Origin of the sequence: Lentzea jiangxiensis (assembly GCF_900104175.1) — a bacterium.
GTDB lineage: Bacteria > Actinomycetota > Actinomycetes > Mycobacteriales > Pseudonocardiaceae > Lentzea > Lentzea jiangxiensis.
On sequence record NZ_FNIX01000021.1, the window covers coordinates 55,978 to 110,988 of the forward strand.

Annotated in this window: 57 protein-coding genes (2 of these 57 cut by a window edge); 26 read left to right on the forward strand and 31 right to left on the reverse strand. The window is 70.1% G+C overall.

Going from position 1 to position 55,011, the window contains the following annotated elements; genetic code table 11:
* Positions 1-75, forward strand: the 3' portion of a protein-coding gene (locus tag BLQ91_RS34080; RefSeq protein ID WP_090103864.1) for an MOSC domain-containing protein. 606 nt of this gene lie to the left of the window's left edge; the window shows 75 of its 681 coding nt (coding positions 607-681); the start codon falls outside the window, past its left edge; its stop codon occupies positions 73-75.
* On the opposite strand, the gene icmF is transcribed toward BLQ91_RS34080, so the two are convergent.
* Positions 72-3,299: a fused isobutyryl-CoA mutase/GTPase IcmF gene (gene icmF / locus BLQ91_RS34085; protein WP_090103866.1), complete on the reverse strand. Its 3,228-nt coding sequence runs from the start codon at positions 3,297-3,299 to the stop codon at positions 72-74. The genes BLQ91_RS34080 and icmF overlap by 4 nt on opposite strands.
* A gap of 217 nt (positions 3,300-3,516) precedes the next feature.
* Positions 3,517-3,996 (reverse strand): hypothetical protein, encoded by a 480-nt coding sequence (locus tag BLQ91_RS34090; RefSeq protein WP_090103718.1) that lies wholly within the window; start codon positions 3,994-3,996, stop codon positions 3,517-3,519.
* A 137-nt stretch (positions 3,997-4,133) separates the two neighbouring features.
* Between BLQ91_RS34090 and BLQ91_RS34095 the strand changes: the two genes are divergently transcribed.
* Positions 4,134-5,039, forward strand: coding sequence for an NADP-dependent oxidoreductase (locus BLQ91_RS34095; protein WP_090103720.1), 906 nt, complete (start codon positions 4,134-4,136; stop codon positions 5,037-5,039).
* On the opposite strand, the gene BLQ91_RS34100 is transcribed toward BLQ91_RS34095, so the two are convergent.
* A complete protein-coding gene (locus BLQ91_RS34100; protein ID WP_090103722.1) occupies positions 4,979-5,890 on the reverse strand; it encodes a polyprenyl synthetase family protein in 912 nt (303 codons plus the stop codon). The genes BLQ91_RS34095 and BLQ91_RS34100 overlap by 61 nt on opposite strands.
* A 177-nt stretch (positions 5,891-6,067) precedes the next feature.
* On the opposite strand from BLQ91_RS34100, the gene BLQ91_RS34105 reads away from it, so the two are divergent.
* On the forward strand, positions 6,068-7,033 hold the full coding sequence (locus BLQ91_RS34105; protein WP_090103723.1) for an aldo/keto reductase: 966 nt from the start codon (positions 6,068-6,070) through the stop codon (positions 7,031-7,033).
* A 258-nt stretch (positions 7,034-7,291) separates the two neighbouring features.
* Here the strand turns inward: BLQ91_RS34105 and BLQ91_RS34110 are convergent, their stop codons facing one another.
* Entirely contained in the window at positions 7,292-9,838 is a 2,547-nt protein-coding gene (locus BLQ91_RS34110; protein WP_176960098.1) for an AfsR/SARP family transcriptional regulator, read from the reverse strand.
* Between the two features lie 350 nt (positions 9,839-10,188).
* On the opposite strand from BLQ91_RS34110, the gene BLQ91_RS34120 reads away from it, so the two are divergent.
* On the forward strand, positions 10,189-10,653 hold the full coding sequence (locus BLQ91_RS34120; protein ID WP_090103729.1) for a hypothetical protein: 465 nt from the start codon (positions 10,189-10,191) through the stop codon (positions 10,651-10,653).
* The gene (locus tag BLQ91_RS34125) at positions 10,650-11,372 is read left to right on the forward strand and encodes an alpha/beta fold hydrolase (protein WP_090103731.1); all 723 of its coding nucleotides are present in this window, start codon (positions 10,650-10,652) and stop codon (positions 11,370-11,372) included. Before BLQ91_RS34120 ends, BLQ91_RS34125 begins: the two co-directional genes overlap by 4 nt.
* Here the strand turns inward: BLQ91_RS34125 and BLQ91_RS34130 are convergent.
* Positions 11,342-11,941: a TetR/AcrR family transcriptional regulator gene (locus tag BLQ91_RS34130; protein WP_090103733.1), complete on the reverse strand. Its 600-nt coding sequence runs from the start codon at positions 11,939-11,941 to the stop codon at positions 11,342-11,344. The two genes, BLQ91_RS34125 and BLQ91_RS34130, sit on opposite strands and share 31 nt — an antisense overlap.
* An 86-nt stretch (positions 11,942-12,027) precedes the next feature.
* On the opposite strand from BLQ91_RS34130, the gene BLQ91_RS34135 reads away from it, so the two are divergent.
* Positions 12,028-12,972 carry a beta-ketoacyl-ACP synthase III gene (locus BLQ91_RS34135; protein ID WP_090103735.1) on the forward strand — a complete coding sequence of 315 codons (945 nt, stop codon included), beginning with the start codon at positions 12,028-12,030 and terminating at the stop codon, positions 12,970-12,972.
* 308 nt (positions 12,973-13,280) lie between these two features.
* Here BLQ91_RS34135 and BLQ91_RS34140 read toward each other — a convergent pair whose 3' ends face one another.
* The 4 genes from BLQ91_RS34140 to BLQ91_RS34155 all read right to left on the reverse strand — a co-directional run bounded on the left by BLQ91_RS34140 (position 13,281) and on the right by BLQ91_RS34155 (position 17,020).
* On the reverse strand, positions 13,281-14,660 hold the full coding sequence (locus BLQ91_RS34140) for an NAD(P)/FAD-dependent oxidoreductase (RefSeq protein WP_176960099.1): 1,380 nt from the start codon (positions 14,658-14,660) through the stop codon (positions 13,281-13,283).
* Complete coding sequence (locus BLQ91_RS34145) at positions 14,657-15,484, reverse strand: 4Fe-4S domain-containing protein (protein ID WP_090103739.1); 828 nt, start codon at positions 15,482-15,484, stop codon at positions 14,657-14,659. Before BLQ91_RS34145 ends, BLQ91_RS34140 begins: the two co-directional genes overlap by 4 nt.
* 162 nt (positions 15,485-15,646) lie before the next feature.
* Positions 15,647-16,357: a DUF4142 domain-containing protein gene (locus BLQ91_RS34150; protein ID WP_143022955.1), complete on the reverse strand. Its 711-nt coding sequence runs from the start codon at positions 16,355-16,357 to the stop codon at positions 15,647-15,649.
* 66 nt (positions 16,358-16,423) lie between these two features.
* A complete protein-coding gene (locus BLQ91_RS34155) occupies positions 16,424-17,020 on the reverse strand; it encodes a hypothetical protein (RefSeq protein ID WP_090103743.1) in 597 nt (198 codons plus the stop codon).
* Positions 17,021-17,134: 114 nt separating this feature from the next.
* Between BLQ91_RS34155 and BLQ91_RS34160 the strand changes: the two genes are divergently transcribed.
* The 4 genes from BLQ91_RS34160 (at position 17,135) to BLQ91_RS34175 (ending at position 19,410) form a co-directional block, all read left to right on the forward strand.
* Complete coding sequence (locus BLQ91_RS34160) at positions 17,135-17,704, forward strand: sigma-70 family RNA polymerase sigma factor (RefSeq protein WP_030468711.1); 570 nt, start codon at positions 17,135-17,137, stop codon at positions 17,702-17,704.
* On the forward strand, positions 17,701-18,435 hold the full coding sequence (locus tag BLQ91_RS34165) for an anti-sigma factor family protein (protein ID WP_090103745.1): 735 nt from the start codon (positions 17,701-17,703) through the stop codon (positions 18,433-18,435). Before BLQ91_RS34160 ends, BLQ91_RS34165 begins: the two co-directional genes overlap by 4 nt.
* 82 nt (positions 18,436-18,517) lie before the next feature.
* A complete protein-coding gene (locus tag BLQ91_RS34170; protein WP_143022956.1) occupies positions 18,518-18,925 on the forward strand; it encodes a hypothetical protein in 408 nt (135 codons plus the stop codon).
* A 14-nt stretch (positions 18,926-18,939) separates the two neighbouring features.
* The gene (locus tag BLQ91_RS34175) at positions 18,940-19,410 is read left to right on the forward strand and encodes a YkvA family protein (protein WP_090103750.1); all 471 of its coding nucleotides are present in this window, start codon (positions 18,940-18,942) and stop codon (positions 19,408-19,410) included.
* Here BLQ91_RS34175 and BLQ91_RS34180 read toward each other — a convergent pair.
* Positions 19,351-19,842 (reverse strand): GNAT family N-acetyltransferase, encoded by a 492-nt coding sequence (locus BLQ91_RS34180; RefSeq protein WP_176960100.1) that lies wholly within the window; start codon positions 19,840-19,842, stop codon positions 19,351-19,353. The two genes, BLQ91_RS34175 and BLQ91_RS34180, sit on opposite strands and share 60 nt — an antisense overlap.
* Before the next feature lie 53 nt (positions 19,843-19,895).
* Between BLQ91_RS34180 and BLQ91_RS34185 the strand changes: the two genes are divergently transcribed.
* The 3 genes from BLQ91_RS34185 to BLQ91_RS34195 are packed head-to-tail and all read left to right on the forward strand — an operon-like array spanning position 19,896 to position 22,988.
* Complete coding sequence (locus tag BLQ91_RS34185) at positions 19,896-21,041, forward strand: PP2C family protein-serine/threonine phosphatase (RefSeq protein ID WP_090103870.1); 1,146 nt, start codon at positions 19,896-19,898, stop codon at positions 21,039-21,041.
* Positions 21,038-22,555 carry a sensor histidine kinase gene (locus tag BLQ91_RS34190; protein ID WP_342670682.1) on the forward strand — a complete coding sequence of 506 codons (1,518 nt, stop codon included), beginning with the start codon at positions 21,038-21,040 and terminating at the stop codon, positions 22,553-22,555. The genes BLQ91_RS34185 and BLQ91_RS34190 overlap by 4 nt, the downstream gene beginning before the upstream one ends.
* The gene (locus BLQ91_RS34195; RefSeq protein ID WP_090103751.1) at positions 22,548-22,988 is read left to right on the forward strand and encodes a response regulator; all 441 of its coding nucleotides are present in this window, start codon (positions 22,548-22,550) and stop codon (positions 22,986-22,988) included. Before BLQ91_RS34190 ends, BLQ91_RS34195 begins: the two co-directional genes overlap by 8 nt.
* Here BLQ91_RS34195 and BLQ91_RS34200 read toward each other — a convergent pair.
* The 5 genes from BLQ91_RS34200 to BLQ91_RS34215 all read right to left on the reverse strand — a co-directional run bounded on the left by BLQ91_RS34200 (position 22,963) and on the right by BLQ91_RS34215 (position 25,641).
* A complete protein-coding gene (locus BLQ91_RS34200; protein WP_090103753.1) occupies positions 22,963-23,403 on the reverse strand; it encodes a MarR family transcriptional regulator in 441 nt (146 codons plus the stop codon). The genes BLQ91_RS34195 and BLQ91_RS34200 overlap by 26 nt on opposite strands.
* A gap of 73 nt (positions 23,404-23,476) precedes the next feature.
* A complete protein-coding gene (locus BLQ91_RS41770) occupies positions 23,477-23,626 on the reverse strand; it encodes a hypothetical protein (RefSeq protein ID WP_176960101.1) in 150 nt (49 codons plus the stop codon).
* The gene (locus BLQ91_RS34205; protein ID WP_245734063.1) at positions 23,623-24,348 is read right to left on the reverse strand and encodes a lysophospholipid acyltransferase family protein; all 726 of its coding nucleotides are present in this window, start codon (positions 24,346-24,348) and stop codon (positions 23,623-23,625) included. The genes BLQ91_RS41770 and BLQ91_RS34205 overlap by 4 nt, the downstream gene beginning before the upstream one ends.
* The gene (locus tag BLQ91_RS34210) at positions 24,345-25,334 is read right to left on the reverse strand and encodes an MBL fold metallo-hydrolase (RefSeq protein ID WP_245734064.1); all 990 of its coding nucleotides are present in this window, start codon (positions 25,332-25,334) and stop codon (positions 24,345-24,347) included. The genes BLQ91_RS34205 and BLQ91_RS34210 overlap by 4 nt, the downstream gene beginning before the upstream one ends.
* Positions 25,335-25,371: 37 nt before the next feature.
* Complete coding sequence (locus tag BLQ91_RS34215; RefSeq protein ID WP_090103878.1) at positions 25,372-25,641, reverse strand: GNAT family N-acetyltransferase; 270 nt, start codon at positions 25,639-25,641, stop codon at positions 25,372-25,374.
* Between the two features lie 39 nt (positions 25,642-25,680).
* On the opposite strand from BLQ91_RS34215, the gene BLQ91_RS34220 reads away from it, so the two are divergent.
* The 4 genes from BLQ91_RS34220 to BLQ91_RS34235 all read left to right on the forward strand — a co-directional run bounded on the left by BLQ91_RS34220 (position 25,681) and on the right by BLQ91_RS34235 (position 30,674).
* On the forward strand, positions 25,681-26,658 hold the full coding sequence (locus BLQ91_RS34220; RefSeq protein ID WP_176960102.1) for an LLM class flavin-dependent oxidoreductase: 978 nt from the start codon (positions 25,681-25,683) through the stop codon (positions 26,656-26,658).
* A gap of 46 nt (positions 26,659-26,704) precedes the next feature.
* Positions 26,705-27,190, forward strand: a complete 486-nt coding sequence (locus BLQ91_RS34225; RefSeq protein WP_090103757.1) for a hypothetical protein — start codon at positions 26,705-26,707, stop codon at positions 27,188-27,190.
* A gap of 216 nt (positions 27,191-27,406) precedes the next feature.
* A complete protein-coding gene (locus BLQ91_RS34230; protein WP_090103760.1) occupies positions 27,407-28,162 on the forward strand; it encodes an ABC transporter ATP-binding protein in 756 nt (251 codons plus the stop codon).
* On the forward strand, positions 28,155-30,674 hold the full coding sequence (locus BLQ91_RS34235) for an ABC transporter permease (RefSeq protein WP_090103761.1): 2,520 nt from the start codon (positions 28,155-28,157) through the stop codon (positions 30,672-30,674). Before BLQ91_RS34230 ends, BLQ91_RS34235 begins: the two co-directional genes overlap by 8 nt.
* A gap of 55 nt (positions 30,675-30,729) precedes the next feature.
* On the opposite strand, the gene BLQ91_RS34240 is transcribed toward BLQ91_RS34235, so the two are convergent.
* The gene (locus BLQ91_RS34240) at positions 30,730-31,569 is read right to left on the reverse strand and encodes a dienelactone hydrolase family protein (protein WP_090103763.1); all 840 of its coding nucleotides are present in this window, start codon (positions 31,567-31,569) and stop codon (positions 30,730-30,732) included.
* 241 nt (positions 31,570-31,810) lie between these two features.
* On the opposite strand from BLQ91_RS34240, the gene BLQ91_RS34245 reads away from it, so the two are divergent.
* Positions 31,811-33,736: an endo-beta-N-acetylglucosaminidase gene (locus tag BLQ91_RS34245; protein WP_090103765.1), complete on the forward strand. Its 1,926-nt coding sequence runs from the start codon at positions 31,811-31,813 to the stop codon at positions 33,734-33,736.
* On the opposite strand, the gene BLQ91_RS34250 is transcribed toward BLQ91_RS34245, so the two are convergent.
* On the reverse strand, positions 33,720-35,429 hold the full coding sequence (locus tag BLQ91_RS34250; protein ID WP_090103767.1) for a discoidin domain-containing protein: 1,710 nt from the start codon (positions 35,427-35,429) through the stop codon (positions 33,720-33,722). The genes BLQ91_RS34245 and BLQ91_RS34250 overlap by 17 nt on opposite strands.
* Before the next feature lie 215 nt (positions 35,430-35,644).
* Between BLQ91_RS34250 and BLQ91_RS34255 the strand changes: the two genes are divergently transcribed.
* From BLQ91_RS34255 to BLQ91_RS34265, 3 genes are read left to right on the forward strand one after another with little or no spacing between them, the layout of a single operon-like run.
* Positions 35,645-36,481, forward strand: coding sequence for a DUF1996 domain-containing protein (locus BLQ91_RS34255; protein WP_090103771.1), 837 nt, complete (start codon positions 35,645-35,647; stop codon positions 36,479-36,481).
* On the forward strand, positions 36,478-36,951 hold the full coding sequence (locus BLQ91_RS34260; RefSeq protein WP_143022957.1) for a hypothetical protein: 474 nt from the start codon (positions 36,478-36,480) through the stop codon (positions 36,949-36,951). Before BLQ91_RS34255 ends, BLQ91_RS34260 begins: the two co-directional genes overlap by 4 nt.
* Positions 36,952-36,956: 5 nt before the next feature.
* On the forward strand, positions 36,957-37,928 hold the full coding sequence (locus BLQ91_RS34265) for a LacI family DNA-binding transcriptional regulator (protein ID WP_245734066.1): 972 nt from the start codon (positions 36,957-36,959) through the stop codon (positions 37,926-37,928).
* Position 37,929: 1 nt separating this feature from the next.
* Here the strand turns inward: BLQ91_RS34265 and BLQ91_RS34270 are convergent, their stop codons facing one another.
* Genes BLQ91_RS34270 through BLQ91_RS34280 form a run of 3 tightly spaced genes read right to left on the reverse strand, consistent with a single transcriptional unit; the run spans position 37,930 to position 39,829 of the window.
* Positions 37,930-38,589, reverse strand: a complete 660-nt coding sequence (locus tag BLQ91_RS34270) for a hypothetical protein (protein WP_090103777.1) — start codon at positions 38,587-38,589, stop codon at positions 37,930-37,932.
* On the reverse strand, positions 38,586-39,419 hold the full coding sequence (locus BLQ91_RS34275) for an ATP-binding cassette domain-containing protein (RefSeq protein ID WP_218130506.1): 834 nt from the start codon (positions 39,417-39,419) through the stop codon (positions 38,586-38,588). The genes BLQ91_RS34270 and BLQ91_RS34275 overlap by 4 nt, the downstream gene beginning before the upstream one ends.
* Positions 39,420-39,460: 41 nt before the next feature.
* The gene (locus tag BLQ91_RS34280; protein ID WP_090103781.1) at positions 39,461-39,829 is read right to left on the reverse strand and encodes a GntR family transcriptional regulator; all 369 of its coding nucleotides are present in this window, start codon (positions 39,827-39,829) and stop codon (positions 39,461-39,463) included.
* Positions 39,830-39,893: 64 nt separating this feature from the next.
* Between BLQ91_RS34280 and BLQ91_RS34285 the strand changes: the two genes are divergently transcribed.
* Positions 39,894-40,718 carry a DMT family protein gene (locus BLQ91_RS34285; RefSeq protein ID WP_090103783.1) on the forward strand — a complete coding sequence of 275 codons (825 nt, stop codon included), beginning with the start codon at positions 39,894-39,896 and terminating at the stop codon, positions 40,716-40,718.
* A 71-nt stretch (positions 40,719-40,789) separates the two neighbouring features.
* Here the strand turns inward: BLQ91_RS34285 and BLQ91_RS34290 are convergent, their stop codons facing one another.
* The 3 genes from BLQ91_RS34290 to BLQ91_RS34300 all read right to left on the reverse strand — a co-directional run bounded on the left by BLQ91_RS34290 (position 40,790) and on the right by BLQ91_RS34300 (position 42,975).
* The gene (locus BLQ91_RS34290; RefSeq protein WP_090103786.1) at positions 40,790-40,984 is read right to left on the reverse strand and encodes an MbtH family protein; all 195 of its coding nucleotides are present in this window, start codon (positions 40,982-40,984) and stop codon (positions 40,790-40,792) included.
* 21 nt (positions 40,985-41,005) lie between these two features.
* Positions 41,006-42,262, reverse strand: coding sequence for a lysine N(6)-hydroxylase/L-ornithine N(5)-oxygenase family protein (locus tag BLQ91_RS34295; RefSeq protein WP_090103788.1), 1,257 nt, complete (start codon positions 42,260-42,262; stop codon positions 41,006-41,008).
* Between the two features lie 86 nt (positions 42,263-42,348).
* Positions 42,349-42,975, reverse strand: coding sequence for a helix-turn-helix domain-containing protein (locus tag BLQ91_RS34300; protein ID WP_176960103.1), 627 nt, complete (start codon positions 42,973-42,975; stop codon positions 42,349-42,351).
* Between the two features lie 25 nt (positions 42,976-43,000).
* Between BLQ91_RS34300 and BLQ91_RS34305 the strand changes: the two genes are divergently transcribed.
* A complete protein-coding gene (locus tag BLQ91_RS34305) occupies positions 43,001-43,471 on the forward strand; it encodes a phosphopantetheine adenylyltransferase (protein ID WP_143022958.1) in 471 nt (156 codons plus the stop codon).
* A 30-nt stretch (positions 43,472-43,501) separates the two neighbouring features.
* Here the strand turns inward: BLQ91_RS34305 and BLQ91_RS34310 are convergent, their stop codons facing one another.
* From BLQ91_RS34310 to BLQ91_RS34335, 7 genes are all read right to left on the reverse strand, one after another.
* Positions 43,502-44,836 carry a GH1 family beta-glucosidase gene (locus BLQ91_RS34310; protein ID WP_090103792.1) on the reverse strand — a complete coding sequence of 445 codons (1,335 nt, stop codon included), beginning with the start codon at positions 44,834-44,836 and terminating at the stop codon, positions 43,502-43,504.
* Entirely contained in the window at positions 44,829-45,785 is a 957-nt protein-coding gene (locus BLQ91_RS34315) for an ABC transporter ATP-binding protein (RefSeq protein ID WP_090103794.1), read from the reverse strand. The genes BLQ91_RS34310 and BLQ91_RS34315 overlap by 8 nt, the downstream gene beginning before the upstream one ends.
* The gene (locus BLQ91_RS34320) at positions 45,782-46,600 is read right to left on the reverse strand and encodes an ABC transporter permease (RefSeq protein ID WP_090103796.1); all 819 of its coding nucleotides are present in this window, start codon (positions 46,598-46,600) and stop codon (positions 45,782-45,784) included. The genes BLQ91_RS34315 and BLQ91_RS34320 overlap by 4 nt, the downstream gene beginning before the upstream one ends.
* Before the next feature lie 7 nt (positions 46,601-46,607).
* Positions 46,608-47,588, reverse strand: a complete 981-nt coding sequence (locus BLQ91_RS34325; RefSeq protein ID WP_090103798.1) for an ABC transporter permease — start codon at positions 47,586-47,588, stop codon at positions 46,608-46,610.
* Positions 47,585-48,490 (reverse strand): ABC transporter ATP-binding protein, encoded by a 906-nt coding sequence (locus tag BLQ91_RS43885; protein WP_176960104.1) that lies wholly within the window; start codon positions 48,488-48,490, stop codon positions 47,585-47,587. The genes BLQ91_RS34325 and BLQ91_RS43885 overlap by 4 nt, the downstream gene beginning before the upstream one ends.
* On the reverse strand, positions 48,491-50,134 hold the full coding sequence (locus BLQ91_RS41780) for an ABC transporter substrate-binding protein (RefSeq protein ID WP_176960105.1): 1,644 nt from the start codon (positions 50,132-50,134) through the stop codon (positions 48,491-48,493). It abuts the gene before it with no gap.
* Between the two features lie 112 nt (positions 50,135-50,246).
* On the reverse strand, positions 50,247-51,242 hold the full coding sequence (locus BLQ91_RS34335; RefSeq protein WP_090103800.1) for a LacI family DNA-binding transcriptional regulator: 996 nt from the start codon (positions 51,240-51,242) through the stop codon (positions 50,247-50,249).
* Positions 51,243-51,505: 263 nt separating this feature from the next.
* Between BLQ91_RS34335 and BLQ91_RS34340 the strand changes: the two genes are divergently transcribed.
* A complete protein-coding gene (locus BLQ91_RS34340; RefSeq protein WP_090103802.1) occupies positions 51,506-52,045 on the forward strand; it encodes an MOSC domain-containing protein in 540 nt (179 codons plus the stop codon).
* On the opposite strand, the gene BLQ91_RS34345 is transcribed toward BLQ91_RS34340, so the two are convergent.
* A complete protein-coding gene (locus BLQ91_RS34345) occupies positions 52,042-52,824 on the reverse strand; it encodes an alpha/beta fold hydrolase (RefSeq protein WP_090103804.1) in 783 nt (260 codons plus the stop codon). The genes BLQ91_RS34340 and BLQ91_RS34345 overlap by 4 nt on opposite strands.
* 239 nt (positions 52,825-53,063) lie before the next feature.
* Between BLQ91_RS34345 and BLQ91_RS34350 the strand changes: the two genes are divergently transcribed.
* Positions 53,064-53,960 carry an anti-sigma factor RsbA family regulatory protein gene (locus tag BLQ91_RS34350; RefSeq protein ID WP_090103806.1) on the forward strand — a complete coding sequence of 299 codons (897 nt, stop codon included), beginning with the start codon at positions 53,064-53,066 and terminating at the stop codon, positions 53,958-53,960.
* Between the two features lie 61 nt (positions 53,961-54,021).
* Positions 54,022-55,011, forward strand: partial view of a wax ester/triacylglycerol synthase family O-acyltransferase gene (locus tag BLQ91_RS34355; protein WP_090103808.1) — the 5' portion only. 309 nt of this gene lie beyond the right edge of the window; only the first 990 of its 1,299 coding nucleotides appear in the window; its start codon is at positions 54,022-54,024; its stop codon lies off the right edge, out of view.

A 55,011-nucleotide genomic window follows, 5' to 3' on the forward strand; every position in this document is an offset into this window, starting at 1 on the left:
GTGGAGGTGGTGCCGACCGACGAGCTTCCCGACCGTGTCGGCGGGTGGATCGTCGGCCGGCCCTACGCGGTCTAGATGTTGCGGCGGTACTGCCCACCCACCTCGAAGAACGCCTCCGTGATCTGCCCCAGCGTGCACACGCGAGCCGCGTCCATCAGCACCGCGAACACGTTCTCGTTCGTCTGCGCCACCTCGCGCAGCCGGGCGAGCGCCTTCTGGGCCTCGTCGCGGTGCGCCGCCTGGTAGGCGCGGGTGCGCTGGACCTGCGACTCCTTCTCCTCCTCGGTGGCGCGGGCGAGCTCGATCTTCACGACCTCGCGCTCGCCGCCCTCGGGCAGGAAGGTGTTGACGCCGATCAGCGGCAGCGAGCCGTCGTGCTTGCGCTGTTCGTAGAGCATCGACTCGTCCTGGATGCGGCCGCGCTGGTAGCCGGTCTCCATCGCGCCGAGCACGCCGCCGCGTTCGGAGATGCGGTCGAACTCCATCAGCACGGCCTCTTCGACGAGGTCGGTCAGCTCGTCGATGACGAACGAGCCCTGCAGCGGGTTCTCGTTCGCGGAGAGGCCCCACTCCTTGTTGATGATCATCTGGATGGCCATCGCGCGGCGGACGGACGACTCCGTGGGCGTGGTGATCGCCTCGTCGTAGGCGTTGGTGTGCAAGGAGTTGCAGTTGTCGTACAGCGCGCAGAGTGCCTGCAGCGTGGTGCGGATGTCGTTGAAGTCCATCTCCTGCGCGTGCAGCGAACGGCCGGACGTCTGCACGTGGTACTTGAACTTCTGCGAACGTTCCGCGGCGCCGTAGCGGTCGCGCATGGCCACGGCCCAGATGCGGCGCGCCACGCGGCCGATGACGCTGTACTCGGCGTCCATGCCGTTGGAGAAGAAGAACGACAGGTTCGGCGCGAAGTCGTCGATGTTCATGCCGCGCGCCAGGTACGACTCGACGTAGGTGAAGCCGTTGGCGAGCGTGAAGGCGAGCTGGCTGATGGGGTTCGCCCCGGCCTCGGCGATGTGGTAGCCCGAGATCGACACCGAGTAGAAGTTGCGCACCTGCTGCTGGATGAACCACTCCTGGATGTCCGCCATCATGCGCAGCGAGAACTCCGTGGAGAAGATGCAGGTGTTCTGGCCCTGGTCCTCCTTGAGGATGTCGGCCTGCACGGTGCCGCGGACGTTGGCCAGCGCGAACGCGCGCAGCTTGTCGTACTCCTCGGCGGACGGGTCGCGGCCTTCGGAGGCCTTGAACTTGTCGACCTGCTGGTCGATCACCGTGTTGAGGAAGTACGCGAGGATCGTCGGCGCCGGGCCGTTGATCGTCATCGACACGGACGTCGTCGGCGCCACGAGGTCGAAGCCGTCGTAGAGCGCCTTCATGTCGTCGAGCGACGCGATGGAGACGCCGGAGGTGCCGATCTTGCCGTAGACGTCCGGCGGGGTGTCGGGGTCGCGGCCGTAGAGCGTCACCGAGTCGAACGCGGTCGACAGGCGCGTCGCCGGGTTGCCCTGCGACAGGTACTTGAAACGGCGGTTGGTGCGGAACGCGTCGCCCTCGCCCGCGAACATGCGCGCCGGGTCCTCGCCCTCGCGCTTGAACGGGAAGACGCCCGCGGTGAACGGGAAGAAGCCCGGCAGGGCCTCCTTGCGCAGGAACCGCAGCAGCGAGCCCTCGTCGTCGTACCGGGGCAGGCTCACCCGGCGGACCTGGTTGCCCGACAACGTCTCCCGCGTGAGCCGGGTGCGGATCTCCTTGTCGCGGACCTTGAACACGAGCTCGTCACCGGAGTACTGCTCGACCGTCGCGGGCCACGCCCGGAGCAGGTCGGCGGTGTCGCGGTCGACCCTGCGCTCCGCGTCGGAGGCCAGGTCCGCGATGTCCGCGACGCCCTTCCCCGCGGCCTCCAGCGCCTTCTGAGCCGCCGTGAGCTGGGTGTGCGCGCGGACTGCGGCGACCTGCTCCTCGGTCTTGCGGTGGTAGTTCCGCACGGTGTCGGAGATGTCGGACAGGTACCGCGCACGGGAAGCCGGCACGACGGTGGACGCCGAGGTCGACGTCTTGCCGGAGACGGTGGCCAGCGCGCCTTCTTCCACGCTCAGGCCGTGGTCCACGAGTCCGTCGCGCAGGAACTGGTACAGCGCGGTCACGCCGTCGTCGTTGAACGTCGCGGCGGACGTGCCGAAGACCGGCATGTCCTCCCACTTCGCGCCGAACGCCTCGCGGTTGCGCACCATCTGCCGCGCCACGTCACGCCGTGCGTCCTCGGCACCGCGGCGCTCGAACTTGTTGATCGCCACGGCGTCCGCGTAGTCGAGCATGTCGATCTTCTCGAGCTGCGACGCGGCACCGAACTCCGGCGTCATCACGTACAGCGAGAAGTCGACGAACGGCACGATGGCCGCGTCACCCTGGCCGATGCCGGGCGTCTCGACGATGACGAGGTCCGCACCGGACGCCTTGCACGCCACGATGGCCTGCTCCAGGCCGTCCGGGATCTCGCTGCCCGCACGGCGCGTGGCCAGCGAACGGAAGAACACGCGGTCGCCGTCGAGGCAGTTCATGCGGATGCGGTCGCCGAGGAGCGCGCCACCACCACGGCGACGCGTCGGGTCGACGGCGAGCACGGCGATGCGCAGCTTGTCCTGCTGGTCGAGCCGGAAGCGGCGCACCAGTTCGTCGGTGAGCGACGACTTGCCCGAGCCACCGGTGCCCGTGATGCCCAGCACCGGCACCTTGCGCGTGGTCTCCCACGGCTGCGCGGTGCCGGCCTCGATGTGCGTGATCGCGCGCGCCAAGGCCTCGTCGGCCCCCGTCAGCAGCGCGTCGCGGCTGAACGGCGCGGTGAGCGCGTGGTCGCACTCCTCGATCATCAGGTTGATCATCCGCGCGAGGCCGAGCGTCTGCCCGTCCTGCGGCGAGAAGATCCGCGCGACACCTCGCGAGTGCAGCAGCTCGATCTCCTCGGGGACGATGACGCCGCCACCGCCGCCGTAGACCCGGATGTGCCCGGCGCCGCGCTCGCCCAGCAGCTCGACGAGGTACGAGAAGTACTCGACGTGCCCGCCCTGGTACGCGCTGATGGCGATGCCCTGCGCGTCCTCCTGGATCGCCGCGTTCACGACCTCCGCCACCGACCTGTTGTGGCCGAGGTGGATGACCTCTGCACCCTGCGACTGCAGGATGCGCCGCATGATGTTGATCGCGGCGTCGTGGCCGTCGAAGAGGCTCGACGCGGTCACGAAGCGCACCGGGTTGACCGGCTTGTGCAACGCGGGCGCGGGGGACGTCCCAGAAGACGGCATCGTCATGAGAATAGTTTGACTTCCTACTATTGGACGTGCAACCAGGGGTGGTCCACGTCTCTGTATCGAGCAGGAGACGCCATTGTCGCGCCGGTGGCCACAGGCTCGCTCGCGGAAGACTTCGCGCAGGTGGCGACCGCACTGAGATCCGGCAGGCACGACCGGCCATTCCCTGCCGGACGACCCGGTGCGCGACCTCGTCCGGCACAGGCGCCGCCTAACGCGCCGCGGCACCCCACTCGTGCGCGAGCGCGGCCGCCCGTGAGACGGCGATCGTCGCGGGCACGGCCTCGTTGCGCAGGCCCTCCATGTGCGCGGTCACGACGTCCCACAGCGCGTTGGCGGAAGCCAGGACCTCCTGCGGAACCGGGGTGTCCTCCGTGCGCAGGAGCACCAGCAGCGCGTTCGGCTCGGAGAAGGCGCTGACGAGCACCACCACCGGGACCTCGGTGCCCGCCATGAGCGCCCGGCCCTGCCAGGCGCCTGCGTCGCCGGCCGGCGACCGCAGCGCGGCGAGGTCGGCGATCGTGACGGACGGCCCCGGCGACTCGCCGCGGAGCTTGAACGGCGCGAACGAGCAGTTCGACAGCTCGGCGATCGCGCGGTGGGGAATCGACTGCTCCACCGCCACCGACAGGTGCCCCAGCGTGTCGCTCGGCGGTGCCTGGATCACACGAGCGGCCGTCACCAGGTCCATGTACCGAGCGTAGCTCTCACGGGCAGGTGGCCGCCTGGCCGTTCGGACAGGTGGAGCTAGCCGGAGGACCGGCGCACGAGAACGATCACAGGCCCAAGGCTGATGTTCCAACCACACGGCGACCACCGGAGTCAGAGATGAAGGCGATCACCTACACCACGTTCGGCGGCCCCGAGGTCCTGGGCCTGAACGAGGTCGAGGAGCCGCACGCCGGACCGGGCGAGATCCGGCTGAAGGTCGTGGCGGCGGCCGTCAACCCGCTCGACCACAAGATCCGCAACGGCTGGATGCCGCCCATGACTCCCCCGTTCCCCGTCACGCCCGGCCTGGAGGCCGCCGGTGTCGTGGACGAGGTCGGCGAGGGCGTCACCGGGGTCTCGGTGGGCGACGAGGTGCTCGGCTTCACCACCACCGGCGCTTGCGCCGAGCACGCGCTGGCCACCGACTGCGCGCCGAAGCCCGCCGGTCTCGACTGGGACGTCGCCGCCGCGCTGCCCGTGGCCGTGGAGACCGCGGTCCGCGTGCTCGGCCTCCTCGAGGTCGCGGAGGGCGACACGCTGCTCCTCAACGGCGCCGCGGGGGTCGTGGGCACCGTCGCGGCACAGCTCGCGGTGGCCCGCGGTGCCACCGTCGTCGGCACCGCCTCGGCCGGCAACCACGACTACCTGCGGTCGCTCGGCGCCACACCGGTCGCCTACGGGGACGGGCTGGCCGACCGGGTCCGCGCCGCCGCGCCGCAGGGCGTCGACGCCGTGTTCGACGCGGCCGGCGAGGACCTGGACGTGCTGGTCGACCTGCGCGGCGCCACGGACCGCGTCGTCACGATCGTCGACCCCGGCGACGCGGCCCGGCTGGGCGTCCAGTTCTCCGGCGGCGGTGCGCCGTTCGGCTCGCGGCTGCGCGAGTACGCCCAGCTCGTGGCCGACGGCAAGCTCGCGGTGCGCATCGCGCGGAGCTTCCTGCTGGCCGACGCGGCCGAGGCTCAGGAGTTGGTCGCGACCGGGCACGCCGCGGGCAAGGTCGTGCTGCGCGTGTCGGAGTGAGCTCCCCGGCTCGCCTGGGCGGGCACGGCCGGCGCGCACCTGCCGATCGTGACCTGCCTGGCGAGCCTCGCCAGTTCGCCCGCCGTCCGCGCCCTCGGACCGCACTGCTCCAGGTGGTTCAGCGCGCGGGCGAGCAGCAGCCCGGCCTGCTGCTCGCACCACCTGCGCCCGCCCTCGACGGTGATCCTCGCGTTGATCGCCGCCACGACGGGGAGCGTCCGGCGGTTGACGCGGACGGCGAGGACGTCGTCCACGTGCTTGCGCGCGAGGCCGAGGTCGTCGCCGAACTGCCGGAGGTGGCCCGCCTGGCGAGCGTTCGCTCCGGCGGCCAGCGCGCCGAGCTCGCACGCGGCCGCCGTGAGCGAGCTGTGCTTCGCCGCCGCCACGCCGAGGTGCCGGGACATGTCGGCCTCGGCCTCCTCGGCCATCCCGATCTCCTGGACGTAACCGTCCACAACGGACATCAGCGCGACGGTGAGGATCATCACCCCGGTCCTGCCGAGGCGTCCGCACGCGAGGGACAGCAGCGCGTCGGCCGCCGAGACGACCCTGTCCGCACCGAACTCCACCCGAGCACCCGTGTGCGCCATCAGGTCCGCGTGCAGCTGCTCGTGCAGCTGCGCGAACTCCATCGCGAGGGCGGCCGGCGCCACGTCCACGTCGCCGAACGCCTCCGCGCAGAGCAGCACGAGCGCCGCCGTCGAGAAGTCCTGCCGGGACAGGCCGGACTCGACCACCTCGCGGGTTTCGCCCGGGAGCTCCGCCAGCGCGGCCGCCAGCAGCGGCCCGACGGTGGCACGCGCACGCTCCAGCGCGGTCCTCGGCGGCGCGACCGCCTCGATGCTCGTCATGCGCGTTCCTTTCAGACACCGGGATCCCGACGCTAAACCCGCTGGTCAGTGCCGGAGGCGGGTTTCCACCGTCGTGTCTGATCCGGGCACGATCCGGCGAGGCGGACTAGGTTGATGTTGAACGGATCGTGGCTGCCATCACCCGACCGTGATCACCGTTTTCCTGAGGGGCTGACCATGCGCTACACCAAGCTCGCCGGCATGGACGTGTCCGAGATCTGCCTCGGCATGATGAGCTACGGAGACCCGGCTCGGGGCGGCCACCCGTGGTCGCTGCCGGAGGAGGAGTCCCGGCCGTTCATCAAGGCGGCGATCGAGGCCGGCATCAACTTCTTCGACACCGCGAACGTCTACTCCGCGGGCTCCTCGGAGGAGATCACCGGCCGCGCGCTGAAGGACTTCGCGCGCCGCGACGAGATCGTCCTCGCCACCAAGGTCAACGGGCGCATGCACGACGGCCGGAACGGCGCCGGGCTGTCCCGCAAGGCCATCTTCGCCGAGATCGACCACTCGCTGCGCCGCCTCGGCACGGACTACGTCGACCTCTACCAGATCCACCGCTTCGACAAGACCGTGCCGCTGGAGGAGACGCTCGAGGCGCTGCACGACGTCGTGAAGTCCGGCAAGGCGCGCTACATCGGCGCGTCGTCCATGTACGCGTGGCAGTTCGCGAAGGCGTTGTTCACGCAACGGCAGAACGGCTGGACGCGGTTCGTGTCGATGCAGAACCACTACAACCTCATCTACCGCGAGGAAGAGCGCGAGATGCTGCCGCTGTGCGCGGACCAGGGCGTCGCGGTGATCCCGTGGAGCCCCCTCGCGCGCGGCCGCCTGGTCCGCGACTGGGACGCCACGACCGCGCGCACCGAGACCGACGAGTTCGGCGCCACGCTCTACACCGACTCGGACCGCGCGACCGTCGAGCAGGTGGCGGCGGTGGCCGAGGCGCGCGGCGTCTCCCGGGCCCAGGTCGCGCTGGCGTGGTTGCTGCGCAACCCCGTCGTCACGGCGCCGATCGTCGGCGTCACGAAGCCGGCGCAGCTCGACGACGCGGTGGGGGCGCTGGACTTCGAGCTGACCGACGCCGAGGTGCTGCTGCTGGAAGGGTCCTACGAGCCGCACCGGATCGCCGGGCACGCCTGAGCACGCGTGGAGGGGCCGCACCGCAGGAAACGCGGTGCGGCCCCTCCACGCCGGGCATGGCCACCTTCTGTCCATTGTGGAGCAGGGCTTTCGGCGAAGGACGTCATGCCCTCGCGAACGTCCGCGGTGGTCATCAACCGGGCGTTCGCGGCGATTCGCCCGGCCGCGGTGCGACCGCGGCGGCCTCGTCGTCCGGCACGACCCTGTTCGCCAGGCCCACCGCGGCGGCGCGGCCCGGTCCGGACCAGGCCGTTCGGATCAGGCGTCCAGCCCGGCCAGCTTGCGCGCCGCCTCCGACTCGCCCCACCGGAAGCCGATGCGCCGCGACAGCTCCGCGGCCTCGGTGTAGGAGGCACGCGCCGGCTCCCGCCGTCCGGCGAGCTCGTGCACGATGCCGCGGTCGAGCAGCACGCCCGCCTCGATCTGCCTGTCCCCCACCGACCGCGCGAGCAGCAGCGCCTCCTCCGCCAGCTCCAGCGCTCGGTCGAGCGACCCCAGCTGGCGGTGGGTGTCGGCCATGTTCGCCAGGGCGTGCATTTCGCCGGACCGGTCGCCGCACGCGCGCAACGTCGTCAGCGTCTCCTCGTAGCAGCCGAGCGCGGCGGGCAGATCGCCCATCGCCGCGTGCACCAGCCCCAGGTTGGTGCGGACGTACGCGGCGCCCTGCGAGTCGTCCAGCTCTTCGCGCAACATGAGCGAGGCGCCCAGCGAGCCCAACGCGGCGGGCAGGTCGCGGCGGCGCCAGTGGACGATGCCGAGGTTGTTGAGCGTCACGGCTTCGAGCTGCCGGTCGTGCAGCCTGCGGGCCAGGGCCAGCGCGGCCGTCCAGTGCTGCCGGGCCTCGGCGAACCGGAAGCCGCGCTCGCAGGCCGCGCCGAGCTCCTTCAACGCCAGCGCTTCTGCCCGGACGTCGCCCAGCGAGCGGGCGGCCTCGAGCGCGAGGGTGTTCAGCGCGGCCCAGTCCGCGACCTCTAAACGGCGGCGGAAGTACCAGGACAGCCCTGCGGCGAACGCGATCGTGTCGGCCGGTGACGCCTGGTGCGCGGCCGCGATCAGGTTGTCGCGCTCCTCGGCGAGCCAGAGGTCCGCCGGGTTGTCCGCCAAGGCCTCGAGGTAGTGCTTGTGCAGCCGTTCCCGCGCCAGCGACCGCTCCTCGGACGACTCCGAGGAGCGGCAGCGTTCCCGCGCGAAGAGCCGCAGCAGGTCGTGCAGGGCGAACCGGCCGGGCACCGGTTCCTCGACGAGGTGGGCGGCGGCGAGCTCGGCGAGCAGGTCCTCGACGTCCGGCACGTCGGTGAGCGCGCGGGCGGCCGCCACCGCGAAGTCCGGTCCGGGGAGCAGCCCCAGCAGCCGGAAGACCCGTGCCACGGCCGGGGATCCGAGCTCGGCGTAGCTCACCTCGAACGCCGAGCGCACCGCGACGTCGCCCAGCCCGAGCTCGTCGAGGCGGCGCGTCTCGTCGGCGAGCCGCGCCGCCAGCAGCGGCGCGGTCCACTGTGGACGGGCGGCGAGCCGGGCTCCCGCGATGCGCAGCGCCAGTGGCAGACCACCGCACCGGCGCACGAGTTCCGCCGCGTCCTCGACCCTGCCGGCGACACCCTCCAGCAGTGGCGACGCCTCCTCCAGCGACAGCGCGCCGAGCTTCACGTGCGAGGCGCCGTGCAGCGCCGTCAGCGGGCGGCGTGACGTGATCAGCACCGCCGAGCCCGGACCGGTCGGCAGCAGGCGCTTGACCTGGTCGGCGGTGGCGACGTTGTCCAGCACCACGAGCAACCGGCGCGACGCGGTGAGCGACCGGTACCGCAACGCCTCCTCGTCGCCGGGCCGTTCGCCGAGCGCGCTCAGGAACTGGCTCAGGACCCGGTCCGGGGCACCGTCGGAGAGGTCCGCGCAGAGCTGGCCGTCCGGGAACCCCGGCGCGACCTCGTGCGCCGCGCGGACCGCGAGCGCGGACTTGCCGATACCCGCCTGCCCGGTGATCACGCAGACCGCGACCCGGTCCTGCCGCAGCCGCGCCCGGACGAGACCGAGCTCGCGCCCCCGCCCGGAGAAGGTGACCACGTCCGGCGGCAGTTGCCGGATCGCCGCCGCGCCAACGGGTTTCGCCCTCAGCACCTCGGCCTGGGTCCGGCGCAGCGACTCGCCGGGCTCGACGCCGAGCTCGTTCATCAGAACCCGGCGGCACTCCTGGTAGGCGGCGAGCGCCTCGGCAGGCCTGCCCGCGCGGTACAGCGCGATCATCTGCTGCTCGCGCAGGCGTTCGTCCAACGGGTGTTCGCGCACCCACTCGCCCAGGTCGGCGACGACCTCGACGTGCCGGCCGAGGTCGAGCTCCGCCTCGGCGCACTCGACCCGCGCGGCGAGCCTCAGCTCCTCCAGCTGGGCGACGACCCCGCGCAGCAGCCCGGACGCGGCGAGGTCCGCGAGCGCGGGTCCGCGCCACAGCGCGAGCGCCTCCCGGTAGCGCTGCGGCGTGCGTTCACGGCGGGCGAGGTCGAGCAAGCCGGTGAAGCGGGTGAGGTCGAGGTCGGCGGGGTCGACCGACATCAGGTAGCCCGGCGCCCGCGAGAGCAGCCGCGGCCCGACGATCTTGCGCAGCTGGTAGACGTACACCTGCAGGTTCTTCAACGCCGTCCTGGGCGGTGCGCCGTCCCACAGGGCGCTGATCAGCCGGTCGACCGGGAGCACCCGCCCCGGCTGGGCGAGGAGCAGCGCGAGCACCGCCCGTTGCTTCGGCGGTCCGAGCCCCAGCCGCGCACCGTCGTCAGCGCGACACTCGACCGGCCCGAGCACGCGGAACTCCACAGCTCCCGATCGTAACCACTGATCGCACATCGGACGCATGCCACGCGCTCCGACATTGACCCGTGACGAAACCTCACTGGCACTGGTGGTGGCACTCGGCATCTTCACCGCCCAACAAGTTCTCCCACCGCGGCACCACCTTCAGCCGCACGATGAACGACTGGTGGCGCACCAGCAGCCGGAAGGGCGCGCACGGCTGGATCACCGGCCACCACTGCGGCGGCGACCCCGCTCGCCTCTGCGCCTCCTGGGAGCCCGAGTGCGACTTCCTGACCTGCAACGGTCCGTGGGCTCGGCCGCACGCACATCCACTTGACAGCAGGCGTCAAGCACTTGATACCGTCTGTCAAGTGCCGACCCTTTCGGAACACGTGGACCTGCGGAACGACCTGATCCGGCTCGTGACGAGCCGGCTGCTCGACCCTCTGGAGATCCTGCTGCCGCAGGCCGGCCTGGCCGGCCTGCGGACCTCCGTCCGCGCCGACGCCGACATGTGGGCGGCCCAGTTGCTCGGGCCGGACGACGCGGTGGCCCGGCAGGTGGCCATCAGGTTGCTGACCGTGCTCCACCCCGGCGACGCGCCGTTCGACCCGCCCGAGAGCTGGTGGGCGACGCCGCTGGGCCGCGTCACCGCACGCCGCGCCGGTCACCCGGGCAAGGACCACGTGTCGCTCGGCGTGGCCGGCGCGATGCTCGGCATCACCCGCCAGGGCGTGCACGACCTCGTGAACCGCAACAAGTTGCTGCGGCACCCGGACGGCGGCGTGACCGTCGACTCGATCCGTGCCCGCCTCGGCCTGAGGAGAGACGCGTGAAGCTCGCGGCGACGGACTTCGGCGGCTCCGGCACGCCCTTCCTGCTGCTGCACGGACTGGGCGGCGACCGGTCGGTGTGGGAGGCTCTCGCGCCACAACTGGACGGGCGCGCGGTGACGGTCGACCTGCGCGGGCACGGCGAGTCGCCCGACGGCGAATGGGACTGGGACGCCGTGCTCGACGACCTGGAGGACACGGCTGTCCACTTCGGACTCGACGATCCCGTGGTCGTCGGGCACTCGCTGGGCGGCGTCCTCGCCGGGATGTGGGCGTCGCGGCACCCGGCGCGTCCCGCCGTGAGCCTGGACGGACACCGTTGCGCCACAACGCATCCGGCGAACTACGAGGGACTGCCGGCCGAGGAGGTGGAGAAGGGCCTGGCCGCGCTGAACGCCCTCTTCGACGCCCAATCGGAGATGGTCACGCGTCCGTCGCGCTCGATCACCTCGGTGCTGCGCACGGCGCCGGAGTTCCTGGACGCGCTCCCGGTCTTCGCGGCGGTGAGGAGCCCGTTCCTGCTCGTGCTCGCCACCCGGAACCTGCCCGTGCCGCCGGAGCTCCTGCCGCTGATGGACGCCCACCGCGCCGGGCTGCGCCGCGACCTGCCGCCGAACGTGCGGGTGCACGAGATCGACGCCACGCACGGCATGGTGGCCGAGCGGCCGCGGGAGGTCGCGGCCGTCGTCAATCACTTCGTGAGCAACCGCTTCAACGCCTGACGGGCCCGGCGCGGCGCCGCGCTGTCGTGTTCGAGCTGCAGGAAGTGGTTGAGCGCCAGCATGACCCCGAGGATCTCGTAGATCAGCTGCTCGACGTCCGTGCCGGGCCCGAGGTCGCCGTCGTTCACCGCGCGCCGGATGTGGATGCGCAAGTCCCTGCGCCACAACGCGTTCATGCCGGCCAGCGCATCCCGCACGCGCCCGCTGCGCCCGTCGAACTCGGCCGTCGCCGCCGTGAAGAAGCACCCGCCGGGCAGCACCTCGCGTTCGAGGTAGGACACCCACGCCTCGCAGACGTCGATCAGCCGCGGCAACCCCGACGGCATCTGCTCGACCTTGCCGGGCACCTCGCGCAGGAAGACCTCGGCGGCCTGGTCGACCACCGCGAGCTGAAGGGCCTCCTTGGTGCCGAAGTGCCCGAGCAGCCCGGCCTTGCTCATCCCGAGCTCCGCGGCCAGCCGCCCGATCGTGAGCCCCTCCAGCCCCTCCGCCGACGCGATGGCGAGACTCCGGTCGAGGATGCGCTGCCGCGTCTCGAGGGTGTCGGCGACAGATCTGCGCGGGCTCATCCCGGTAGTTTACGTCTCTTTAGCTACCGACCGATCGGTTGCTATATTCGCCGCGTCGTCGCCCGGCCCCGCCGAAGGAGCACATCGTGTCCGGATCCCGTGTCGTAGCACTAGGCCACTACCAGCCGGAACGGGTGCTGACCAACGCCGATCTGGAGAAGATGGTCGACACCGACGACGAGTGGATCCTGCAGCGCACCGGCATCGCCACCCGCCGCATCGCCGCCCCGGCCGAGACCGTCGCCGACATGGCCTCCGAAGCAGGCGCCAAGGCCCTCGCCTCCTCGGGCCTGTCCCCGTCCGACATCGGCCAGGTCATCGTCGCCACCTGCTCGGCCATCGACCGCAGCCCGTCGACCGCGGCCCGGGTGGCGGCCCGCCTGTCGATCCCGTCCGCGGTCTGCTTCGACCTGAACAACGCCTGCGCCGGCTTCTGCACCGCCCTCGCCACCGCCGACCACACCATCCGAGCGGGCGCGGCCCGGCACGCCCTGGTCATCGGCGCCGAGAAGATGTCCGACCTCGTCGACTGGACCGACCGCTCCTCCTGCGTCCTGCTGGGCGACGGAGCCGGCGCCGCCGTCGTGAGCGCTTCCCCGGACGCTCTCATCGGCCCCGTCGTCTGGGGCTCCGACCCGACCCGGAGCAACGCCGTCCGCCTCGTCGACTCCTGGCAACCGCGCTTCGCCCAGGAGGGCCAGGCCGTCTTCCGCTGGGCCACCACCGAACTGCCCGCGGTGGCCGCCCAAGCCTGCGCACGAGCGGGCATCGCCGTCACCGACCTCGCCGCCGTCGTGACGCACCAGGCCAACCTGCGGATCATCGAGGCGATGACCCGCCGCCTCGGCCTTGCGCCCGACGTCGTGATCGGGCGCGACGTGGTCGAGTCCGGCAACACCTCCGCGGCCTCGGTCCCGCTCGCCCTCTCGAAGATGACCGAACGCGGGGAGCTCCCGTCCGGCCGGCCCGTGCTCCTCTTCGCTTTCGGGGGCGGGCTTTCGTGGTCGGGGCAGGTCATCACGGCGCCTTGAGGCCGGGCTCGGTGCCGCCCGGGGGTCGGGTGCCGCCGAGCGCGGGCGGAGCCGGCCCGCGACCCGACGTGCTCACGGGGTCCGACAGTTCCGGCCGAACCCCGCAACCCGGGCCGGTGTGGCGACTCGGGAGCCCACCGAGCCGCCACACCGCCGGTGACGCGCGAGAGGGAAGTTCCGGACTGCCGGAGCGGGAACGAGCGCATCGCCGCGTGACGTCATCGGTCCGCCACCTGGCCACGCGTGCGACGTCGGAGTTCGCCGTCCCCGCTTGCCCTGTACCGGCAACCGGTACCTCCTCGACCTGGTCAGGGCCTCGCGCGTCCTCCGCCCGAGCGCACCATCTCCGGCCTCGAGCGCGAATGCCGCCGCCGCTGCAATGGCGGGGACATCGACGACGAGACGGACGGGGGAACGGATGATGCGTGGGCGGCGACCGGTTCGGGAACCGGGATCATGGTGGTCGGGAGGACCTCCGGCGCGGCGGCGGCAGCGGGTTCCTCCGGCTGCGTCCACACCGGAACGTTCGTCTCGACCTCGTTCTGGCGGAAGAGTTCCGGGGTCTCGGTGATGATCTTGCCGGGCGACTCGAGGCCCACGATGCCCACGAGCTTGCCGTTGGCGATGAAGCCGGTCAGACCGTTGACGTCGGTGGTGTCGGTGCCGAGGACGGGCAGGCCGGCTCCCTGCACGCGCATGCCGTACTGCTCGGTCCAGAAGCGCGGGACCGGGGTGTAGGTCCGGGCGTGCTTGCGGCCCACCAGCAGGTTCTCGGCGGCGGCGCGGCCTCCCTCCACGGCGTTGAGCCAGTGCTCGACGCGGCGGACGACGCCGTTGAAGCGCATGTTCGGCCAGCGGGCCACGTCGCCGCAGGCGACCAAGTTCTCGGCGCCCACGACATGGTTCGTCGAGTCGCAGAGGACGCCGTCGGAAATGTCGAGGCCGGAGCCGCGCAGCCAGTCGACGGCCGGGGACGCGCCGACCGCCAGCACGACGCACGAGGCGAAGAAGACCTGGCCGTCGGACAGGTGGATGCCGATGCCGCCCGGCTGGCGCACCCAGTGCTTGATGCCCACGCCGGTGGCGAGCCTCACGCCGTGCTCGACGTGCGCCTCGGTGATCTTCTTGCCGATGTCGTCGCCGACGACGCCACCCAGCAACGCGGGCGAACGCACGATGAGCGCCACGTCGCGGCCCATGTGGCGGACCGAGCAGGCGAGCTCGCAGCCGATGAACCCGCCGCCGATGACGGCGACGAGGCCCTGCGACTGGCGGATGTTCCTGCGGATCGCGACCGCGTCGTCCAGGGTCCGCAGCACGTGCACCCGCGGGTCGTGGCGCGGAGCGCCGCCCATCGCCCTGGCGTCGACGCCGGTGGCGATGATCATGCCGTCGTACTTGATCTCCTCGCCGCCGGGCACCCAGACCGACTGCTTCTTCGGGTCCAGGTGCAGGGCCGGGGAGTTCAGGCGCCACTCGGCGTCGAGGTCCGCCGAGAACGACAGCAAGGCGTCGTCCGGGGTCCACTCCCCCGTGATGATCTGCTTCGACAGGCACGGGCGGTGGTACGGGAGGTGCCTCTCGGCGGACAGGATCGTGATCTGCCCGTCGAATCCCATCTCCCGCAGCCGTTCCGCGGAACGGACTCCTCCGAGTCCGCCGCCGACGACCACGATCCGTTCGCTCACTTCACTCGCTCCCTGATCTCGATCGCGCGCATGGGACACGCGCGCTGTGCCGCACGGGCCTGGGCGAAGTGCTCCTCGGGCGGCCGGCGGTTGTAGGTCAGGCGGTTGTCCTCGATCAGCTGGAAGACGTCCGGGGCCTCCGCCTGGCAGGTGCCGTAGCGGTGGCATTTCTCGTTGTTGACGCTCACGTCCATCGCGTCGCCCTCGCCGACACCGGGCTCCTGGCCGCGCTCGGCGTCGAGCATGCCGATGCGGACGAGCACCTCGGGGGGCAGGAACCGGGCCAGGGCCAGGGTCGCGGTCGGGACGAGCACGGTGAGGCCGGCGAGCCAGAGGACGGACAGGTTGCCGTTCGCGATGGCGCCGAACCAGGAGTGAACCACGGTGATGGTCACCGCGATGTAGGCGGTTTGGTGGAACCGCAACCACTTGCGGTAGAAGACTTTGTGCCTCATCGAGGCGAGCACGGCGATCGCGAGCATGACCTCCAGGCCGAGGATGCCCAGCGCGTGCCGGAACAGGCCGCCGTCGACGAACGGCAGGACGAGCTTGATAGAGCTGAAGGTACCGGTCTGGATCAGCGTGAAGGCGAACGCGTGGATGCAGCCGAACGCGATCGCCAGCGAGGCGAGCACCATGTGCCCGTTCTTCAGTCCTTCACGGCCGGTGAGCTTCTCGGCCCACCCGGTCGCGATCAGCACGCCCCAGGACAAGGTCGCGCACATCAGGACGTAAGCCAGCCTGGCAGACAGCTGCGCCATCTTCTTGACGCCCGCGTCGAACTCCGACGACTGGGCCACCAGGAGCGGAATCTGGCTCGACAACAACTCTTCCTCCGGAAAGAACTTTCTCGCGGGAACCCGCCCGGCCCTGCGGTGCAGGAGTGGACACATCAGGGCCGGGCGGGTGGGAACAGGTCCGCGTTGGAGTGCCTCCGACCTTGGGACACCACCTCCGTTTCCCGTTGTTCACAGGGGTGTTGCACATCACCGCACCGGACGTCGCGGGCGGAGCACTCGGAGCAGGAGGACCGTGAGAACGGCTCCCGCGGCGGTGACCGTGAGGATCACCCACATGTTCGGCCCCTCGTCCGAGGCCAGGGTCGCGTTGACGATGCCGCCGGCGGGCACGGGCTCGGCGAAGGCCGAGTCACCGGCGATGCCGGTGCTCTCCAGCAACGTCATGTGCTTCATCACGACGTCGATGCCGGCCTGGGCGAAGCCGCGGATCACGTCGTTGCGCGTCGCCGAGCGGACCTTCGCGATGAAGGTGAAGACCTGGCCGTGGGCGGCGCGCAACCGGGCGACGAACGCCTGGTCGAACGCGTCCCCGTCGAGCGCGTTGATCTCCTCCATCCACGACTGCTGCGCCGGGTTCGGCACGTCCGGGGTGGTGAGCCCGAACTGGGCGGCCGTCTTCTTCGTCAGCGTGTCCAGCATCATGTGGTCGAGCATGATCATCTTGCCGATCTGCTTGACCCTGGCGTTGGACGCCTTCGTGGCGGTGAGCTCGCCCATGGGCATCTCCCACAGGCCCGCCTGACGCACCTTGTTCAGCAGTTCGCGGTCGTTCGCGGTCAACGGCCCTGACGGGGTGTCCATCACTCCCCCGGTGTCCGCGGGCTGCGCCGCAGCCGTGGCGGTCAGGCCGGAGAAGAGGAACAGCAGCGCAAAGACGGTGGCTAGGGCTCTGGTCATCGTCTTGTGGTCCTCGTCGTTCAAAGGAAGTCGATAGGGGTGGACGTGTTCGCCTGAGCAGTGGGCTCAGTAGCCGGGCGCTGCGGGAGGTGGCGCGGACTGCGGCGTCCGCGCGGCCCCCGAACCGGGGGGCGTGCTCGGCTGACTGCTGCTCCTGCTGTTGTTCTGCGCCTTGCCACCGGTGATCTTGGCGCCGTTCGGGGCGGTGACCCACCACACGCCGCCCTTCCCCTGCCCCTTCATGTCACCGGCCGTCCTGTCCTCGGCGTAGGTGTACTGCGGCCAGCCCTGGATGGTGAGCTGCTTGGTGCCGTCGGGCCTGGTCAGGACACCCATGGAGATCGGGTCCACACCGGTCGCCATCGGCGTCTTGTCCGCGAGCACCGGCTTCCACGCCTTCGCGCACTCGCCCTCGCAGTTCGACTTGGACGGTTTGGGAACGTCCTTGTCGTAGCGGTACAGAGGCAGTCCGTCGGCGTCGATGACGAACCAGCCCATCTGGTCGGTGTTCGCGATGAAGTACATGTTCATGCCGCCCAGATCGGCGGGTTTCGCCTGCAAGCCGCCCGTCGCGGCCCCTCCGGGAGGGGTCTGGGTGCTACCGCACGCCGTGAGGCTCACAGCCAGTGCCGCGAGAGCGGTGATGGCTTGACCACGTCGCATCGGCAGGTCCTTTCTCGGCTTGGGTACCGAGGAGTACGGACACGATCCGGCAACGGTTCACGAACTTCGTGAGGAATATTTGCCTCTCGACTTGAGACGGTTGATAGGGCAAGGATGTCCCCCGTGGCGCGGCATAGACGTCAACGCGAGTTAGACGAACAATCACCAAGACCGGGGTCTCTCGAGGAAGAGTTGATCCGCCGGCTGTACGAGGAATTCGGCAGCGCCCTGCTGGGACACTGCATGAGGTTGACGGGCCACGATCGACAGTGGGCCGAGGACATCGTGCAGGAAACCCTGGTCAGGGCATGGCGCAACGCCGAGAAGCTCGAGCGTGACCCCGTGCTCCTGCGGTCGTGGTTGTTCACGGTGGCAAGGCGGTTGGTCATTGACGACAGGCGTAAGAGAAGCGTCCGTCCGCAGGAGTTCGAACTGACCCCTTCGGACGAGTCGCCCTCCGGCGGTGAAGAGGACCGCACCCTCGCGGCGATCGTCGTGGCGGAGGCGATGAACGGTCTCTCCGAGGAACACAGGGAGGCTATTCTCGAAACATATCTGCGGGACCGCACCGTCGGTGAGGCCGCGGCGGCACTGGGTGTGCCTCCGGGGACGGTCAAGTCGAGGGTGTACTACGCGCTTCGTGCGTTGCGGCGTGCGTTGCACGATCGGGGAGAGACGCGGTGACAACGGCACCAGATCACCTCGACGTAGCCGCCTACGTGCTCGGCATCCTCGATGCCGATGAGGTGGAGGCGTTCGAGAACCACCTGACCGAATGTCGGCGGTGCGCTCTTGACCTGCGCGACTTCGCGGTGGTGCCGGACCTCATCGACGAGGCCGACGCGGGCGGGATGCTGCGCGGGACAGCTCCGGAACGCCCCGACGGCAAGTCGGTGCGGGTGATGCTCGACGCCGTCGCGGCGCGCAGGAAGCGCCGGCGGTGGTTCGTCGCCCAGGGTGTCGCGGCCGCCGCCGCCGGCATCGTGGCGGTGACGGCCGTCGTGACGACGCTCGTCGTGGGCGGCGGCGACTCGAACCAGGCCGCGCCCGAGAACACCACCCCGACGTCCCAGACGCCGGTGGCGAACAACCGCAACGAAGCTTCGATGAAGGTCCAGCAGCAGGACCCCGGCAGCGGCGTCTTCACCAAGATCGCCGCGGAGGACACGCCGTCGGGGACGGCGATGGACATCGAGGTGAACGGGATGACCGGCCCGGGGAGGGGCTCGCTCGTCGCCGTCGGGCGCACGGGCCGCGTCGCGCAGGTCACATCGTGGTTCGCCCCCGAGCCGGTGGCGGGTGACTCGAAGACCATCAAGCTGCAGGCGAACGTCGCCATGCGCTGGCACGAGATCGCGACCTTCCGGATCGTCGACGAGAACGGCAAGACGCTGCTCGAAGTCGTCGCCTCCTGACCGAACCCGGCACCAGACCGCTGCCCCCGCCGGATCCGTGAGATCCTGGGGGCAGTTGTCGTTTTCGGGGAAGGCTGTCTACGTGGCAATTGGCCCGTCAGCGGTCGAGCGCTGGCTCGATCTGTCCACAGAGGAGCTGCGCGCTCAGGTCTCGCGGCTCGTGTCCGCCCGGCTACCGGGTGATCACGCTGTGTGGCAGGCGATCCGGCGTCATCCAGCACTGGTCCCCCGCATCCGCGGCGTCCTCTCCGGACTCGCGGCCACGGCGGCCGGCAGCAAGGACGAGGCCATGCAGAAGGTCTGGATCTCCGCGGCGCGCGCCTCCCTCGACCAGACCACTCCACCACCGGTCAAGGCCGTGCGCAAACCGGTGGTTGAAGAAGCTCCCGCCGAGGAACCCGAACCGGTGATCGACCTGCGGGAGCCCGAGCCGCGGCAGAAGCAGCCCCACAAGGCCATTCCGACCATGCTCTTCCAGGAGCCCAGTTAGGAGCGCCCAGCCAGATGGTCGTCTTCGGATCGCTCATCTCGTTGTCAGGTCTGCTGATCCTGCTGCTGCGCGACGCGCCGCTCGGCGGGCTGAGCCCCGCCGTGGCCGGCTGGGTGATGATCCCGCTCGGCCTGGTGTTCGTCGTGCTGGGCGTCCTGCGCCACCGCCGCAAGCGCGCGCAGGGCGCTCCCAGCCCGGTCGGCAACCCCGTGCAGCGGCTGAAGGCGCTGCCGCGGCTGTGGAGGACCTGGCGGAGCGGGAAGTACCCGGAGCTGCCGCGCAGCCAGGTCGTGATGTGGGCGGTGGCGCTGGTCTACCTCGTGTCGCCGATCGACGTCCTGCCGGAGTTCCTCCCCCTGATCGGCGTGACCGACGACGCGGGTGTCCTCGTGTGGCTGCTCAGCAGCCTCTCGGTGGCGTCGGGGTCATACCTGCGCTGGGAGAAGAACCATGACGACCCTGCGCGCGGGATCGAGGCCGGCTGAGGTCTCCCGGCGCACGATCTCCGCGAGCCCCGGCGAGACCTCCGTCACGACCTGGAACCCCAGGCGCTCGTAGTAGGGCTGGTTCCACGGCACGTCCCGGAACGTCGTGAGCGTCACAGCGCGGCCGGGACGGGTGACGTGCTCGATGAGCGCCGCGCCGATCCCCTGGCGCGCGTGGGAGGGGTGCACGCTCACCTGGTGGACGTGCGTCGCGCCGTCGACGTCGCCGACCGCGATGAACGCCACAGGCACGCCTTCGGCGCCGATGGCCAGCCAGACGTCGTGTCCGGCCAGGTCTTCCAGTGGCATCGGGGCGCTGTCGGCGATGTCGGACATGCCCACGTCGCGGAAGGGTTCACCGGAGGCTTTTTCGATCTGCTGGACGTACGGCAGTTCGTCTGGTTGGGCGAGACGGATCAACACGCCCGTCATCCTGGTAGGTCGGACGCGGACCCCGCAGCCCGATAACGTTAAAGTCCGACGTGATGCGAAACAAGACCGTGCGCGTCCTCCTGGTCGAGGACGACGACGGGGACGCCGTCCTCGTCGAGGCGCTGCTCGAAGAGGCGAGCGCGCCGTTCGTGCTGTCCCGCGCGGAAACGCTGGCGGAGGCCGAGCGGATGCTCTCCGACGCCGAGTGCGTGCTGCTCGACCTCGGCCTGCCCGACTCGCAGGGCCTCGCCGGACTGCGCCGCCTGCTGGCCAAGCCGAACGCACCGGCCATCCTGGTGCTGACGGGTCTCGACGACGAGCGCGAGGGCATCGACGCGGTCGCGGCGGGCGCCGAGGACTACCTCATCAAGGGCAAGGTCGACGGCGAGCTGCTGCTGCGCGGCGTCCGGTACGCGGTCGAACGCCGCCGCGCCGAGGACGCCCAGCGCAAGCTGCGCGAGGTCGAACTGCTGGCCTCCGAGCGGTCGCGCCTCGAACGCGGCCTGCTCCCCCGCGCGCTGCTGCAGAACTCGGACGTGGGCCTCGAGGTCCGCTACCAGCCCGGTGGCCAGCGGATGCTGCTCGGCGGCGACTTCTACGACGCGGTCGGCATGCCGGACGGCACGGTGCACGCCATCATCGGCGACGTCTGCGGCCACGGCCCGGACGAGGCCGCGCTGGGCGTCTGCCTGCGGATCGCGTGGCGCGCGCTGGTGCTCGCCGGCGAGCCGGCCGAGAAAGTGCTCAAGACGCTCGACCAGGTGCTCGTCGCCGAACGCCACGGCGACGGCATCTTCACCACGGCGTGCATGGTCTCGGTGGCGCCGGACCGGCGTTCGGTGCGCTACTTCCTCGCCGGGCACCCCGAACCGCTGCTGGTGACCGGCGAGGAGATCGTCGAACTGCCCCGGTCGAAGGTCGGCGTCCCGCTGGGCGTGCTGCCCGACTACACGTGGGCCGGCGTGGACGTGCCGCTGCCGGCCGGCTGGTCGCTCGCCTGCTACACCGACGGCCTGATCGAGGGCCGCGTGCCCGACGACGTCGACCGGCTCGGCGTCGAGCGCCTCTGCGAGATCCTCGCCAGACATCTGCGCAACGGTCCCACCTGGGTGGACCCCGTCATCGCGGAGGTGACGGAGCTCAACGGCGGGCCGCTCGACGACGACGTGGCCATCCTGCTGCTGAAGGACGGAAAGTGAAGCTGCCGCAATCGATGCCGGCGAGCCGGCTGCTGGCCGGGATCGTGGCGGTCCTGCTGGTCATGACGGCGGTGGTGATCTCGTCCACGGTCATCGCGCTCGACTCGCTCGGTGGCGCGAGGGCGCGGCAGGTGGACCAGATCGAGCCCGCCGCACGGCGCGCGAACGACCTGAGCCGCGCACTGCTCGACCAGGAGACCGGCGTGCGGGGCTTCGTCCTCACCACGCAGGACGACTTCCTGACGCCGTACCTCGAAGGCCAGAAGGCCGAGGAGGAGGCCGCCCGGGACGTGCGCGCCCTGATCGGCGACCCCGGGGGCCGGGTGGCCCTCATCGAGGACCTGGCCCGGCAGTGGCGCGCGGAGTACGCGACGCTCACGATCACCGCCGCGCGGCCCGGACTCACCCCCGGTCCCGGTGGCGACATCGAACGCGGCAAGGTCCTGTTCGACCAGATCCGCACCGAGCTGACCGGCCTGCGGGGCGACATCCAGGAGCTGGGTCAGCAGACGCGCGAGGAGCTCCGGCACGCGGCGAGCGTGGTGTTGTGGCTGGTCATCGGCATGGGCGTGCTGCTGGTGGCGGTGATCGGCGGGCTGTCGCTGCTGCTGTACCGGCTGCTGATCGCGCCCCTGGCGGAGCTCGCCGACCACACCCGGCAGGTGGCGTCCGGCGACTTCGAGCACGAGATCGACGTGGACGGCCCGCGCGAGACCGTGCAGCTCGGCGAGGACGTCAACGCCATGCGCCGGCGGATCGTGCAGGAGCTCGCGACGCTCGAAACGGCGAAGACCGAGCTGCAGCGGTCCAACTCCGAGCTGGAGCAGTTCGCCTACGTCGCCTCGCACGACCTGCAGGAACCGTTGCGCAAGGTGGCGTCGTTCTGCCAGCTGCTGCAACGGCGCTACGGCGGCCAGCTCGACGAGCGGGCCGACCAGTACATCGGCTTCGCGGTGGACGGCGCCAAGCGCATGCAGGTGCTGATCAACGACCTGCTGGCGTTCTCCCGCGTCGGCCGGATGGCTCGCGAGCAGACCCTGGTCGACCTGAACGTCCTCGTGCAGCAGGTCCTGGACAGCTACTCCGACCGCGTCGAGGAGACCGGTGCCCGCGTGGAGATCGTGGACCTGCCCTCCGTGCGCGGTGAGGCGTCCCTGCTCAGCGCGGTCTTCCAGAACCTCATCAGCAACGCGCTGAAGTTCAAGGGCACCGAGGCGCCGGTGATCACCCTCGGCGTCGAACGCGACGACGAGATGTGGAAGTTCACGGTCGGGGACAACGGGATCGGCATCGAGCCGGAGTACGCTGACCGGATCTTCGTCATCTTCCAGCGCCTGCACCCCAAGGACGCCTACCCCGGCACGGGCATCGGACTGGCGATGTGCCGGAAGATCGTCGAGTACCACGGCGGGACCATCTGGCTGAAGACCGACGTGGACTCCGGAACCACTTTTGAGTTCACGCTGCCCGTGGTACCCGAGCTCGTCGCCCAACCCGAGGAAGTACATGTCTGATTCACCGCTGAACGTGATCGACGTCCTGCTCGTCGAGGACGACCCCGGCGACGCCCTCATGACCCAGGAGGCGTTCGAGCACCACAAGATCCGCAACATGCTGCACGTGGTGAAGGACGGCGTCGAGGCGCTCGAGTTCCTGCGCCGCGAGGGCCAGTACGCCAACGCGCCGCGGCCGGGCCTGATCCTGCTGGACCTGAACCTGCCCCGCAAGGACGGCCGCGAGGTGCTGAGCGAGGTCAAGGCGGACGCCGAGCTGCGCTCCATCCCCGTCGTGGTGCTGACCACCTCGGAGGCCGAGGAGGACATCCTGCGCAGCTACAGCCTGTACGCGAACGCCTACGTCACCAAGCCGGTGGACTTCGACCGGTTCATCGAGGTCGTCCGCCAGATCGACGACTTCTTCGTCACCGTGGTGAAGCTGCCCCGCTGATCACGGCGGCGCTGAAGTCCAGGCACGACCGGCAGATCCGCGCTTCCGCGCCGGAGAAGACCGGTGCGGTCCCGCTGCAGAAGGAGCAGTCGCCGACCTCCCCCACCCGGGCCTCGGCGATGCAGATGTCGCAGATCACGGCGGCAGGTCCCGCCATCATCTTGTCCACGTCCGCGGCGACGCGCTCGCAGAACCGGCAGCGTTCGGTCCGCTTGGACTGCTCCACGATCTGGTGCACGCGCTGGTGGCTCATGCCCAGCGCTTCGGCGATCTCGCGCAGGGACCCGCCCGCGCGGTGCAGTCGCAGCACGGTGTGGTGGTAGACGGCCTTTGCGACGTCGGCCTGCTCCTGGGCAGCGGCGGAGGCGGTGCCCGCCGTCCGTGCCGCTGCCAGCAGTGCTTCGTCCAGGGTCATGGCGTCTACGGTAGCTAGACGCGTCTATGTGCCCTAGACGCCGTCCAGGTGAACTGGATGAACGGTGTGGACGTCAGTCGACGCTCCGGACGATCACCGGTTCGTCATCGGCCTGCACGACCCATTCCTGGGGCTCGCGGGGTTCGGGGAAGACCGGCGCCCAGATTCCCGTGCCACCGGGACGGCGTCCCTTGCGCAACTCGAACTCTTCTCGCGTGGTCATGCACCTTGGCTACCCGATCCAGCGGAACGTATGCCCGACAGCATCGTCGTGATGGCGTCCATGACCCGCGACGTGGCCTCGTCGAGCACCTCCGCCGTCAGCTCGCGGTCGTAGAGGTCCGACAGGTCCACGGGAGCACCCGCGACGACCTCGATCCTCTTGCGGGGCAACAACCTCGGCAGGACCGAGCCCCTGGGCAGCAGGTCCTGCGTGCCCCACTCGGCGACCGGCACGACCGGCACGCGGGCCTCGAGGGCCATCCGCGCGACCCCCGACTTGCCCTTCATCGGCCAGCCGTCCGGGTCGTTCGTGAAGGTGCCCTCCGGGAACGCCATCACGCACCTGCCCGCGCGCAGCGCCTCCACAGCGGGCTTGAGCGCCTCCGAGGCCTTCACGGTGCCGCGTTCGACGGGGATGTGCCCGCCGGACCGCATGACCCGGCCGAAGAGCGGCAGGCGCCACAGGGAGGCCTTGGCGAGCACCCGCGGCACCCGGTTCGACAGGAGCGCGAACACGACGGCCGCGACGGCGTCCGCGTTCGACAGGTGGTTGAACGCGAGCACCACGCCGCCGTTGCCGGGGACGTGGTGCCTGCCCCGCACCCGCAGCCGCACGAACAGCACGACGACGGGCCACAGGACGTCGATCGCCAGCGAGAACCAGAAACCCCTGCCCCTGCGGGGGATCTTCCAGGTCCAGGCGGCCAGCTGAAGTGGTGTCACGCGGTGTATTCGAGCACGCCGGCGTTCTCGGTCCGGGTCAATTCGCCACGTTCGACGAGAACGTCGAGGTGGGCGGCCGTCTCGCCGACGGCCAGCACCTGGTTGAACATGTCGAGGTCGTCGAACCGGCGCTGCCGGCGGGTCCAGCCGATCTTGCGGGCGGTCTCGAACGCGCTGCCCGCCACCGCCTTGCCGATCTCCTCCAGGCGCTGCTCGTGGAACCGCAGCAGCTCGTCGACGCGCGCGTGCGAGCTGTCGGTCACCGGGCCGTGCGCGGGCAGCAGCCGCAGGTCCGGCAGCTCGCGGGTCAGGCGCAGCGACGTCATGTAGTCGCCGAGCGGCAGTTCCGGCCGCAACGGCTCGAAGCCGATCGACGGCGTGATGTGCGGCAGCACGTGGTCGCCGGAGAACAGCACCTTCGCGGCGTGGTCGACGAACACGACGTGGCCCCGCGTGTGGCCGGGCGTCGGGACGACCTCCAGCTCGCGGTGCTCGAGGCCGACGGTGCTGCGGACGAGCCACTCGTCGGGCTCCTCGTAGTCGCGCAGCGCCTCACCGCGGTCGACGTGGTGCATGATCTTGACCCACGTCTCCGCCAGCTCCGCCGCACCCCACTTGCGCAGGTCCGACACGTGCTGGTCGTCCTGGCCGTGCAGCATGTGCCGCAACGACGGCTGCTCGCCCAGGCCCAGGCCGATCCTGCTGCCGAACAAGCGGCGCAGCGACACCGCCATCGTGAAGTGGTCGCGGTGGACGTGCGTGACGAGGAACCGCCGGATGTCCTCGAAGCCCTTGCCGAGCGTGCCGAGCGCCGCTTCGAGCTGGTCCTTCGCCTCGTCGAGCGCCCAGCCCGAGTCGATCATGACGAGCCCGTCGCCGTCCTCGACCGCGTAGACGTTGACCGCGCGCAGCCCGTCGTTCGGCAGCGGCAGCGGAATGCGGTGCACACCTGGTGCCACCTCGAACGCGCCCGGCTCACTCCACACGCTCGCCCACCTCGTCGTTAGCGACAGCAACTAATTCTTACCGGATAGTAACCCTGTATTCGGGGTGCTTGTCGATGTACTTCGCCACGAACGGGCACAGCGGGGAGATCTTGACATCACGGGCCAGGACGTCGTCCAAGGCGAACTCGGCGAGCTGTCCTCCGAGGCCCTGACCGGCGTAGGCGTCGTCGACCTCGGTGTGCACGAGCGCCAGGACGCCGGCGACGTCGCGGTACTCCAGAAAACCGGCGAGCTTGCCGTCGACGTGGACCTCGTAGCGGCTCTCGGCCTCATTTTTGATGACCATGTCAACCATCTTGCACCGGACGGATGGAAAATGACGGGCATGGACGTCTACCTGCTGATCCTGGGTGACCACCTGCCCAACCCGTGCACCGGCGAAGAGGTGTCCCAGGCCGACCGGCTGCGCGCGATGGTCGAGCAGGCCGTGGTGGCCGAGGAGGCGGGGTTCGCGGGCGTCGCGATCGGCGAGCACCACTTCACGCGCTACATCGTGTCGGCGCCGGAACTGCTGCTGGCGTCCGTGGCGGCGCGGACGTCCACGCTGAAGCTGTCGACCGGGGTGACGCTGCTCGCCCACCGCGACCCGGTGCTGGTGGCGGAGGCGCTGGCGACGCTCGACGTGCTGTCGCAGGGGCGTGCGGAGCTGATCGTGGCGCGCGGGGTGGACCAGCAGACCGACGCGGCGTTCGGCGTGCAGCCCGGTGAGCTGCGGGCGCGGTTCGAGGAGCACCTGCGGTTGCTGCTCAAGCTCCTCGAGGAGCCGGAGGTGAGCTGGGACGGCAAGTTCCGGGGGCAGCTCAGCGAGGTGACGACGACGCCCCGGCCGGTGCAGACGCCGCGGCCGGCGGTGTGGATCGGGTCGGGGTCGGCGGTGTCGGCGGACCTGGGCGCGGAGCTCGGCATGCCGCTGATGCTGCCGTCGACGTTGCGGGACCCGTCGATGTACGGCGAGGTGGTGCAGCGCTACCGCGAGCGCTTCCCCGGTGGACGGGTGGGCGTGCCCAGTCACGTGTTCGTGGCGAACGAGGACGCGCGGGAGCGGTGGCGGCCGCACCTCGCCGAGTACGCGCGGTTCGCGGACCCGTGGCGCGGGGACGGCGACATCGATGTCGACGCGATCATGGACGGTGCGGCGGTGTGCGGGACGCCGGACGAGGTGGCGGGGCGGCTCAACGCGCTGGCGGAGCTGCTGTCCATCGACACGCACCTGGTGATGGTGGACATCGGTGGCATGCCGCACGAGTCGGTCGTCGAGACGATCCGGCTCTTCGGTGCCGAGGTGCTCCCGAAACTTGTTTAACGCGCTCGGTGCCAAGGGGTAACACGGGCTCGGCAGTATGGGAGTCGTGGGCATCACGGTCATCGGCGTCACGCATCCAGGGCAGGTCGGGGCGCTCCCCGGCGGCACGAACGTGCTGGTGCTGGCCGATGACGGCACGTTCGCCGACGAGTTCCTCGAAGCGGACCACGGTGCGCACCAGCTGGTGGTGCGGTCGTTCGGACGTGGGTCGGCGTTCTTCGGGGTGGCGGACAAAGCACGTGAACTGGGCGCGGATCGGGTCCTCTTCGGTGGTGCGCACGACATCGCCGCCTCCTTCACCACCGGGGAGGACCCCGTGCTCGTGCTCGGGGTGCGTCCGCCCGGCGGGCCGATCGCCTGCAACGCGGCGTTCCTCGAGTGGCTGGACCGCTGGCCCCGGCCGGCGAACGCCTACCACGGCGACGTGGACCACTGGCTCGCCGCCAACGCGTTGAGGGAAGGTCTCCGCGTCGAACTGGTTTCATGGCGGATGGAACCGACCGTCCCCTTGCGACGGAAGTTGACCGCCTAGTCATCCGAAGGCGGAAGACAGTGCGCCGCCGGTGAAATAACGTTCCTCTCGCGGCCACGCGACGCGCACGCACCGGAGCTGAGAGTTCTCTCAGCGTGTTCTGCCGGGGGTGGGGGCACACTGGTTCAGGGTTCGTCTCAGGGGAGAACCCGATCCCGCGTGCGACGGCGTCGTCGATGATGGTGCGCACAAGAGACCCACAGAGGGGAACAAAGGGTGAGCGCGTCCGATGGAGTCGCGGCCAGAGCCGTCGACGTTTGGAAGTCCTACGGGTCCGGCGATGCCGCCGTGACCGCGCTCGCGGGGGTGAGCGTCGACCTGGAGAAGTCCAGGTTCACCGCGATCATGGGCCCGTCGGGGTCGGGCAAGTCCACGCTGATGCACTGCCTGGCAGGCCTGGACGACGTGACGCGGGGCGAGGTGTGGGTCGGTGGCACGAAGGTGACCGGCTTGAAGGACCGCGGGCTGACGGAGCTGCGGCGCGACAAGGTCGGTTTCATCTTCCAGCAGTTCAACCTGCTGCCGACGCTGACCGCGGAGGAGAACATCACGCTGCCGCTCGCGATCGGCGGCAGGAAGGTCGACAGGGAGTGGTTCGACGTCGTCGTCGACACGGTGGGTCTGAGGGACAGGCTGACCCACCGGCCGACGCAGCTGTCGGGCGGTCAGCAGCAGCGCGTGGCGTGTGCGCGCGCGTTGGTGTCACGGCCCGAGGTCGTGTTCGCCGATGAGCCGACCGGCAACCTGGACTCGCAGTCCGGTGCCGAGGTGCTCGCGTTCCTGCAGCGGTCCGCCCGTGAGTTCGGGCAGACGATCGTGATGGTCACGCACGACCCGAACGCCGCTTCGTACGCCGACCGCGTCATCTTCCTCAAGGACGGCAACATCGTCCGCGAGCTGCTGTCGCCGTCCGCGGAAGAGGTCCTCGACACGATGAAGCACCTCGACGGCGTCGTGGTGCCGCATGTTTAAGGCGACCATCAAGAGCTTGCTCTCGCGCAAGCTCAGACTTGTGCTGTCCGCGCTCGCCGTCGTGCTGGGCGTGATGTTCGTGTCGGGTTCGTTCGTCCTGACGGACACGCTGCAGAGGTCGTTCACCGACCTGTTCTCGTCGGCCTTCGCCGGCGTGGACGTGTCGGTGTCGCCGAAGCAGGAGAAGGGCAAGCAGCCCGAACCGCTGACGCCGCAGGCGATCGCGGATGTGAAGTCGGTGCCGGGGGTGGCGTCGGCCGTCGGTGACGTGCAGGGGTCCGCGCGGCCGATCGGCAAGAACGGCAAGGTCATCACGACGTCGGGCTCGCCGCGGTTCGGTTACAACTGGACCGGCACGGGTCAGGAGAAGATCCGCGACGGCAAGGCACCTCAGGCCGAGAACGAGGTCGCCGTCGGCGGGTTCCTCGCGACGACCGGCGGTTTCCGGGTCGGCGACAACATCGCGCTGCTGACGCTGGAGCCGAAGAAGACGTTCAAGATCACGGGCATCTACGAGTACGCGGGCGGCCGCGACTCGCTCGGCGGCGAGCTGTCGGTGGCGTTCACCGAGCCCGTCGCGCAGCAGCTGTTGCTGGGCAAGAAGGACGTGTTCTCCGGCATCACCGTCACGGCGGCGCAGGGCACGTCGGACGACGCGCTGCGGGACGCCGTCGCCGCCAAGCTCGGCTCCGGCTACGACGTCAAGACCGGTGCGGTGCTCGCGAAGGAGCAGGCCGACCAGGTCAACGAGGGCCTGAAGTTCTTCAACTACGTGCTGCTCGGGTTCGCCGGCATCGCGTTGTTCGTCGGCATCTTCATCATCCTGAACACGTTCTCCATCATCGTCGCCCAGCGCACGCGGGAGCTGGCGCTGCTGCGGTCGATGGGCGCCTCGCGCGGCCAGGTCATCGGGTCCGTGGTGCTGGAGGCGTTGGTGATCGGCCTGATCGCCTCGATCGTCGGTCTCGCGGCGGGCATCGGCATCGGCGCGTTGCTGGCGAAGATCTTCAGCTCGGTGGGCGGCACCAACCTGCAGCTCGCGGGGATCGGCGTGCCGATGTCGGCGATCATCTCGTCGTTCGCGGTGGGCATGATCGTCACCGTGGTCGCCGCGGTCATGCCGGCGCTGCGGGCGTCGCGGATCGCGCCGGTGGCGGCGATGCGCGAGGCGGCGACGCCGGACCGGCCGCTCACCAAGATCACGATCACCGGTGCCCTGGTGGCCGCCGCGGGTGGCGCGTCGCTCGCGTTCGGGTTCAACCAGGCCTCGTTGCCGTTGATCTTCGGCGGCATCCTGGTGGCGTTCGTCGGTGTCGCACTGCTGACGCCGATCCTGTCGAAGCCGATGGTGTCGTTGATCGGCCGCCTGCTGTCGTGGTCGATGCCGGGGCTGCTGGGCCGCCGCAACTCCGCGCGCAACCCGCGGCGCACCGCGATCACCGCGGCCGCGCTGATGGTCGGCATCTCGCTGATCACCGGCGTGAGCGTGGTGCTGACGTCGGCGACGAAGTCGATCGAGAAGCTGGCATCCGGGCAGCTGCAGACCGACCTGATCATCTCCGGCGAGGGCCAGATGGAGGGCCAGCCGGCGACGTTCCCGCGGGACGTGCTGACGAAGGTCGAGAAGACCGACGGCGTGAAGTCGGCGTTCGGCTGGTCGCAGGACGGCGTGCTGCAGGGCGAGGACCAGCTCTTCGCGGTCGCCGTGACCGACGTGACCGCGCTGAAGGAGATGTTCGCCCTCAAGCCGAAGTCCGGTGACATCACACCGCTGCGGGACGACCAGATCGGCCTGCCGGAGGACCTCGCGACCGAGAAGAACTGGGCCGTCGGCAGCACCATCACGCTGCAACTGGCCAAGGGCGAGCCCCGCACGTACACGGTGGCGTTCGTCTGGGCCAAGTCGCAGGTGCTGCAGGGCGCGCTGGTGCTGCCGGAGTCGGCGAGCAAGGAGTTCCGGTCCGACCAGATCGGCCAGGCCTTCGCCCAGGTGCGGCCGGGGACGAACGTGGCGGACGTGCAGAAGCGGGTCGAGCCGTTGTTCGCGGACAACCCGGAGATCACCGTCCAGGACCGCAGCGGGTTCGTGAAGCAGACGACCTCGCAGTTCGACACGGTCCTGCTGATGATCCAGATCCTGCTGGCGCTGGCGATCCTGATCGCCGTCCTGGGCGTCATCAACACGCTGGCGCTGTCGGTGATCGAGCGGACCCGTGAGCTGGGCCTGCTGCGCGCGATCGGCATGCGGCGGGCGCAGGTGATGCGGATGATCACCGTCGAGTCGGTGGTGATCTCGGTGTTCGGCGCGGTGCTCGGCCTCGCGGTCGGCCTCGCGCTCGGCGTCAGCACCGTGCAGGCGCTGAAGGACCAGGGCATCTCGGAGATCGGCTTCCCGTGGATGACGATGGTCCAGTACCTGGTGGTGGCGGCGTTCGTCGGCGTGGTCGCCGCGATCCTGCCGGCCATCCGGGCCGCGCGCCTGAACGTGCTGGACGCGATCGCCTACGAGTGAGCCGGTGAGGAGGGGCTGTGCCGGGCCGTCGCGCTGTCCGGCACAGCCCCTTCGCTCACGCGTGGGGGCAGGTGTCCCGGTAGGCGCTGATGAGCGTGTTCGGCGCGGGGGCCGGGCACAGGAACTGGTCGTACCGCAGGTCGTCGTCGACGAACCGCTTGAGCCACGACAGCGTGTACTTGCGCACCGTCACGTTGTCGCTGCGCGGTGCCGAGTGGTCACCGCCGCGCAGTTCGAGGAACGCCTTGTCCGGCGCGGCCGTGATCGAGTTGTAGAACGGCGTCGAGTGCTGCGAGTTGGGCGCCGTGGGGTCGTTCTGACCGCCGAGCACCAGGGTCGGGACCTGGACCGTCGACCAGTTCTTGGTCGTGTGCCAGCCGGCCATCGGGATCGAGGCCTGCAACGCCGGGCGCGTCGCGGAGGCGCGCAGCGCTCCCCCGCCGCCCATCGAGTGGCCCATCACGGCGAGCCGCGAGGCGTCGACCCGGGGGTTGGTGCGGACCACGTAGTCCAGCGCCGCGAGCAGCTGGCGGCCCCGGCTGTCCGGGTCGTCGAAGCCCGACAGGGTGTTGATGGTGATCACCACGAAGCCGTAGGACGCGAGGCGCGGGCCGAAGTGCGCGACCGACGACTGGGTGGCGGTGAAACCGGGGGACACGGCGATCGCACCGAACGTGAGGTCGCTGGTCGGGGTGTAGACGGTGCCGCCGCCGAAGTTCGACTGGCGGGCGACGGCCGCGGACGTCACGGCGAACGTGCCCCGGGAGGCTTCGACCGAGGCGGCCGTGGGTGCGGGGCCGCGTTCGTGGGGGTTGGCCGCCGCGGTGGCGACGGCGGGGGCGGTGGCTGGGATCAGCGCCAGGACCAGCGCCGCAAGCACAGATTTGATGCGCACGACGAAGACACCTCTATTGGTTGCAGGGTAACCAAAGCGACGGCGGGGCTCACGCTACCGCCCGGTAGCCCGGAACGGATTCGGCCACTCGGATGGTTGCCGGGACATTTCGACGGTGTTCGACGGGTGTTCGCGAAATCAACCTCCCGTTACCCAGCGGAGCGGACCGGGACGTTGTCGTCCTGTCCGGTCACCGTGGAAGCGGTATGCGGTGGATCGGACGGAGCACGAGGGTGATCGGATGCCCACCCGCAGACAGTTCCTCGTCCTGAGCTCCGCAGCGGCTCTCACCGGTCTGCTGCCCGAGACTCCCCTGTCCGCCGCGGAGGTCGCGCAACCATTCGCGTCCTATTGGCACCCCTCGACGATCCTGGACTGGGACCCGGCGACGGACCGGGACGCGAAGTACAACCGCAGCACCGTGCCGCTCGCGAAGCGCGTCGTCCCGGCCAGACCGGCCAACGCGCACGCGCGCCCGGACGAAGCCAGGGTGCAGGCGCTCGTGGCGTACGCGCCGACGAGCGGCAACCCCGCGCAGGGTTCGCCCGGCATGGACCACTACGCCACGAACTACTGGCAGTACATCGACGAGCTGGTGTTCTGGGGCGGTTCGGCGTCCGAGGGGCTGATCCTCGCCCCGAACCCGACCGTCACCGACGCGGCGCACCGCAACGGCGTGCGGGTGATCGGCAACGTGTTCCTCCCGCCGACCGCGTACGGCGGTCAGCTCCAGTGGGTCCGCGACTTCGTGCGGCGCGAGGGCGACAGGTTCCCCGTGGCGGACAAGATGGTCCAGGTCGCGCGTCACCACGGCTTCGACGGCTGGTTCCTCAACCAGGAGACCGCCGGCGGCGACACCCGGCTGGCCGGCGACATGCGCGACTTCATCGTCTACCTGAAGAAGTCCGGCCTGCGGGTCATCTGGTACGACGCCATGACCGACACCGGCAGCGTCAGCTGGCAGAACGCCCTGACCGCGCGCAACCGGGCGTTCTTCGAGCAGTCCGACGAGATGTTCCTCAACTTCTGGTGGAGCGCGCAGGGCCTCGCGAACTCGGCAGCGCTCGCGCGGCAGATGGGCCGCAGCCCGTACGACCTGGCGTCCGGTGTGGACGTGGAGGCGAACGGCTACAACACGGGCGTCGGCTGGGCCTCGGTCTTCCCCGAGGGCAGGCCGCACGTGACGTCGCTCGGCCTGTACCGTCCCGAGTGGACTTTCAAGTCCGCGTCGAGCCCGGCGGACTTCTACGCCCGCGACAACAGGTTCTGGGTCGGCCAGAACGGCGATCCGTCCAACACCACGACGACGGCGAACTGGAAGGGCATCGCGCACTACGTCACCGAGCTGACGCCGATCACGTCGCTGCCGTTCGTCACGAACTTCAACACCGGCCACGGCAGGAAGTTCGCCGTGAACGGGACGGTCCGCTCGACGCAGGCGTGGAACAACCTGTCGCTGCAGGACGTCCTGCCGACGTGGCGGTGGAGCGTCACCGGCGCCGCCACGCCGGTCACGCCGTCGCTCGACTGGGACGACCCCTTCGACGGCGGCACCGCGCTGAAGATCACGGGCACCCCGCAGTCCGCCGGCGACGTCCGCCTGTTCGCGACGTCGCTCGAGATCACCGGCTCCACCTGGTTCGAGGTCGTCCACCGCACCGGCGCCGGCCCGTCCCGTCTGCAGGCGGTCCTGCGGTTCGGGACGACCGAGCGCGTCCTCGACCTCGGCGGGGCCGGCGGCGGGTGGCGGCGCAGCGCGTTCCCGCTCGGCGAGCACTCCGGCTCGACGCTGACGGAGATCTCGCTGCGGGTGCTGCCCGGTGCCGCGGTCACCGCCCTCATCGGCCGGATCGGGGTCACGAACCCGGTCATGACACCGCCCGCCGCCCCGTCGCACGTCCAGGTCGAGCAGGTGAGCCGCGTCGACACCACCACGGTGTCGGCACGGCTCACCTGGACCCGCTCCCCCGGCGCGATCCGGCAGTACCGGGTCTACCAGGGGACGGGCTCCGGCCGGGTCTTCCTCGGCGGCACGGCGAACGACGCGTACTTCGTGCCCGCGATCGCGCTGGCGAACGGTGACACCGCGCAGATCGAGGTGGAGGCCGTCAGCGAGGCGTTCGACGTCTCGGCGCCGGCACGGATCTCGCTCACTGGTACACCCTGACGTAGTCCAGCACCATGTCCTGCGGCAGCTGCGTCCCGGCCCCCGGCGGGCCGGGCCAGTCCCCACCCACCGCGTTGTTGATGATGATGAAGAACGGGTGGTCGTAGACCCACGGTCCGCGCGTCGTCTCCAGCACGTTCCGGTCGACGGTGAAGAACCTGTTGCCGTCCACGGAGAACGTCATGTGGCTGGAGTCCCACTCGACCGCGAAGGTCCGGAACGCCGACGACGCGGGCTGGCCCAGGTCGAGCGGCGAGCCGTGGCCGCCCGCGCCGAAGTACTGCGGGGCGTGCAGCGTCGAGTAGACCCGGTTCGGCTCCTTGCCGACGTGTTCCATGATGTCGATCTCGCCGGTGTAGGGCCACGGCCTGCGCTGGTCGAAGAAGTCCGCGCCGAGCATCCAGAACGCGGGCCAGAGCCCCTGCGTCGACGACACCTTGATGCGCGCCTCGACCCGGCCGTAGGTGAAGGTGAACTTGCCGTAGGTGTTGAGCCGCGCCGACGTGTACTGGCAGGTCGTGCTGCCGCTCACCGGGTCCACCGGGCACGCGCTGCCGGGCGTGACCTCACGGCGGGCCTGCAGCACCAGGTTGCCGTTGCCGTCGTGCCGGGCGTTGTTGTTGTTCGTGTAGTACTGCAGCTCGTTGTTCACGCCCGGCCCGACCTCCGGCTGCCACTTCGAGGCGTCCGGTCCCGTGCCCGCGGGAGCGTTGAACTCGTCCGACCACACCAGCCTGCCCGGGAACGACGGGTTCGGCGGCAACGGAGGCGGCGTGATCGGCGCGCCGCCCGTGCCGTGGACCTGGAACTCCCACAACGAGTAGCCGTAGCCGTTCGACCTGGCCGTGCCGTACATCCGCACGTAGCGGCCGGTGCCGCTGACCGTCAGCGTCTCCTTGAACCCGCGGCCGGTGGTCGTCGAGTAGATCTGCCGCCAGTTCACGTTGTCGTCGGAGACCTCCAGCCGGTACGCCGTCGCGAACGCCGGGTCCCACTGCAGCACGACCTTCGAGATCTGCGCGGGAGCGCCCAGGTCGACGGAGATCCAGCCGGGGTCGACCCAGCCGTTCGTCGGGCTCGTCGCCCAGCGCGTGGCGGGATCGCGGTCGAATGCCTTGGCGGGCGTGCACTGACCGCAGTTCGGGTCGTCCTGGAACGTCGACGCGGCACCGGTTCTGCCGTACGAGAGCAGGGTTTCCGCGCCGCCGCCGTCACGGGTGCCGAACACCTGGAACTCCCACAGCGAGTAGCCCCACTGGGTCGCGCGCTGGGTGAGGTCGAGGCGCACGTACCGGCCGGTGCCGGTGACCGCGAGCGTCTCGGTGCCGCCGGGACCGGTCGTCGTTCGACGAAGTTCCCGCCAGTTCGTGCCATCGGGCGAGATGCTGAGCGCGTAGGCCCGCGCGCTCGCCGTCTCCCAGGCGAGGACCACCTGGTCGACCCGGGCGGACGAGCCGAGGTCGATCTGGATCCACTGGGGGTCGCTGAACGTGCTCGACCACCGGGTGCCCGCGTCGCCGTCGACCGCGGCGGTCGCGGCGAAGGCGGCGTTCTCGCTGCTCGACGCGGTGACCGGGCGGTTCTGGGAGATCAGCGGACCGGCGGCGGACGCCTGCACGGGCACGACCAGTGCCGCCGCGACCACCGCTGCGGCGAGCAGGGGGAGTCTTCCGCGGTGAAGCCTTCCTGACATGGGTGCTCCTGGTGCCGGAGAACGGGGAGGTGAAGGCGAGAGAGCGCTCTCTTGCGACAGGAGTTCAGAGCCGAGAGTCGGGGCACCGCCCACGCCGTGTCAAGAAAACCGGGACTTCTGAACGTTTCTTGCGGATTGACGCCCGATTGCGGGCTGCGTCATGCTCGAAGGGCGTGAGAGCGCTCTCCCAATCCTGCTGCGGAGAGGAAGCTTCAATGAGGAAGCCTTTGTTCCACATAGCCGCCGTCATCGGGCTGATAGCCACGGCTCTCAGCGTTCCCGTTGCGGCGCAGGGGGAACCGGTGCGCGTCGCCGAGTTCCTCGCGGAATGCCCGATCAGCCACCGCCTGCCGGACGACCCGATCGTGCTGCCGAACCTGCCGGGCGCGTCCCACTCGCACGACTTCTTCGGCAACCGCTCGACGAACGCCCGCTCGAACCAGCAGACCCTCGAAGGCGCGACGGGCAACTGCAACCCGGTCTCCGACATCTCGTCGTACTGGGTGCCGACGCTGTACCGCGACAACACCGCGATCGCCCCCACCGGCGTCACCTTCTACTACCTCGGTGAGGGCGTGAACAACCCGGCGGCGATCCAGCCCACGCCGTACGGGCTCAAGATCGTGGCGGGCAACGCGAAGGCCACGGGCGACGCCGACAGCATCGCGCGCTGGTCCTGCCTGCACGCCGGGCACGTCAACCCGTCGAAGAACTTCGTGCAGTGCCCGGCCGGCACGATGCTCGAGACCTACCTGGACTTCCCGCAGTGCTGGGACGGCCGCAACCTCGACTCGTCCGACCACAAGTCCCACATGTCCTACCCGGTCGCGGGCGGCTGCCCGTCGAGCCACCCGGTGCCGGTGCCGAAGCTCCGCATGGTGCTGCGGTACCCGGTCAACGGCACCACCGCCGGTCTGCGGTTGTCCTCGGGCACGGGGCAGACGATGCACGGCGACTTCTTCAACGTGTGGCCGCGCGCCGAGATGGAACGCCGCGTCCGCAACTGCATCAACGTGGTGATCAAGTGCGACCACAACGGCAACCACGGATGACAGTGCTCCTGCTGGCAGGCCTTCTCGCGGCCTGCCAGCAGGCTCCACCTCCAGCGGCTCCTCCTCCGCCACCAGCGCCGTCGAGCACGCAGAACGGTTACGGCGCAACGGAACGAGCGTTCGTCGAGCTGGCCATCGCCACCGACGAGCAGGCGCTCGAGTTGCTCGGCCCCACCGGCAGGGCGGAGCTCAGGGAGAACCGGAACACCGAGCTCGCCGCGCTGCGCACACTGCTCGACGCGCCGTACGTGAACCACCACGCCGGGCACGACATGCCCGGGATGCCGACCGACGCCGAGATCCAGCTCGCGTCGACCGATCCGGACGCGCGGGAGCAGTTCGTGCGCGCCCACCTCACCGAGTCGCTCGAGGTCATCCGGTCGGCCAGGCAGGCCATCACCCACCCGCCGACCGCCGAGGTGGTCGCCCTGATGGAACGCCACCGCACGGCGGAACTGGCGGCCGGGTGAGGCGCGTGACGCTGGAGGAGGTCGCCCGCGTCGCCGGGGTGTCGCGCGCGACGGCGTCGAGGGTCGTGAACGGCGCCTCGACGGTCGACGAGGCGCTGCGGCACGCGGTCGAGAGAGCCATCTCCAGCACCGGTTACCTGCCGAACATCGCGGCGCGCTCGCTGGTCACGCGCCGGGCCGACGCGATCGGGCTCCTGCTGCCGGACGAGCGCCGGATGCTCGGCGACCCGCACCTCGCGAGCGTCGTCAGCGGCGTCACCGGGGTCGTGCGGCCGCTCGGCGTGCACCTGGTGCTGATGATGACCGGGCCGGGCACGCGCGAGCAGGCGCTGAGCGACCTGCGGTGCGGGCGGCTCGACGGCGTGATCCTCGTGCACACCTACCCGTCCGACCCGGTGCCGCGGCAGCTGATCGCGGAAGGGCTGCCAGTCGTGCTGGCCGGCCGCCCGCTCGACCCGATGCCGATCACGTACGTGGACGTGGACCAGACGGCCGGCGCCGCCCTGGCCGGACGAAGGCTGAAGTCGTTGCGGTGCGGCAAGATCGCGACGATCACCGGACCGCAGGACACCCCGGCGGGCCAGGACCGGCTCACGGGGTTCATGGCCGAGGTGCCGGACGCCGTGGTCGTGCACGGGGACTTCACCCGGCAGTCCGGTGCCGCCGCGATGGAACAGCTGCTGCGCTGCTGCCCGGACGTCGACGGCGTCTTCATCGCCTCGGACCTCATGGCGAACGGCGCCATCCCCGTGCTGCACCGCGGGGGCCGCAAGGTGCCGGACGACGTGGCGGTCGTCGGGTTCGACGACAGCACTGCCGCGCTGACGTCCGAACCCGAGCTCACGACCGTCCGGCAGCCGATCAGCGACATGGCCGCGGAGATGGCCCGTCAGCTGCTGCGGCAGATCACCAAGCCGCGCTCCCCCGTCACGTCGGTGGTCTTCGAACCCTCGCTGGTGGTGCGGGAGAGCGGCTGAGTCACACCGACCGGGTCCGGATCGGCATGTCCCGCGCGATCGCCCACGTCCCGGCCAGCGCCACCGCGAACGACGCCGCCAGCGCCGCGGTCCACCCCGGGCCGAGCAGCACCGGGATGTCCTGCACGAACGGCAGGTTGCCCGCCCCCGGCATCTGCACCCGCGTCACGACCACGAGCGCGAACGCCACCGGCAGCACGAAGACCCCGCCCGGGCCGTACCTGTCGAACGCCGCCGCGCAGAGCATGCCGACCGCGAACCACACCAGGTACATCAGGAAGTACGCCGGCTGGGCGGCGTGCTCGTCCGCCCTCCAGTCCATCAGCGAGTAGATCCCGCCCTCGACGAGGAAACCGAGCCACTCGACCGCCGTCATCAGAACCGCCAGCACGACCGAGAACACCGACGCCGCAACGAGGAACTCACGCCGTGTGCGGCCGTGCGCGACGGCGATCGGCAACATGTTGTGGATCGCGTAGACACCGATGAACAGCAGGAACCAGGGACCGATCTGGGACGCGGCGACGTTCCACGCGCTGATCTCGACATCGCGGAAGAGCGAGACGGCGAACGTCACCGCCACGGCGAACACGAACGCGCCGCCCGCGACCAGCGCGCAGAACGTGACGAGCGACGTGGTCAGGTGTCGGAAGATCTTCACCGCTTGCCCCCCACCGGTTCGGTGAGGTGGACGAACAGGTCCTGCAACGCGATCGGACCGAGCTCCAGGCCCAGCTGGCGCGCGCGGACCAGCTGGTCGTCTGCGAGCGCGCCGTAGACCATCGCGGCTTTGGTGCGCCCCAGCGACCTGCTGCTGAGCACGGTCAGCCCGGCGGTGAACTCGTCGACGTCCGAGGCGTTCCCGGTGACCTCGGTGCCGCGCGAGCGCAGCACGTCCGCCTCCTCCTGCAGCACCAGGCGGCCGGCGTCGATGATCAGCACCTCCTCCAGCAGCGAGGACAGCTCCTCGATGAGGTGCGTGGAGATGATGATCGTGCGCGGGTGCTCCATGAAGTCGTGCAGCAGCGTGTCGTAGAACGCGTACCTCGTCGGCGTGTCCATGCCGAGGTGCGACTCGTCGAGCATCGTCAGCGGCGACCGGCTGGCGAGCCCGATCACCACCCCGAGCGCGGACCGCTGGCCCAGCGACAGCTCGCCGACCTTGGTCCCGAGCGGGATCTTGAAGAGCTCCACCAGTTCCAGCGCGTACCCGTTGTCCCAGGTGTCCCGCCACGCGGCGCCGTACTCCAGGACGTACGAGACCTTGTCGCCCTTGTCCGCGGCGTGCGCGCTGTGCCGCACGAGGCAGACCTGGCGCAGGGCGGCGGCGTTCTCGAAGACCGGCGCGCCGTCGAGCTGAACGGATCCCACCGGCCTGCGGTAGCCCGCCAGCGCCGACATCAGGCTGGTCTTGCCGGAGCCGTTGCGGCCGAGCAGTCCGTAGATCTTGTTGCCCTGCAGGGAGAAGCTCATGTCGTCCACGGCCGTCACGTCCCCGTAGCGAACCGTTAAGCCCTGCACGTCGACTCGCATCACACGCCCCCGTTCTTCTCGTGCTGTTCGATCCGGCGGATGACCTCGGAGAGCGGGATGCCGATGGCACGCGCCTCCGCGACCATCGGGTCCACCACCTCGCCGAAGAAGGTCTCCCTCCCCTGTGCCCGCAGCATGTCGCGAGCCTGCGTGCTCACGAACATCCCGATCCCCCTCTTCTTGTAGAGCACCTGCTCGTCCACGAGCTGCTGGAACGCCTTCGCGGCGGTCGCCGGGTTGATCCGGTAGTAGGCGGCGTACTGGTTGGTCGACATGACCTGCTCGTCCGCCTTCAACGCCCCGCTGAGCACGTCGGCTTTGATCCGGTCCGCGATCTGCCGGTAGATCGGGCTCCGGTCGTCGAACACGACTACTTCCCTGGTTCGTTACTCATGTAATGAACCATAGCACCGGCGGCGTAGGATCGGCCAGGTGGTCGGGGTCGCGATCCTCTGCGCTGTGCTCGCGGCCGGGTGCAGCGCGCTCGGCGCGATGTGGCAGCACGCCGGGGTCCGCGAGACGACGGACCTGAAGCTCACCTCGGCCCTGCAGCTCGTGCGGTCACGCCGCTGGGTCCGCGGGTTCCTCGTGCTGTTCGCGTGCGCGGTGCTGCAGGTCGTCGCGCTGGCACTGGCCCCGGTCTCGGTGGTCGCGCCGCTGAACGCGCTGGCCATCCCGATCATCGCGGTGGCCCGTGCCCGGCGCCCCACCGGTGTGCCGGCGGTCGCGGCGCTGGTGGCGACGGCGGGGATCGTGGTGTTCGTGACCATCGCAGCGGGCGCGGCGGTGCCGACCCAGGTCTCGCCGAAGGTGGCGTTGCAGGCCGGGCAGCTCGTGGTCGCGGGCGTGCTGGTGTGCGTCGTCGCGGCGACCTTCACCGCGGGCGCGGTGCGTGCACTGGCGCTGGCCGTGGGTGCCGGAATCGCGTACGGGCTCGTGGCCGTGCTGGTGCGGGACGTCACGACCGCGCTGCCGGTGGTCGAGTGGGTCTCGCTCGGCGGGCTGGTGGTGGCGTTCCTGTCCGGGGCCTGGTTCATCCAGCTCGGGTACGCCGCCGGGCCGCCGGACCTCGTCGTGGCCGGGCAGACCGTCGTGAACCCGATCGTCGCGGCGTGGATCGGGATCGAGCTGCTCGGCGAGGGGACGGGCATGAGCGCCGTGTCGCAGGCCGGCCTGGTGGTCAGCGCGATCGCCGCGGTGGGCGGCACCGTGGCGCTGGCCCACTACCACCGCGTCAGGCTGGACACCCTGCCCTGAAGAACCTCTCACGCGGCAGGACCTGTCGCGCGGCAGGACCGAGCTCCCCGCCGCGCGATCGGGCCCGCGGACTAGCGGATCGACGCGGGGCGCAGGTCCGTCCAGTTCTCCTCGACGTAGGCCAGGCACGCCTCGCGGCTGTCCTCGCCGAACACCTTGGTCCACCCGGCGGGCACCTCCGCGAAGGTCGGCCACAGCGAGTGCTGCTCTTCTTCGTTGACCAGCACGAAGAAACGGCCCTGCGGGTCCTCGAACGGGTTGGTCATGACGGGTCCTTCCTCATGGAGCTACTTGACTGCCTGGAGCTTCGGGACCGACTCGGCGACCTGCTGCTGCACGCGCCGCAGGACCGAGTCGAGGATCTCGCCGACCCGCACGGCCGTGTTCGACAACAACGACGACGTGATGCCGTGCGTGTGTTCGGTGCCACCCTGCAGGTAGATGCCGCCGCGGATGCCTTCTCCGGTGACGACGCGGTAGTCGCGCGTCACCTTCAACCGGCCGTGCTCGTCGCGTTCGCACTCGTCGGCGAGGCCGCCGAGCAACCGCAGCGGGTCGGCCGGGCGGTAGCCGGTCGCGTAGACGATCACGTCGGCGTCGATCGGCAGCCGTCCGCCGCCGACGAGCGACTCGACTGCGCACCTGCCGTCGGGCGTCACGTCGATGAGCCTGGAGGTGTTGTGCAGCAACAACCTCTGTCGTCCGAGGACCTTCTCGCGGTACACCCGGCGGTAGAGCTCCTCGATCAGGTCACCGTCGACCACGCCGTAGTTCGTGTTGGCGTGGTAGCCCATCAGCTTGCGCTTGACCTCCTCCGGCGCGGCGTAGAAGTCGTCCACGGCGGCGGGGTCGAAGATCCGGTTCGCGAACGAGCTGTCGTCGGCGGGGCTGTAGCCGTAGCGCGCGAAGACGCCGTGCACCTCGGCACGGGGGAACCGGTCGTGGAAGAACGCCACGGCCTCGGCGGCGCTCTGCCCGGCGCCGACCACGACGACCTGGCGCGGGTCGGTGAGGGTGCCGACGCGGGTCAGCAGGTCCTTGTTGTGCCAGATCCGCTCGCCGGTCTCGACGCCGTCCGGCAGGTTGGCCTCGAGCCCGGTCGCGAGCACGAGGTTGCGCGTCCTGACCCGCTGGTCGCCCGCGGTGAGCTCGAAGCCGTCGTCGTGCGCGCGGACCTGGGAGACCTCCGTGCCGTAGGACACGTGGTGCCCGACCCGTTCCGCGGCCCACTCGAAGTAGTCGTGGAACTCCTTGCGCAGCGGGAAGAGGTTCTTGTGGTTGACGAAGTCGATCAGCCGCCCGCGGTCGCGCAGGTAGCAGAGGAAGCTGAAGCCGCTGGTGGGGTTGCGCAGCGTCACGAGGTCTTTGAGGAAGGACACCTGCATCGTGGCGTCCTCGAGCAGCATGCCCCGGTGCCACCCGAAGCGGGGCTGCCGCTCGAAGAACCGCGCCCGGACGGGCAGCTCGTGTTCCTCCACGGCGATCGCGAGAGCGAGGTTGGACGGCCCGAAGCCGATTCCGGCCAGGTCTAACACCGGTTCCATCGCGATCCTCTCCTGGCACTCCACGGTGGCGTAAAGCGACCCTAACTTAACTAAGGCATACCTTAGCTAGTGCATTTGGGCGTGATCTACGCCGCTGGAGTGCCGTTCGCCCCGGAGTCGAGGACGATTCGGGCGTTCTTCCCCAGCAACGCGCCTGCGGTCAGCCCGAACATGTCGCGGAAGGCGTCGCTGAAGTGGCTCGGCGAGGCGAACCCCGCCTCCGCGGACGCTCTGGTGAGGTCCGCGCCCGCGGTCGTGGCGGCGGCGACGCGCAGCATCCGCACCCACAGCCGGTAGCGGCGGAAGCTCGTGCCCGCGTGCGCCGAGAAGAGGTGCAGGAACCGCGATGTCGACAGGTTCAGCTCAGCGGCGACCTGCGGTGCGCTCAGGCTGGGATGTCGTCGCAGGATGCCGAGTGCGGCGCGGATCCGGTCGTCGCCCAGGTCCGGTTCCAGGTAGAGGAACAACATCCGGCCCTCCGAGACGACCTGGTGCCGCGTCCTCGCCGGGATGAGGGCGCTGCGGACCTCGCGCTCGTCGTCGCCGATCCGCAGCAGGAACGGCGCGTCGACCCCCAGCGCGAAGCAGTGCACGGACCCGGAGTGCGGGCCGAGCCGCAGCGACGGGCCCAGGTAGGCGGCCTGGCCCGGCCAGATCCAGATCGTGGCCCGTTCCCGGGGACAGCACGTTTCCGGAAGCGCGGTATCGGTCACGCGCCCGATGATTCCACCCGTGCAAATGAGACGAACACGCCTGGGCCAGGCGTTGCTGGTGGTGGCCGGCCTGATCAACGTGCTGCCGGGCGCCGGCGCGGTGTCACCGGGATCGATGCGGCCGGCCTACGGCGTCGACATCACCGGCGAAACCACGGAGGTGCTGCTGCGGCACCGGGCGGTCCTGCTCGCGCTGGTCGGGGTGCTCGCGATCGTGTCCGCGTTCCGCCCTGTTCTACGCCCGGCCGCGATCACCGGCAACGCGATCAGCATGGGCGCGTTCCTGCTCCTCGTGCTGAGCACCCCGGCGCTCAGCCCGCAGGTGGTCAGGGTGGCTCAGGTGGACGCCGCCGCACTGCTCGTGCTGGCCGCGGCGGCAGTGCTACTCAGACCCGCAGCACGATCTGGTTCTACCTCTGGGTGGAGGCGATCGCGGACGCGGTGTTGTTCGCCGCCTGGAAGTGGAACCGGCCCGGCCGCCGTCGGGGCGCGATGATCCCACGACGACCGAGTCGGAGATCAGGGACTACGCGCGGGACCGCGTGACCAGGTCGCGGAACCACAGCGCGCTCTGCTTCGGCGTGCGCCGCTGGGTCTCGTAGTCGACGTGGACGATGCCGAACCGCTTGGCGTAGCCGTAGCCCCACTCGAAGTTGTCCATCAGCGACCACGCCAAATAGCCGCGCACGTCCGCACCGGCCCGCACGGCCTCGGCCACGGCCGCGATGTGCGACCGCAGGTACTCGACGCGGTCGGCGTCGGCGACCCGGCCGTCCACGACGTCGAGGTCGTCGAAGGCCGCGCCGTTCTCGGTGATCACCATCGGCACGCCGTAGTCCTCGTGCAGCCGGACCAGCAACGACGTGAAGCCCTCGGGAACGATCTCCCAGCCCATCGCGGTGACCGGACGGCCCTGCGGCACCACCTCGGACACGGCCGGGTCGGCGGTCGCCCTGTGGACGTGCGAGGTGTAGTAGTTCACGCCGAACACGTCCAGCGGCGTCGAGATGACCTCCAGGTCGCCGGGGCGGACCGGGAGCTCGGCACCGCGCTCCGCGATGTCGGCGAGCACGTCCTCCGGATAGCGCCCGTGCACCAGCGGATCCATGTAGACGCGCGTGCCGAGGCCGTCGGCGCGGCGGGCCGCGTCCACGTCGCGCGGGTCGTCCGACGCCGCCGAGTGCGTGCCCATGTTCAGCGTGATGCCCAGGGACTCCACTCCGCGGCCGCGGAGCTCCCGCGCCGCGAGGCCGTGCGCCAGGAGGAGGTGGTGCGTGGCACGCACGGCGTCGCCGAAATCGGTGCGGCCCGGCGCGTGGCGGCCGGTGTCGTAGCCGAGCACCGCCGAGCACCACGGCTCGTTCAGCGTCGTCCACGTCGGCACGCGGTCGCCCAGGGCGTCGTGCACCAGGCCCGCGAACTCGGCGAACCGGTACGCGGTGTCGCGGTGCGGCCAGCCGCCCGCGTCCTCCAGCTCCTGCGGCAGGTCCCAGTGGTAGAGCGTGAGCCACGGGTCGACGCCCCTGGCCAGCAGCTCGTCGACGAGCCGGGAGTAGAAGTCGACGCCCTTCGCGTTCACCGGGCCGCGGCCGCCGGGCTGGATGCGCGGCCACGACACGGAGAAGCGGTACTTGTCGACGCCGAGGCCCGCGATCAGGGCCACGTCGGCGGGCATGCGGTGGTAGTGGTCGCAGGCCACGTCACCGTTCTCACCGTTGGCGACGGCACCCGGACGGCGGGAGAAGGTGTCCCAAATGGACGGTGTCCTGCCGTCCTCGTCGTGCGCGCCCTCGATCTGGTACGCCGAAGTCGCGACGCCCCAGAAGAAGTCCGCCGGCAGGCCCGTGGTGACGTCAGACACGCACGTCCTCCAGCCAGCAGGCCACGCGGCGGCGTTCCTCGACGGACTCCAGGGACGGCATGCGCTCGCCGCAGACGTCCATCGCGGACGGGCAGCGCGGGTGGAACGGGCAGCCCGCCGGCATCGAGCGCAGGTCCGGCGGCGAACCCGGGATGCCCTTCAGCTCGCGGCGAGGCCCGCGCAGCGCCGGGAACGACGACAGCAGGCCCTGGCTGTACGGGTGCTTGGCGGCCCGGTAGATCTCCGAGGCGGGCGCCTCCTCGACCACGCGGCCCCCGTACATGATCGCGATGCGGTCGGAGAACTCGACCAGCAGGGAGATGTCGTGCGTGATGAAGACGATCGAGAACCCGAGCGTCTCGCGCAGCCTCATCATCTGGCCGAGGATCTGCCGCTGCACCACGACGTCGAGCGCGGTGGTGGGCTCGTCCATGATGACGATCTCGGGCTCCAGCGCGAGCGCCATCGCGATCATCACGCGCTGCCGCATGCCGCCGGAGAGCTGGTGCGGGTACGCGCCGAGCCGGTCGGTCGGGATGCCCACCAGCGACAGCAGTTCGCGGGCGCGGGCGGTGCGCTCCGGCCGCTTCATCCGCGGCCGGTGGGTGCGCAGCACGTCGTCGATCTGCGTGCCGACCGAGATCACCGGGTTCAGGGCGTTCATCGCGCCCTGGAAGACGATGGAGATCTCGTTCCAGCGCAGGACCTGCAGTTCTTTCTCGCTCAGCGACAGCAGGTCCCTGCCCTTGAAGAACACCTCGCCCGACGGCACGTGGCCCGGCGGCTGCAGCAGCCGGGTCGCGGCGTAGGCCAGGGTGGACTTGCCGCTGCCGCTCTCCCCCGCGAGGCCGAGGACCTCGCCCTTGTTCAGCGAGAGCGAGACGTTGTGCACGGCGCGCAGCTTGCCGTAGTCCACCGAGAGATCGCGGATCTCCAGCACCGGGCTCATGCGCGCACCTTCCGCAGCCGGGGATTCGCGTACTCGTCGATCCCGAAGTTGATCAGTGCCAGCGCCGTGCCCAGCAACGCGATGCACAGGCCGGCGGGGACGAACCACCACCACGCGCCCAGGCCGAGCGCCTGGTTGCTCTGCGCCCAGAACAGGATCGTTCCCCAGTTCCAGGTGGACAGCGAGATGACGCCGACGAACGACAGCGTGATCTGCAGCATGACCGCGAAGATCACCGTTCCGACGAAGCCGGACGCGATCACCGCCATCAGGTTCGGCAGCACCTCGAACACGATGATGCGCCAGGTCGACTCGCCGGACGCCCGCGCGGCCTCGACGAAGTCCCTGCGCCGCAACGACATCGTCTGGGCTCGCAGCACCCGCGCGCCCCACGCCCACGCGGTCAGCGAGATCACCACCGCGATCAGCACGGTGTCCGCCGACGGCAGCATCGACGCCACGATGATGATCAGCGGCAGCGCCGGGATGACCAGGAAGACGTTGGACAGCATCGACAGGGCCTCGTCGGCCGCGCCGCCGAGGAACCCGGCGGTCACGCCGACCAGGATCGACAGGAAGGTCGCGAGCACACCGCAGACCAGCCCGACGACCATCACGCCCCTGGTGCCGACGAGCACCTGGGAGAAGACGTCCTGCCCGGTCATGGTCGTGCCGAACCAGTGCGCGCCGGAAGGCGGCGACAGCAGGTCGTCGCCCATCGCGGACGGGTCGTACGGCGCGATCCACTCGCCGACCACGGCGATCAGCGTGAAGAAGGCCAGGATGCCCAGGCCCAGCTTGGTCTTGGAGTTCATCGCGGTCTCAGCCCTCCCGCCGGGTGCGCGGGTCCAGCAGCAGGTAGCCGATGTCCGCGAGCAGGTTCGCCACCAGCACGGTCAGTGTGATCACCAGGAACACGCCCTGCATCAACGGGTAGTCCTTCGCTCCGATGCCCTGGAACAGCACGTACCCGAGGCCCGGGTAGGAGAACACCATCTCGACCAGCAGGGCGCCGCCGACGATGAAACCCAGCGACAGCGCGAAACCCGAGATCGACGGCAGCACGGCGTTGCGAGCCGCGTAGGCGAACATGATCCGCTTCCGCGTGAGCCCCTTGGCCCGCGCCACGAGCACGTAGTCCTCGGCCGTCACGGTCACCATCATGTTGCGCATGCCGAGGATCCAGCCGGCCACCGAGCTCACGACGATCGTGACGCCCGGCAGCACCGCGTGCTCCAGGACGCTGCCGATGAACTCCCCGGAGAACTCCGGCACGAGACCGGCCGCGTAGCCGCCGGACGCCGGGAACAGCGGCCACGTCACCGAGAGCAGCGAGATCGCGATCAGCCCGAGCCAGAAGTACGGGATCGACGACAGGAACGTCGTCAACGGGATGAGGTTGTCCATCCACGACCCGCGCTTCCACCCCGCGTAGACGCCCATCAGGGTGCCCAGCAGGAACGCGATGACCGTCGTGACGCCGACCAGGCCGAGCGTCCACGGCAGCGACTGCGAGAGCACGTCGGCGACCGGTGTCGGGAAGAACGTGAACGACAGCCCGAGGTCGCCCTGGAACAGCGCGCCCCAGTAGTCGAGGTACTGCTCCCAGATCGACTTCTGCTCGTCGAGCCCGAACAGCACGTACAGCGAGGCCATCGCGTCGCTGTTCAGGCGGCCGCCGAGCTTGATGATCATCGCCTGCACCGGGTCGCCCGGCAGCAGGCGCGGCAGCAGGAAGTTCACCGTGATGGCCGCCCACAGCGTCACCAGGTAGAACAGCGCACGGCGCAGCAGGAACGTCATGCCGCCGCCTCCACGTACAGCCAGCAGGCCGCCCAGTGCCCGGAGGGGTCGACCTCCGTGCGCGGGGGTGCCTCGGTCCAGCACCGCGACTGCACCTTCGGGCAGCGCGGCGCGAACCGGCAGCCGGCCGAGACCTGGGTGACCTCCTCCGGTGGCGCGTCCAGCGCGACCACCGACCGCTCCGGGTCGGGCGCGGACTCGATCAGCAGCTGCGTGTAGGGGTGGGCCGGCTTCTGCGTCACGGTCTCGCTGTCGCCGCCCTCGACGATCTGCCCGCCGTACATCACGAACGTCTCGTCCGCGAAGTAGCGCGCGGACGCGATGTCGTGCGTGATGTAGAGGACCGCGAGCTTGAGCCGTTCCTTGAGGTCCAGCAACAGGTTCAGCACGCCGAGCCGGATGGAGACGTCCAGCATGGACACCGGCTCGTCGGCGAGCAGCACCTCGGGGTGCGCGGCGAGCGCGCGGGCGATCGCGACGCGCTGCCGCTGGCCGCCCGAGAGCTCGTGCGGGTACCGCGAGGCGAAGTCGGCGGGCAGGTTCACCCGCTCCAGGAGCTGCTCCACCGTCTCCGGCTGCTGGTGGATCTTCAGCGGCCGGGTCAGGTGGTAGCGGATCGTGTGGACCGGGTTGAGCGACGCGAACGGGTCCTGGAACACCATCTGGACCTTGCGCCGGTACTCCCGGACCCTTCGCACCCGTTCGCCGTCGAGCAGGATCTCACCCGAGGTGGGCTCGACCAGTCGCGCCAGCAGCTTCGCCACCGTTGACTTGCCTGATCCCGATTCACCGACGAGGGCGGTCACGCGCCCGCGGCGCAGGACGATGGAGACGTCCTGCACCGCGCGCACGCGCTTGTAGGTCTTGACCAGACCTTTCGCTTCCAGCGCGACCTCGTTCATCTACGATCCCGCGGGCTTCAGCTTCATGACGATCTGCAGGGCGTTGGGCAGCGTGGCCTGCGGCGGACCGTACGGGTCCTCCTCGTTCGGCCAGCCAACCCAGTACTTCGTGCTGTACTCCGCGCCGATCGGGCCGGCGGACGTCGGGATCATCGGCACCTGCTCGACCATGATCTTCTGCAGCACCGCGAGGCTCTTGGCCCGCGCGGCGTCGTCCGCGGCGTTCGCGTACTCCGCCAGCGCCGCGGTGGCCTCCGGGTTGTTGTAGCGGCCGAAGTTCACCGCCGCGGTCTGCCCGATCGGCTTGATCTCCGCCGCGTCCATGATGTTCTGGTACATCTCGTACGGCGTCGCGCCGGTGTTGGTCCAGCGCAGCGAGCCCTGGAACGCGCCGTTCGCGAAGTCGGCGGTCCACGCGTCCGCGGTCTGCGTGCGCACGGTCGCCTCGATGCCGATCTTCTTCAGGTCGCTCTTGATGATGTCGAGCACCGTCAGGTAGTCCGACCAGCCGGACGGGTTGGTGAGCTCGATCGTGACCGGCTTGCCGTCGGGCGCCTTGAGCACGTCGCCCTCCAGCTTGAACCCGGCCACCGCCAGCTTCTGCTTGGCGCCGTCGACGTCGATCTTGAACTTCGCGTCCCCGTACTCCGGCGCGAGGAACGACTCACCGGCGGGCAGCGGCAGGCCGGTCTTCGACTCGAGCTTCGGGAACAGGCGGGCCTCACCGCGCACGAAGATCGCCTCGCGGTCGATCACGTCGCTCATCGCCGCACGCAGCGCGGGGTTGTCGAACGGCGCGATCGTCGTGTTCAGCCACAGGCCGTGGATGCCGAGGCCGGCCGGGAACCAGAGCTTGTGGTGCGCCGGGTCCTTGTCCACGTACAGCTTCTGGTAGTCCGGGATGAAGACGTACGACCACTGGCTCGCCCCCGACGCCAGCGCGGTGGTCTGCGACGTGTTGTCGTTGTACGAGGTGTACTGGATCTCCGGGACCTTGGGCAGCTCCTGCCAGTACTCGGCGCGCCGCGCGATCGTGACGGTCTGCGACGTGAAGGACTTGAGCTGGAACGGGCCGGTGCCGACCGGGTTCGGGTTGGTGTAGGTCGTGGGGTCCCCGACCGTGCTCCAGATGTGCTGCGGGACCACCATCGCGCTGATGACCTTGTTGCGGTTCACGAACTGCGGCGAGGGGAACGTGACCTCGACCTTGCCGTCCGGCGTCGCCGTCGCGGTCTCCACCTTGAGCGAGTCGCGGTTGTTGAGCGCCGGCCACTTCTTGAGGATCTCGTACGAGAAGGCGACGTCGGCGGCCGTGAGCGGCTTGCCGTCGGACCACTTCACGTTCTCCCGGATCGTGAAGGTGACCTTCCGGTAGTTGTCCGACCAGTCCCACTTGGTCGCGAGCCACGGCACCGGCTCCTGGGCCGGGCGCGTGTTGTTCACGAACGCCAGCGGCTCGTAGATCTGGTACCGGTAGCCGAGCGACCCCGCCGCCGACGTGGGCAGGAACGGGTTGTGGTTCTCGGTCAGGGGCCCGTTGGGCATGCCCACGGTCAACACGCCGGACGCCTTGGAGGCGCCGCCGGAGGAGCAACCTGTCGCCGCGAGCGCCAGTGCCAACGCGACGATGATTGTTCTGCGCATGGGGGAATCTCCCGATACGACGGAGCATGAGAGCGCTCTCTCATGCGTACGGCGAACCAGCCGGGCCGTGGTCCGGCCCGGCGGGTTCTTCAGTTGTGGTGGAGCGGGTGGGTCAGGGCGCGGATTCGCGCACGATCAACGAGGTCGGCAGCACCAGCGGGTGGTCGGGCATGGGCTGCCCCTCGAGCGTGGAGAGCAGCATCCGCGCGGCGGCGGCACCCATCTCCTGCAGCGGCTGGCGGATCGTCGTCAGCCGGGGTTCGGTGTGTCCCGCGACCGGGACGTCGTCGAAGCCGACCACGGACACGTCGTCGGGGACGCTCCGGCCGGACTCCCGCAGGGCCCGCAGCACCCCGACCGCCGAGAGGTCGTTCTGCGCGAACACGGCGTCGAACGGGATCCCGCTCGCGACGAGCTTGTCCACGGCGACTTCACCACCTTCCGTGGTGAAGTCGCCGTCGACCACGAGGTCCGGGTGCAGCGTCAGGCCCGCTTCCGCCAGAGCGAGCCGGAACCCGTCCAGCCGCGCCTGGGTGCACCCGAAGTGCGGAGGTCCGGTGACGACGGCGAACCTGCGGCGGCCCGCCGCGACGAGGTGCCGTGCGACGTCCGCGCCTCCCTGCCGGTTCGTCGTCGTCACCGAGGGGAACTCCGGGTGCGAGCCGCGGTCGTCGATCATGACGACCGGCAGGCCCGCGCGGTAGAGCGTGGAGATGTAGTGCAGGGCGTCCGGGGGCTCGACGACCAGCAGGCCGTCGAAGGCGTTGGCGGACACGTGGTTCGCGAACTGGTTCAGCGAGTCGGGGCCGCGGTTCAGCGTGTAGAGCAGCAGGCCGTACCCGTCGGCCTCCAGCGTGTCGACGATGCCCTGCAGCACCTCGCCCATCCACGGCCAGGTGAGCGACGGCGCGAGCATCGCGACGGTCCGGGTGCGTCCCCTCGCCAGGCCGACGGCGCGGGCGCTGGGCACGTACCCGATCTCGTCGATGACCTTGCGCACGCGCTGCGCGGTCGAGGCGTCCACGTCCGGTTTGCCGTTCAGCACACGTGACACGGTCGCTTTGGACACCTGGGCGCGTTGGGCGACCTCTGCGATCGTGACACGCATGCCGAACTTCCTTCCGCCGCCTCCTGGAACCGGTTCCGTAACCGGTTCCGACGAGGTGTGACGGAGTCAACAGCCTGATGTGAACCTCAGTCAAGACTCTTTCCGGATGTTCGTGAGAGCGTTTCCACAACCCGCCTCGTCACCGCAGGTAGAACACCGTCGGACGCCTTGTACCGGGATGTCCCGACCGGCTCTCGTCCCACTGCCCACTGGGCCGAACGGAGCACGTTCCGCGTCTCGGCCGGTCGTGCACAATCGTGGGCATGGGGGTTGTGACGGCGGTCAGCCGCAGCGAGGAGTACACGTTCACCAAGCCCGTGCGCGAGAGCATCACGTTGCTCGCCGGTCTCGGTGTCGAGGGCGACGTCCACCAGGGCGTCACGGTCAAGCACCGGTCGAGGGTGGCCCAGGACCCGACCCAGCCGAACCTGCGCCAGGTGCACCTGATGCACGAGGAACTCTTCGACGAGCTGCGCGGCAAGGGCTTCGCCGTCGAGCCGGGCCAGATCGGCGAGAACATCACCACGCGCGGCGTCGACCTGCTGGGCCTGCCCACCGGAACCCGCCTGCACCTGGGTCCCGAGGCCGTGGTGGAGGTGACCGGCCTGCGCAACCCGTGCGTGCAGATCGACCGGTTCTCCTCCGGCCTGCTCAAGGAGGTCGTGTTCAAGGGCCCGGACGGCGAGCTGGTGCGCCGCGCCGGGATCATGTCGGTCGTGCTCACCGGCGGCGTCGTGCGGCCGGGTGACGAGATCCGGGTCGAGCTCCCGGCGCGACCGCACCGGCCGCTCGAGAAGGTCTAGCGCCGGTTCGGGAGAGCTCGGCTCGTGCTGCGGCACCAAGCCCGGTCGTTGCCGAAGTGGTCGTCGAGGATCACCGAGATCGTCCGCGGTGCCTCGACGACCGCCAGGTGCGCCGCGTCGCCGACCACGTAGAGCTCCGAGTCGGGCAGCTCCTCCGCGGTGTGCCGGACGAGCTCCGTCGGTGTCGCGTGGTCCTGCGCCGCCGCGATCACCACCGTCGGCACGTCGATCTTCGACAGGTCCGGCCGCAGGTCCATGCGCCGCACGGCCTCGGCGCACGCGAGGTACGACGGCAGGTCGACCTCCAGCAGGCCGGCGCGGAAGCGGGCGACGACGTCCGGCGCGCACCCCGGCGTGAACCACCGCTCGACGATCGCGTCCGCGGCGGGCTCCATCCCCCGCGAGCGCAGCAGTGCGATCCGGTCGTCGAGCCGTTTCTTGTCCGGCAGCCACGGGGTCGTGGACACCAGCGCGAGCCGGGAGATGCGGTCGGTGTGCGCGGCAAGCCACATGCCGACCATTCCCCCGAGGGACACACCGCAGTAGTAGACCTGGCGCATTCCCAGGTGGTCCAACAGTTCCACGACGTCGCGGGCCAGGTCCTCGATCTCGCACGGACCGGGCACGGGCGCGCTGCCGCCGTGGCCGCGGTGGTCGAACCGCAGCAGGCGGAACGGCAGCGAGAAGTCGTTCCACAGTTCGGTCGTCGTGCCGAGCGCGTTGCCGAGCACCAGCACCGGCGCGTCCTCCGGCCCGGTCAGCGTGTGGTGCGCGATCACGGCGTCACCTCCTCGCAAGGCCCCGACTCCAGGGCAGTCTGCCTGGGCTTTTCCCCGTCCGCACGACGAGCTCTCCCCGGACGGCACTCCGACGGGCTCGTCCGGCAGCGTGAGATACCCGCCACGGCACCGCGTGACACCTGGACACCCCGCCGACAACCACGGCCGACCCCGCCGAAACACTGTTACGGGTAGCAGAATGGAGGGCTGACGCAGCCGCCGAGCCCGCCGGGAAGCCGATGAACCCCGTTGCCCCGTTCGCGCACGAAGCCCTGTTCTACCGGGACGAGGACGGCTTCCTCACCGGTACGGCCGGATTCGTGGCGGACGGCGTCGAGGCCGGCGAGGCCGTTCTCGTGGCGGTGCCGGAGGTCAGCATCGCTCCCCTGCGCGAACGGCTGGGTGGCGCGGCGGACCTGGTCCACTTCATCGACATGACCGAGGCCGGGCGCAACCCCGGCCGGATCATCCCCGGTGTGCTCATGGCGTTCAGCGCGAGCACGCGACGGCGCTTCCGGATGGTCGGCGAGCCGATCTGGCCCGGCCGCACCGAACTCGAGTACCCGGCGTGCGTGCAGCACGAGGCGTTGATCAACGCGGTGTTCGAGGGCAGGCGGGGCGTCATCCTGTGCCCGTACGACGCGGGGGCGTTGCCCGGCCACGTGCTGGACGACGCGAAGCGCACGCATCCGGTGGTGATCGACGGTGAACGGCGCGTCGCGAGCGAGTGGTACACCGACCCGGCCGGTCTCGCCGACATCTACAACGTGCCGCTGCCCCCGCCACCGCTGGGCGCCGAGGAGCACCCCTTCACCGTTGGCACGCTGGCCCACGTACGCAAGCTCGTCGCCGCGTTCGCGCACACCCTGCGCCGCGAGGAGGTCGAGGACCTGGTGCTCGCCGTGAACGAGCTGGCGACGAACAGCGTCCTGCACGCGTCGGGCCGCGGGATGTTGCGGATGTGGCGCGAGGACGGCACCGTCGTCTGCGAAGTGAGCGACTCCGGAACGGGCTTCCCACCCTCGTTCACCGGCTTGGCCGGTTTCGGGATCGTGATGGTCAACCTGTTGTGTGACCTGGTTCGCACCCACACGAGTCACAGCGGCACCACCGTTCGGGTGTACTTGGGCCGGTAGGGAGTCACCGCCATCTCATCGCAATGCGCGTGTCACGCGGACCTGTTTTCCTTGCACACCTATGGCAGACCACCTCTCCCCCCTCGACATCGCCTTCCTCGCCATGGAGGGTGACGCCAACCCGTTGCACCTCGGTGCGGTCGCGACCTTCGCACCGTCCACTCCGGTGCACCCGGCCCGCATCGCCGCCGTGCTGTGCGAACGCGCGCAGGAGGTCCCCCGCCTGCGCCAACGCGCCCGCACCTCGTTGCTGGGCGGCGCGCGCTGGGTGGAGGACCCCGGTTTCGCGCCCGAGGACCACGTCTTCACGCACCACGTGCGTGGCAGGGAACGGTTCGCCACCTTGGTCTCCCACCTCATGGCGCAGCCGCTCGACCTCGCGCGCCCGCCGTGGGAGCTGCACGTCATCACCGGACTGGCGGCGGGCCGGTTCGCCGTCGTCGCGAAGCTGCACCACTCGCTGTGCGACGGCATGAAGGCCGTTGGCCTGGGGCTGCGGCTCTTCGACGCCTCCCGGTTGTCCATTCCGGACGCTCCGGAGGCTGCCGCGAAGTCGATCATCCCCTCGCTGCCGTCGCTGCGCGGCATCAGGGACACGCTCGACATAGCGTCCTCGGTGCTGATGAACACCCGCCCGCCGACGCTGAACTCGCCGGTGCTCACCGCGTCCACCCGTCCACGCCGCGTGGTGATGTCGCGTTTGGACCTTTCGGACGTGCACCGGATCCGGCGCGCGCACGGCGGCACGGTGAACGACGTGCTGCTCGCTCTCGTCACGGGTGCGTTGCGCCACTGGCTTTCCGCGCACGACAGCGCCGGACCGGACTCGGTCGTGCGGGCGCTGATCCCGGTCAACCAGCGCTCACGTTCCGGTGACGGCGCGTCGGGCAACCAGATCTCCGGCTTCCTCGTGTCCCTGCCCGTCGGCACCGCCGACCCGGTGCAACGGCTGCGCGACATCCGCGCGCAGATGGAATCGGCCAAGGCCGCCGGGTCCGACCGGGGTGCGGGCGCGCTGCCGCTGCTCGCCGACAGGATGCCGGCCCTGGTG

Coding starts and splice junctions, on each gene's coding strand:
- BLQ91_RS34250 (WP_090103767.1), bottom strand. CDS start 35,429: ATGTCAGGAAGGCTTCACCGCGGAAGACTCCCCCTGCTCGCCGCAGCG.
- BLQ91_RS34105 (WP_090103723.1), top strand. CDS start 6,068: ATGCGCTACACCAAGCTCGCCGGCATGGACGTGTCCGAGATCTGCCTC.
- BLQ91_RS34335 (WP_090103800.1), bottom strand. CDS start 51,242: ATGCGTGTCACGATCGCAGAGGTCGCCCAACGCGCCCAGGTGTCCAAA.
- BLQ91_RS34160 (WP_030468711.1), top strand. CDS start 17,135: ATGTCCCCCGTGGCGCGGCATAGACGTCAACGCGAGTTAGACGAACAA.
- icmF (WP_090103866.1), bottom strand. CDS start 3,299: ATGCCGTCTTCTGGGACGTCCCCCGCGCCCGCGTTGCACAAGCCGGTC.
- BLQ91_RS34090 (WP_090103718.1), bottom strand. CDS start 3,996: ATGGACCTGGTGACGGCCGCTCGTGTGATCCAGGCACCGCCGAGCGAC.
- BLQ91_RS34095 (WP_090103720.1), top strand. CDS start 4,134: ATGAAGGCGATCACCTACACCACGTTCGGCGGCCCCGAGGTCCTGGGC.
- BLQ91_RS34180 (WP_176960100.1), bottom strand. CDS start 19,842: ATGACGGGCGTGTTGATCCGTCTCGCCCAACCAGACGAACTGCCGTAC.
- BLQ91_RS34130 (WP_090103733.1), bottom strand. CDS start 11,941: ATGAGCCCGCGCAGATCTGTCGCCGACACCCTCGAGACGCGGCAGCGC.
- BLQ91_RS34155 (WP_090103743.1), bottom strand. CDS start 17,020: ATGCGACGTGGTCAAGCCATCACCGCTCTCGCGGCACTGGCTGTGAGC.
- BLQ91_RS34185 (WP_090103870.1), top strand. CDS start 19,896: ATGCGAAACAAGACCGTGCGCGTCCTCCTGGTCGAGGACGACGACGGG.
- BLQ91_RS34150 (WP_143022955.1), bottom strand. CDS start 16,357: ATGACCAGAGCCCTAGCCACCGTCTTTGCGCTGCTGTTCCTCTTCTCC.
- BLQ91_RS34325 (WP_090103798.1), bottom strand. CDS start 47,588: ATGACGTTCCTGCTGCGCCGTGCGCTGTTCTACCTGGTGACGCTGTGG.
- BLQ91_RS34245 (WP_090103765.1), top strand. CDS start 31,811: ATGCCCACCCGCAGACAGTTCCTCGTCCTGAGCTCCGCAGCGGCTCTC.
- BLQ91_RS34350 (WP_090103806.1), top strand. CDS start 53,064: ATGAACCCCGTTGCCCCGTTCGCGCACGAAGCCCTGTTCTACCGGGAC.
- BLQ91_RS34290 (WP_090103786.1), bottom strand. CDS start 40,984: ATGACCAACCCGTTCGAGGACCCGCAGGGCCGTTTCTTCGTGCTGGTC.
- BLQ91_RS34175 (WP_090103750.1), top strand. CDS start 18,940: ATGGTCGTCTTCGGATCGCTCATCTCGTTGTCAGGTCTGCTGATCCTG.
- BLQ91_RS41770 (WP_176960101.1), bottom strand. CDS start 23,626: ATGACCACGCGAGAAGAGTTCGAGTTGCGCAAGGGACGCCGTCCCGGT.
- BLQ91_RS34295 (WP_090103788.1), bottom strand. CDS start 42,262: ATGGAACCGGTGTTAGACCTGGCCGGAATCGGCTTCGGGCCGTCCAAC.
- BLQ91_RS34215 (WP_090103878.1), bottom strand. CDS start 25,641: ATGGTCATCAAAAATGAGGCCGAGAGCCGCTACGAGGTCCACGTCGAC.
- BLQ91_RS34200 (WP_090103753.1), bottom strand. CDS start 23,403: ATGACCCTGGACGAAGCACTGCTGGCAGCGGCACGGACGGCGGGCACC.
- BLQ91_RS34260 (WP_143022957.1), top strand. CDS start 36,478: ATGACAGTGCTCCTGCTGGCAGGCCTTCTCGCGGCCTGCCAGCAGGCT.
- BLQ91_RS34220 (WP_176960102.1), top strand. CDS start 25,681: ATGGACGTCTACCTGCTGATCCTGGGTGACCACCTGCCCAACCCGTGC.
- BLQ91_RS34315 (WP_090103794.1), bottom strand. CDS start 45,785: ATGAGCCCGGTGCTGGAGATCCGCGATCTCTCGGTGGACTACGGCAAG.
- BLQ91_RS34255 (WP_090103771.1), top strand. CDS start 35,645: ATGAGGAAGCCTTTGTTCCACATAGCCGCCGTCATCGGGCTGATAGCC.
- BLQ91_RS34100 (WP_090103722.1), bottom strand. CDS start 5,890: ATGACGAGCATCGAGGCGGTCGCGCCGCCGAGGACCGCGCTGGAGCGT.
- BLQ91_RS34195 (WP_090103751.1), top strand. CDS start 22,548: ATGTCTGATTCACCGCTGAACGTGATCGACGTCCTGCTCGTCGAGGAC.
- BLQ91_RS34340 (WP_090103802.1), top strand. CDS start 51,506: ATGGGGGTTGTGACGGCGGTCAGCCGCAGCGAGGAGTACACGTTCACC.
- BLQ91_RS34305 (WP_143022958.1), top strand. CDS start 43,001: ATGAGACGAACACGCCTGGGCCAGGCGTTGCTGGTGGTGGCCGGCCTG.
- BLQ91_RS34320 (WP_090103796.1), bottom strand. CDS start 46,600: ATGAACTCCAAGACCAAGCTGGGCCTGGGCATCCTGGCCTTCTTCACG.
- BLQ91_RS43885 (WP_176960104.1), bottom strand. CDS start 48,490: ATGAACGAGGTCGCGCTGGAAGCGAAAGGTCTGGTCAAGACCTACAAG.
- BLQ91_RS34235 (WP_090103761.1), top strand. CDS start 28,155: ATGTTTAAGGCGACCATCAAGAGCTTGCTCTCGCGCAAGCTCAGACTT.
- BLQ91_RS41780 (WP_176960105.1), bottom strand. CDS start 50,134: ATGCGCAGAACAATCATCGTCGCGTTGGCACTGGCGCTCGCGGCGACA.